Below are 49,949 nucleotides of genomic sequence, written 5' to 3' on the forward strand. Positions count from 1 at the left end.
TTAACATAAGCGTCCCTACTGAAAAATTATGATAGAATCAAGAATTAAGGCAATCTATCTATAGGGGTTAATGTTTTATAAATATTTCCATAAAACAGGCACCTTAACTGAAATCATCCTTTATTCTGGAACTCTGGGATCCTTTAATCCCATATCTGCCTTAACTCTGGGTGGATGGTTTCTGTTATCCCAAGTTCACCCATGGCATCCCTGTAGGCCCTGTAGATGGCTGTAAACTCTGGCCTTATCATGCCCCTGAATGCACCATATCCCATAACACGCCCGTAATTCTCTGTTATTGATGTGATTATTATTTCCATGTCCCTCTTTATTTCCTCAAGGCCGTATCTTGCAGCTGAGATGTTTTCCCTCAATTTTTTGAAGTCAACTGATGCATTGCTGAGGACACCAACCCCATCAAGGGTTATTGGACATTCGTCGCGTGGAAGGGATTTGCGGAGCATACCTCCTGCTGGGGCTACACCCATAATTTTACTGGCCCCGATTGACATCGCAAGGAGGATATGCTCATAGATAAGAAGTACTGTTTCCTTTTGGGCTTCGGGGTCAGATGGGACATCAATGGATTTGAGTTCCGGGAGGGATAGTGGTGGCCTCACCTCCGGGATGGCTTGTGACTGCAGGGACCCTTTAAATTTGTCTTCCACCACGGGTTTTTCTATTTTCTCTTCCAGCGGCTCTGGTTTTTCAATTTCAGGTTTTTTGAGTATTTCCCGCTGTTCACGCAAAACATCGGTGCTGGTCTCAGGCACAGGTTCCTGTTCCTGCCCAGTGGCTTCAGCTTTCTGTTCTGCAATCGTAACATTGATTTCATCACCCTCAGGGATCCCACTGACGTCTGAACCTGCAGATTCGGAAGTGATACTTGCTTCAGAACCTTTGGATTGAGGGGTGATACCTGCTTCAGGCTCCATGGTTGATTTAATCCCTGCAGCTGATGATTCCTCCTTGACATATTCCAGCTCTTGGAGTATTTCAGGGTCTGAAAGTCTCTCCATAACCCTTCTTGCAAGGAGCATCACCTTGCCAAGGTTTGACCTTTTATCAGCAAGCACAAGAAGATGAAGGTCATCGTTGAGCAGGACCATCTTGCCGCCAGGAAACTCAATAATAGCAGACTGATACTCTCCCTGCCCTGCCCTTTTGAGGAGTTTACCTGAAGCATCTGCCATTACACTGGCCATGGATCCAAGGTTTCCGCTGGAGGCTCCCCTGCTGTAGAGGATGCTGCCTGAACTGTCAGTTACGATTACCCCCTCAACACCTTCACCTTCCAGGATTTCACCAACTATCTCTTCAAGTATTCTAAAACCCCCATCAGATGTTCTCTTTACGCACAAGTTTGCAGTGTGTTATCCAGGCAGCCTTCTTTTTGCCTGGAGGATAACACGTTATGAGCATGAGCCTGGCCTCCCCATTCTGGGCGAAGCGCACGGGATTGACCTTATAGTCCCATCTTATATCATCACCATTGGATGTCACCACATATACGTAGCGCATTGAGGAGAGATGGTCCTCTATTATAACCGCATCTCCCCTCCTGAGGGCACCTATCCTCCTGAATGGTCCTGAATAGGTGGTTCTATGCCCCAGGATCCCACAGTCGCCTGCAGACCCTGGCATGACACTTTCAGGGTAGTGGTAGACCGATTCATAGGCATTCACGGTGTCCTCCCTTATCCAGCACCTGACGCCTATCGAGGGTATTATGAGCTTCCCAATTACCGGTCCGCGTGAGCCTGCAACTGTATTTGGACCTGAGGGGACAGGGTCAAAAAGTTCTCTGGGCGCATTCCTGTAGTTTTCAAGGTGAACCCGTGACCTTTCCAGGGCCTGGTAATCCTCAAAGGCCTTTATAATAATGCCTGAGGTAATCGATACGAAGAAAAGGCATATGATTGCTGCGTAGATGCTGTTTCTTCTCATTCAAAACCCTGCATTTGATCCTGTTTAGAATAACCTTCAAGGACCTTTTTCACATGAGACGCAATCACGTAACGGTATTTCGTTACCTTTTTTGGATCAGGGACCCAGGCTGTCACCTTTGCCTTTATCCCGGTATCTGTAAATTCAAGGACAATGAGCCCGGGCTCAGGGTCCTTCAGTATACCTGGAACTCCCATGAGAACATCCTTAACTTCAGATTCAAACTTTTCAATATCAACATTGTAGTCAAGGTTGACCCTGAGTTCAACCCTCCTACTTTCCTCTGCACTGTAATTGACGTAGGCTGTTTTGGAGAAGGTTGAGTTGGGCACCGTTACTATTTTGGCGTCAGGGGTTTTTATTGTTGTTGTCCTGAAACCAACCCTTTTAACCTTACCCTTCTGCCCGGCAACCTCAATGGTGTCACCAACCCTGAAACTCTTATCAGCCAGTATGAACATCCCGGAGATGAAGTTGGATATGATGTCCCTGGATGCAAAACCCACCGAGACACCCGCTATACCCAGACTCACGGTTATGGCGGTTACGTCTATTCCAAGTTCCCTCAGAACTATGCTAAGGGCTATGATGTATATGCTGTATTTTATTATGTCATTGAGGACCTGTATGAGTGTAAGGTCCAGGTCCCATTTTCTGGTGGACCTCTTGAGGAAATAGGAGGCCCACTTAACAAGTAGAACAGCGACCATCACCGTGACTATTATGATGAGGATGGTTTCAGGCGCTGGAACCGGAATCATCAGCCTTCACCTCCACGGTCATGAGGTCATCTGCAACATAGGTTTCAGGGAAAACCTCCCTTGCGGCGTTCAGAATAACCTCGGTCCGCTTGTATCTGGTGCTAAGATGTGTGAGTATCAGCCTCCTGACGCAGGCAGATGCAGCAACCTCCGCGGCTTCCCTTGCAGTGGAATGCCCACTTTCAGCCGCCTTGTCCTCGCTTCCAGCCTCAAAGGTTGACTCATGTATCAGAAGGTCCGCATCACGGGCAAGATCTATAACAGACTCACAGGGGCGGGTATCACCTGAGTAGCATATCTTCACACCCCGACGCGGGCTTCCAAGGACCTCCTCTGGGTTTATGATCCTGTCACCAACCCGCACGGGTATGCCCCTGTGCAGCTTTCCAAAGGCAGGCCCCGGTTTGAGTCCAAGTTCAATGGCCTTCTCCCTGAGGAACCTCGGCCTCTTCTTCTCCTCAAAACAGTAGGCTAGGTTGAATACCGAATGGGAGGCGGGTGCCGAGGTAATACGGTAGTCTTCCTCTTCAAGGACTGTGCCGCCCTTAACCTCATGCACATGGATATCAAAATCGAGCGTGAAGTAGCCCAGCTTCATGATGGATTCGTGGAGTTCATGGATTCCTGGGGGCCCATATATCTCAAGGGGCTCCTGGCGCCCCCTGAAGCCCATTGACTGTATCATTCCAGGTATTCCAAGAATATGGTCCCCGTGTAGATGTGTTATGAACATCCTTGTAACCTTCATGGGGCTGATGCCTGCAAGGGCCATCTGTCTCTGAGTTCCCTCACCACAGTCAAACAGGAATACCTCACCAGGGATTCGAAGTGCTATTGATGTGTGGTTCCTGTTCTTTGAGGGGACAGCTGATGATGTACCCAGAAATGTAACTTCCATCATATCACTCTTTAAGGTTCTTGGAGGATATCTGCTGGAGATTCTGCTTCATGGACATAAAATTTATAATTCTTCCCTTTATATTAATTTAGGGGATCTTCATGATTGACATTCTCAGGGAAATGATCAGGGCAGACGTGGGATTTGAGGATATAACAACTGAGGCACTTGTTGAAAGGGGCACAGTGGCAGTGGCGGATGTCATAGCCGGAGAGGATGGCATAATTGCAGGTGTGGATGTGGCATGGATCATAGCCGCTGAATTCGGAATCAAAATAGAAAGGCTGAAAATGGATGGTGATCCGGTTAAAGCCGGTGAAGGGGTTATAATCCTTGAGGGGGAAGCTTCAGATATCCTGAAGATCGAAAGGACAATGCTGAACCTCATGATGAGAATGAGTGGCATAGCCACCCTCACACGAAGCATGCTGGAGCGGGTGAGGGCAGTGAACCCTGATGTGAGGATAGCCGCCACCAGGAAGACAACTCCTGGACTGCAGTGGTTTGAAAAGCAGGCAGTTAAAATTGGTGGTGGTGACACCCATCGCTTCAGGCTTGATGACTGTGCAATGATCAAGGACAACCACATAGCAATCGCTGGAAGTGTGGGGGATGCGGTGAGGCGGGTTAAGAAACATGTGAGCTTCACAAAGAAGGTTGAGGTTGAGGTTGAAAGGCCAGGTGACGCTGCACTGGCTGCAGAGGCAGGGGCCGACATCATCCTGCTTGATAATATGAACCCAGGGGACGTCAGGAAGGCACTGGAAGAACTCGAAAGTGCCGGGCTGCGGGACAGGGTGATTGTTGAGGCATCAGGGGGCATAAAACCTGAAAATATAGATCTTTATGCTTCCACTGGAGTTGATGTGATATCAATGGGGTTTATAACCACATCAGCCCATCCACTCGACCTCAGCCTTGAGATAAGGGAAGTGAAATGACCTTTAATTCTGGTAATCAGAACACTTAATTTAATTAAAGAGGACCTATATTTTCTGTTGTTATATTCGGTGTTTCTTTGATTATATGGAATACATTTATATACCTTGAGCCTGATATAGTCACATGGAGGTAGAAACCTATGGAGAATGAAGAGATTCAGAATAACAATGCTGATATGGAAGCTGAAGAGGAAACCGAGGAATTACCCTTTGCCAAGGCAGAGGTTGTCAGGCTCATGAAACAGCACCTTGACAGTGACAAGATGATACGTGAAAGGGTCAAGGTTGAGATGAATAAGTTCCTTGGAGAAATCCTCGAGAAGGTATGCCAGCAGCTTAACCAGTACCCCTATGCCACAGTGGAATATGAGATGCTCAAGGAGTGCATATATCCCTACAAGAACATTGAAAGGATAAACCAGGAAAAGGAACGCCTCCTGGCACACCTTGAGGCAATAAAGGCCGACTGTGATGCAATGGGTATGGATATCAAACGCACACTCAAACTAAGGGATGTTGATGAGGACTAATCCTCCTCATCAATCTCATCTGACTCAAAAACCAAAAATCCTGTCTTGAGGGATTTTATTTCTTCATCTGAGAGCTTTTCCCTCACAGCACGTGGGTGACCAACAAAACTCTGCCCGAATGGATCCTCAATTATAACTGTGACATTCCTTTTTCCCCCGCGAACTTCACGGAGCATTTCCAGGATCTCTGAGGCTTTTTCCTTTGATTCATCCTCCTCAAAGAGGTTGATGGCTGTTTTAACGGCGGTTTCAAATCTCTCAACAACACCCTCAATGTTGGAGATGTAACCTGTTGACCTGGGGCCCGGTTCAACCTTGAGTCCGAGTTCAGGTATCCTTATGGTTGCTGACTGGGACTTAACGACCCTTGCGTTGAGTGTTTTGTCACCCACCTCGATTGTGTACCTTGATGGTTCCTTCTGCTCAAGGCAGATTATATCTGTGCTTCTGTAGCCACACCTGCTGCAGATGAGTACGGATTCCATTATCTCACCGAAGTAGGGGATCTTCTCAACCCTACTGATGGCGGTCATACACTTCTCTCCACTGCAGACTGGGCAGTCGATCTTCATATCCTGCTGGTTCAATCTGTCACCCCTGTAATCCTGATTACAGAACGTAAATTAAGTAAATGGATCATCAAATTTACACTGTGATATTCAGTTCTCTCCCCGGTAGATAAGTCCACTTTCCTCAAGTTCATTCAGTATTGCCTGAAGACTTTCTGGATCCGGTGCACATATCCTATGGCTGTGGATGTTATCTGAAAGCGTGTAAAGCCTTTCAAGATCTCTTTTTCGCTTTGGACTCTCATTTAACCGCTTAAGAAACCTTTCAGCCTCAACAGGATCGTATACATTGACCTCACGTTTGAGTGGCTGTGAAAATCCGGGTATTGGATAGGATACGTCAACGATTCTTCCGCCATGCCTTTTAATGATGATGTCTATAACCTCACCGAGGCGTTCAACAGGGTGCTGAAGTGTCACCTCGGCGCAGTTTTCCCTTATGAATGACAGCATCCTTTTGATGGTGCACCTTATGTCGTCGTTGTTGATCACCGGCACGTCATGCTCCCTTGCCTTTCTTACAAGGTAGTCATGTATGACACGGTTCTCACGGAAGTATTCAAGGTGTTTTCCACCCCTCTTTACCTCCATGGCCCTCTTAACGAAACGCTCCTTATGGACATTCTCCTCGGCAGACAGGACAAAAAAATGAATTGATGCATTTTCCTCAAATTTCTCAATGTCCAGGAGGCCAGGAAGGAGGTGGACGCCCTCTATGGTCACATCATCAGAGTCAGCAACAGCCCTTTCAATAACCTTCTCAACTGCAGGAATAACGAATGAGGCGTGCTCCTCAAAACCCGCACATATAAGTGATTCAATGTTGTTGTTACGGAAGCGCTCTTTATCTCTCAGTGTGGTGTAGGCATCAAATGAGGACTTATGGAGCGCGGGAGCATAATCTGGCCCGATTATGCCCCTTACGATCTCCCTTATGAAATCTGTTTCTATAAGGTGCTTTATGTTTAACTCCCTGGCAAGTTCCGATGCAACGGTGGACTTTCCAATCCCTGAAGCACTTCCTATAAGTATCACATAGGGTTTTCTCAATTTTCACGCCCCATAATTAAAATAGAGGTTATGTAAGGAGATCCTTAACGCGTTCGGCACTTCTCCTCATCTCGATACGAATAAGACCAAGATTTATATCAACATCGGTTATCAGTACAAGTATTCCCTCCCCGGCGTCTATCATGAGGGTCTTACCCCTGGTACCCTCAATCATAACCTGTTCAAGGGGCTCATGCTTTATTTCCTCGGCGGACCTTTCTGCAGTACCGAAAACTGCTGAAGCCATTGCAGCGACCAGTTCCCCGTCTATGTCGGATGGAACCTCACTTTCGATTACAAGACCATCCTTACCCACAACAAGGGAACCATTTACCCCATTGATCCTACCTAAATCTTTAAGTATTCTTGCTATCATACTATGCCTCCATAAACAGAGTATTCTACCCAAAATATATATGCTTTAAGCATTTATTAATTAAATGAGTATGACTAACTAATTAACAGTTTCTATTTGATTCCAGCAAGTATTAAAGGAGTGATTATTTGCACATATTATCTTCTGTCGAGGAACTGAGGGAGCTGAATCCGTTTATAATCATTGGATGTGGTGGTGGAGGAGAAAAATTTGCAAATTTTGAGGGAGTCGAACCTGTAGGATTTGTTGACGATGACCCCAGAAAGCATGGAAAGGACTTCTGTGGATTTAAGGTATCATCAAGCCTCCTTAAGCTTATACATGAGACCGATGCAAGAAGTGTTGCAATAATGCTCCCCATAGGTGCAGAGGGCACCGCCCTCAAGTATGCTGTCCAGGCGATAAATGAGGGTAAAAATGTTGTGACCTCATTCAGATCACTCCCACTGGCAGATAACACTTCCCTCATAAAATTTGCAGAGCAGATGAATGTAACAATCAAGGAGATAAGCCCCCGCCTTGACAACGTAAGGAAAATATTCGGGGTTGCACCCCCACGCTGCACAGAGGTACTCCCCAAGATAAAATACAGGCACAGGGCACCTGTGGTATTTGTTGGGGGCACCTCACAGGAGTGCGGCAAACGTACAACCACAAGGCTCCTGGGAAAGGAGGCAAAGGAAAGGGGCCTTGAGGCGGGAGTTATCTCAACCGATGAGATGGGTCTTGAACAGCCGGTTGATATAAATTTCCGGGCAGGTAGCCTCTCTGTTATGGATGTTGCAGCGGCGGTTATGGGTTCGGTGAAGTACCTTGAGGAGGAGAAGGATCCGGATATAATATTCATAGAGGGCCAGTCAAGCCTCACTGAAAGGAAAAACCCACACCCAAGGGGTTTATCGGCATCAATACTTATAGGAGCGATGCCCGACGTTACGGTGCTCTGTCACAGGCCAAACCACCCCTACAGAAAACCAAGGGGGATAAAGGAGGAGATAAGGGCCATAGAGGCAATCGAGCCAACGAGGGTTATAGGGATTTCCTTAAATTTAAGAAACATGAATGACAGATCAATAATAGAAAGGTATGAAGCACGCTTTGGGCTTCCTGTTGTTGATGTTAAGAATGGGGGGGCTTCAAGATTAATGGATGTGATCATGGAGCACATAGGGGAGATTTAGTTGAGGGACATTCTCGAAATGCTGAAGAAAAGTGTGGGACTTGATGAGGAAGTTAAGGAACCTGAGGAGACAGAAACCATAATAGTGCCGGAGCACTCCTTCTATGAGATCATTCTCCTGAAGGCAAAATCCATTGGGGATGTGGACGATGCCCTCTCCCAGGTGACCGATGAGAAGAATCCGGTTATACTTGATCTCACCGAGATTCAGAGAGATAATCCATCGGATTTCAAGACAGTGGGGGAACGCATAAAGGATCTCAGAGAGAATCATGGTGCAGAGGCGATACTCCTCTGCAATAAGGAGAAAAATGTGGTGATAATAACTCCACGGGAAATTAAACTCATCAGAAAGGGGTAGTGGACATATGGAGCTTCCTATAACCAAGCCATCCAAGATTTCCTATGGTGATGAGATAGATTTCAGTGAACTTCTTGAAAAACTTGCATCAGATGAATACAATGGATTCATAAGGATTACCCACGCATCCGATGAGGGCTACATTCTATTCAGGGATGGGGTACACGTTGCAGCATCATACGACCGATACATGAAGGAGGAAGCTCTTGAAAGGATAATGGAAGTGGCAGATAAAACAGATACCCTCATAGAACTCTTTGATCTTAAAAGATCACAGCTGGATTACCTCATGGATATAAACAGAATTTATACAATAGAGCAAAGAGATGAGAGGGTAATCGAGCCTCAAGCGGTGGAAGAGGAAGACTACTTCAATCCAAAGGAGGCAAGCTACAGGCAGCCCATAACAGATGAAAAGATGCCTGAAACGTCTGAAATAGCCGTTGGTGCTTCCCCTGACATTGAAGATACTGAATTCACAGGTGCTCTGGAAGGTGAAGATGCAGAATCAACTGAAACCCAATCAAAGCCTCAAGTCGAGGTTACAGGGGAAGTTACTCAGGAACCCCAAACTTCAGAGACTGAAGAGTCCCCTGAAATTCCCGCTGCTAATGAATCGACTGATGCCGACACCAGAAAGGAAGAGGAACTTGAGAATGAAGCTTCAGAATCCATGGATGTGACTGACTCCAAACCCCTCAGCAGAGACGAGCTGATGAAAAAATATGGCCTCAGGGATATAGGTGAAGAGGAGGTCGAAAAGGTCCTTGAAACATATAAAGGTGGCGCAATCACAGATATCGATCCTGAAAGGGTTGAACTGACCCTTATGAATAAAATAAAAATGTCTATACTTGGAATACCCCGTATAAAGGGTGCCGAGGTTATCGTTTTCCTTGACAACACATACGACCTCAGTGGAAGGATCAAGATAATGGTTGAACATGAGGGTAAGGGTATCTTCTCAAGGATTATAGGGGACTCAAAGGAGGAGGAAAACCTCAAGTTTCATATAATGGATATTGTTGAGATGGAACTCAGGAAAACCTTCAGGGATTTTCCTGAGATAGTGGATAAGTTTGAGGTGAGTATTGAGGTGCGGTGACATTCTTTTGCTGTACCGGACATCAATATTTATATTAGGATAACTGTTATTATCTATGTGGAGGTATTGGAATGACAAGAGTGATTACAGTCGCATCAGGTAAGGGAGGTGTGGGGAAGACAACCATCACTGCTAACCTGGGTGTTGCCCTCTCAACCTATGGTGAAAGGGTTGTTGTGCTTGACGCTGATATAGCAATGGCAAACCTTGAACTCATCCTGGGGATGGAGGGAAAATCCGTCACACTTCATGATGTTCTCGCAGGTAACGCTTCAATTGAGGACGCGGTTTATGAGGGTCCCAATGGCGTGAGGGTGGTACCTGCTGGCATATCACTTGAGGGGCTCAGAAACGTTAAACTTGACCGCCTTGAGGATGCCCTTGCATACCTCATAGAGGATACTGATATACTCCTTATAGATGCTCCTGCAGGCCTTGAGAAGGACGCTGTTGCCGCACTTGCAGCTGCAGATGAACTTCTTCTTGTCACAACACCAGAGGTGCCATCAATAAGTGACGCCCTCAAAACAAAGATCGTAGCAAGTAAACTTGGCATCAACATAATAGGTGTTGTCATAAACCGTGAGCAGTACGATAAAACCTTCCTGAGTGTTGAGGAGGTTGAGACAATACTTGAGGTTCCTGTTATTGCGGTGATACCTGATGATCCCGAGGTGAGCAGGGCAGCAGCCTTTGGTGAGCCCATAGTCATTAAGAATCCAAAGTCACCTGCAAGCAATTCCCTGATGAAACTTGCAGCGGACCTCATCGGTGAGGAATACCAGCCAATAGAACCAGACAAGCAGGGTGTTATCGCCAAACTCATAAGCGGTTTGATGGGGCGAAGGTGATCACCCCGGTGATTTATTTTGATGAGTGTTGTCAGTGTTGGAACCTGCAACATGGATTTTATTTTTCGGGTGCCCAGATTCGTTGAACCGGACTCTGAGATGAACATAGAAGATTTAAATGTCGTTCCAGGGGGTTCTGCGTTCAACTTTGCCGTCTGGATCTCCCACCTTGGATTTAAGGCCGGAGTTGTGTCTTCAGTGGGCAGGGATGTTTACGGGGACATGATAACATCCCTTCTGGAATCCGGGGGCGTTGATACATCCTGCATATCAAGGCAGGCTGAAAAAACTGGTATGGCCTTCATATCAGTGGATGATACTGGAAGGAGGTCCATTTATTCCTACATGGGTGCAAACGCCAGTCTAAAGATTGGTGAGGCAGAATCAGAATATATAATGGCCGCAGATGCAGTTCATCTCAGCGGCTGCTACATTGAGGTTGCCAGCGCGGTTTCAGGTATCAGGAACGTCTCCTTCAGCCCCGGCACACTCCTGGCATCATATGGCATTGAAAGGCTTTCAGGTGTTCTTGAGAGAACCAGCATAATATTCCTGAATGATGATGAACTTGAGATGCTAACCGGCTCCGGGAGGTCAGGGATTGAAAGACTTCTTGAGGCCGGTGTCGGGAACGTTGTTGTGACTCATGGACCCAGAGGCGCATCCTTCTTTTCAGAGGACCACTCAGAGGTCCTGGAAATTGAGGCTGAAGATGCACTGGATACCACCGGGGCAGGGGACGCCTTTGCAGCGGGTTTCATGTCAATGTGGCTCAGAGGTTCAGAGCCAGCTGAGTGCCTGAGAAACGGTCACAGGGTGGCATGCAGGGTGATTTCAAGGATTGGCGCATTTTAGATTGGGCTGATTTTAAGGAGATCCCTTATGTTTCCATCAGAAACCCGCCTTATGTCACTGCGGCTGAAACCCTCCATCTTCATTCTCTGAACCGTTCTTGGAACTGAAAGGGGATCAGATGGCGCTGAGCTCATGTCACTGTTAAGTACAAACCTTTCTGTTCCATATTCACGCAGAATTTCAACGGCTTCCTCTGGCGTGAGCTTTTCAGGCTGCACAGTCAGTCCCAGCATGCACTCGGTTTCCACAAGCTCCGGGAGAACCTCCATGTTAACATGTTCCACCACCACCATGGACTCATCGATTGTACCATCGATTACATCCATTATCTGGGGGGTAACATCGGCCTTTCCTCTCCTTGGAGTGTGGACAATCACAGGGTAACCAAGTTCCTCAGCCACTTTCAGCTGGGATTTAAAGACATCCTTTTCAATTTCTGAACCGGAGTCAAGACCCACTTCACCAACAGCAACCACAGACGGATTTTTGAGGAGATCTGGGAGTTTTTCAATCACCCTTTCAGGGTCGCGGGGTATTGCCCTAGGGTGTATTCCCAGTGCTGTATAGAGTTTTAACCCGTTGCGGGCGGCCCTCTCAGGGTCCACTGTTAGCAGCCTCCTGAAATGCGCCATGACAACATCCGATGATGTCATCTCCAGGGGGTCATGGGCACAGGTAAGGGCCCCCTCTATACCACTCACAGCCATAAGTTCAAAATCTTCAAAGGGTCTCGTATCCGCATGTATATGGCTATCTATCATTCAAATCCTCCTTTAAACCACTACAACTGTAAATTACTCAATAAAATATTTAAAATCTGATGAATATAAAAACATAAGGAGGCTGTTTGATGTACGAAGAGAGGCTCACTGACGTATACGAATATCTCTATGAGGATCTTCAGTTCATCCTCAAATCCAGCATAAGGTTCAGGATAATGGTTTCGCTTCTCAGGTCACCGAAAACATTTGATGAGATTAAAGGGGAGGTTAAGGTGAGCCTTCCAGCACTTTACAGTAACATAAGATTACTTCTTGAGGAGGGGTCCATCACCAGGAGGGGGGACTCTTACAGCCTCACATCAGAGGCAACCCTCAAAACCCTCTCAGCACTGAAATTAATGAACTCTGTGAGGGTTATAAATGGATTTGATGAAATGTGGCTGAATCATGATATCAGCGGGATTCCTGAGTACCTCATTGAGGATATTGACTGGATCATAAATTCTGAACTCATCAAGTCAGCACCTGAGGATATATACAGGCCCCACAACACCTACAGAAAACTTATATTGGATTCTGAGGAGGTTTATGGTGTATCCCCCATCTCTCACAGGGACCTTGTTGATATCTATGAGGGGCTCCTGGAAAGAGGGGTTCATGTTGAACTTGTCCTCACAGATGGGGTGATACGGGAGATGGTTTTAAATGCAAGTTTCGGGCTCCTCAAGACAGCAATTAAGAACAGAAACCTTAAGGTTCTCCGATTCCCAGGTCAATTGAAGGTTGCGTTCACGGTGACCGACAGGTTCCTCTCACTGGGTCTTTTTGATAGCAGAGGATTTTATGACCAGAACCGGGATATCATGAGTACTGACAGGAGAGCCATTGAGTGGGGCTTCCGCCTCTATGAACATTACAGGGGGAGATCTGAAAAGCTTGGCATCAGAAACCTGACTGGAATAATGTTATCAATGTAGGGGGCAGAGAATGGAACTTAACAGTGATTTTAACCCACTTTCAGGGTTTTCAGATGACATTCATGATTTACTTGCTGAGATCAGATTTATAGCGGGGTCCCGGGTGCGATCAGGAGTAATACTCAATCTTATGGGCGGAGAAAAAAGGGTTTCTGAGATCAGGGACATCATAAGGACCTCAAATTCAGCCACCACACATGCACTCATGGAGCTGGAGGAAAGGAGGCTGGTGGAAAGGTCATCAGACACATGCAGATTAACGTCAAAGGGAAGGCTTATGGGAATCACCCTATCAAAATTTATGAACTCAATGGATGCTGTGAGGCTTCACAGGGAATTCTGGAACAGACATTCAATTGGATCAATTCCCGCGCAGTTCCTCATGGATATAAACGTCTTCAGGGACGCCTACATTGTTGAGGCAACACCGCATGACCTCCAGAGGCCATATACCACCTACCTTGAGATGCTGGATAACGCCACACACCTCAGGGCAATGCTTTCATGCTGCCTTCCCAGGCACACAGAATCAATAGCAGGGTTCGTTGAAACTGGCGGAAGGGTGGAGCTCATACTGACACCTGATACATATCACGTTTTTCTTGGGGAGTCTGGTTTAATGAACCTCCATGAACTCATGGATTCAGATTTACTGAAAATTGGGGTTCTCCCTGAGAACCAGGAGATCTCATACCTGATATCTGACACATTTTTCTCAATGAGCCTCTTTAAAAGGGATGGGTTTGATTCATCAAAAACGGAAATCCTGATGGGTCATGGGGAGGAGATTCTCCAGTGGGGGAACAGGCTATTTGATTACCACTGGAGCCTCTCATCGGTGCTGGACAGCGAATCTCTGGGCAGCGTCAGGGAGACCCCTCTTCCTCTTGAGGAGTAGTTTCAGGATTTTATAAATTCCTCTAACCTTGAATCCAGTTCCTCAATATTCAACCTTATCTGGCTGCAGTCATCCCTGCTCCTGAGGGTCACTGTTCCATCCTCAAGGGTTTCATGGTCCACCGTAACCGCAAATGGAACCCCTATCTCATCTGAACGGGCATATCTTCTCCCTATGGTCCCTGAGGAGTCAAATTCAGCTATGAACCCTGATTTTCTGAGCTTTCTTTTTATGTCAAGGGCAACCTCAACCATTTCTTTCTTGTTTACGAGGGGGAAGACGTTGACCTCCACCGGCGCAACATGGGGTGGGAGTCGGAAGTAGGTCCTATCATCCTCATCCACAAGGGAATGGAGGAGAAGGGTGTAGATTATTCTGTCTATACCGAATGACGGCTCTATGACATGTGGATAGACCTTTTCACCCGTCACAACCTCCTCCACATCCTCAAAGGTGACATCATCTGGCAGTATTTCGAATTCACCGTCAAGGATGAATTTGCCCTCGTCCCTGAGTGCTTTTTCCACTTCATCAGCTTCAGTTTCACTGAGGACCTGGGCTATCCTCGCAGCGTCCTTGCGGAACCTTGGCCCGAGTCTGCCCATGTCAGGTTTAACAGCGCGCCTTTTGATCTTCCTTGGTTTCTCGTATTCTATGAAAACCCTCAGGTCCTCGCCGCTGTACTGGCTGTGGGATTTTAGATCATAATCTGTCCTGTCGGCTATCCCTATAATCTCTATCCAGCCATAGGAATCTGTGAATGCCTCAACGTCCCAGCAGTCAATTGCATAGTGGGCCATTTCAGAGGGAAGGTGCTGCCTGAACCTCAGGGCATCCTCGGGTATGCCTATATCTGTGAGGAACCTCTTTGCAAGGCAGAGGTGGTATGTCAGTATTTCACTTGATACAACCCCCTTTTCAACCGCTTCAGCCGCGGTCATCTCAGAGGGCTCTGAACCATCAAGCTGGTCATCTGCAGAATATAATCTGAGTTTATCCCCTTTAACAGTATCAAAATCCGGGTGTGACTTGTCTTCAGGGTTGACGAATATCTCTGCCTCTGCCTGTGTGAACTCACGGAGCCTTATAACACCCTGCCTGGGTGATATCTCATTGCGGTATGATTTGCCCAGCTGAACAACGCCGAATGGCAGGCGGTTTCTGAAGAACCTCAGAAGCCTCTTGAAGGGTATGAATATCCCCTGGGCAGTTTCAGGTCTGAGGTACCCTGTTTTTTTGCCTTTAGCCCCTATCAGGGTCTGGAACATGAGGTTGTAGCTCCATACATGGGTCAGGTGTCCACCACACCTCGGGCACCTTATAGCCTCATCTGATATGATCTCTGTAAGCTCCTGGTTCTCGAGGCCCTCAACATCCCTTCCTGTTGCATCCTCAATTATGTGGTCGGCCCTGTAGACATCCATGCACTCCTTGCACTGGGTCATTGGGTCGTTGAAGTGGTCAACGTGTCCTGATGCCTTGAGGGCCTCCTCTGGCATTATGGTGGGGGACTCTATTTCATAGAAGCCCTCCCTGACCACATAGAATTCACGCCACCTGTTCATTACCTTGTTCTTGAGTGTTGCTCCAAGTGGTCCGTAATCCACGAAACCTGCCACACCTGAGTAGATCTCAAATGAAGACCACAGGAAACCTCTCTTCCTTGCAATGGTCATTGTCTTTTCATGATTCAACATGATCACTCCTTTTCATCAGATCCTTGAGGTTCTTATTTCATAATCATCCTTTATCCTGCTTGTCTGGGGCCTTGTCTGGCCGATGTATTTGCTGTCACGTGATGGGTGACCATACGGTTTCTCCGCAGGACTTGTCATTGTCTCGAAGACTATCTGGCAGACCCTCTGGCCCGGATAGAGGGCCACCGGCATCTTACCTATGTTGGATATCTCAAGGGTTATCCTCCCATGGAAGCCAGGGTCCACGTATCCTGCAGTTACATGCATGGTTATGCCGAGCCTCCCGATGGATGAACGGCCCTCAACCCTTGCAACAAGGTTATCTGGGAGCCCTATGTATTCATAGGTTGTTGCAAGGGCAAATTCACCTGGATGTATTATGAATGGACCCTCCTTGACATGAAAGGTCTCCATGTAGGACTCTATATCCGCGGGGTCCTTGGGGTCTATGCAGGGTTTTCTTATAACCCTGAATCCCCTGAATTCATCGCCTATTCTAAGGTCAACTGATGATGGCTGTATCTGCCTTTCAGGGTCATCAAGGGGGTCTATGGTTATCAGTCCCTCCTCAAGGTACCTCTTTATGTCACGGTCGCTGAGTATTGCCATTAGAACATCTCCTCTTTATTTTGGGGTATTTTTCTTTCACCTTGCTCTCGCCAAAGCATCTCCTCTTTATTCTCAGGATCATTCTTGTTCCTTCACCTGGATCTCCCCTGGCTTTTCAACGGCGTCAGGGATGCCGCTGCTGTTACCCACACCTATTATGAGAATTGAATCTGCATCTGACCTGGATATTATATCCTCTATCCTTGAGCGGGCGACGCTGCAGGCGTCAAGTATTTCCCTCGTCATATGGGACATCGCCTCCTCAGGGGACATCTTTATTATGATGGCGTGGGTTCTGTGTTCAAGTATCATGTTCTCCATGAACCACTTTTCAACCCCAGGGCCACCTATGGCCACCCCGACCCCCTCAGCCACTGTACCTGTTTTTTCACCCTCCATTTTAGCGGCAGCATCCACCATTATAACCTCGTCGAACTCATCCTCACTGAGGATCTCCTCAAGGGCCTTCACCACCATTCCAAGCCTTGAACCAGGGCCATGTGGCTTCAGAATACCAATATCCTTATCCATGAATCTTTTCCTTACATAGACCATTTCATGGAGGTGTTTTTTACTGTCCTCTTCATCTATTAACATCCCTGCTGTGAGGGGGCCGGCACCGTCACCCAGGGGTAGGGATGATGAGATTGCACTGCAGCCATCCAGGTATGCCCTGGCGGTCCTCATGATCAGCTCAAGGTTCATCTGAAGGGCAACCAGGATCTGAAGGTTTCCTGTCTTCCTCGACAGTTCAAGGTTATGCCTCAGAAATTTGAGGATACCTCTGATACCTGCCGTCACCTTTATGCACATTATTATGTTAGCCTTTTTTTCACTGTCCGCATCCGGGGAAAGTTCTTCAACCATCTCCCTGATACGGAGGTCTCCCATCTCCAGGAGCCTCCTGAATTTATCTGCAAGTCCTGATGGATCAATATCTGAGGGGGGTACTATGAAGAACTCCAGGTAGTCCTCCAGGAGCCCCTCATCTGTGATGCCGCTGAGGTCAATTATTATCTTTCTGGCTTTCTTCTCCATATCATCCAGTTCCCTGATGGCACCATCAACCGCAGAGAACATCCTCATCCTGATTATAACAGGCAGGAAAATGATGAGCACGATGAAGATAATGATACCCACCATATCCAGTAAACCGAAAAACAGACCAAGACCTCCTGAACCTTATTCTTTTATCCTGTTTTTTATTCTCCGGAGGACACCCTTAAGTGTATGGGCCTCCCTTGCTGTTATGAAGGCCCTCCCGGTCATATTCCTGAACACCCTCGAGGCAACCCTCTCCTTGTGTGGGGGAAGGTCAATCATCGACAGTATCTCATCCATCTCATCCACGAGAAGTTTTTTTTCAACTCCTGAGGCCTCCTCAAGTCCTTCGCAGTCAAAATCTCTTTTTTTGAATATCTCATAAAATATTATTGCGGCAGCGTGGGTTATATTCATTATGGGGTATTCCCTATCTGTGGGGATACTCACCACCATGTCGCATAGGCTGAGCTCCCTGTTTGAGAGCCCGTCACCCTCACGCCCAAAGAGGATGAAGGTCCTTGAGATGGGGTTGATGGCTGATGCGAGCTGGGATGGTCTCAGGGGTATTCTGTCAACGTTGTAGCTCCCTCCAGGCACACCGGTTGTCCCAACAAGAAAGTCAGGTTCAAGGTTTTCCATCATCTCGTCAAGGGTCTGGTAGATGATGGCATCCTCAACAAGGTCCCTGGCATGCATTGCCTGGTAATAGGCCTCATCCTCAAGGCTGCAGGGGTTTATGAGGATGAGATTTTGAAGGCCGAAGTTTTTCATGGCCCTCGCAAGGAAACCCACATTCCCAGGGGTTTCAGGTTCCACAAAGACGACTCCAATGTTTCTGGAGAGGAGCTCGTAAACTTCCATATCCAGCCCCCTCAGTCATCAGAATAGGCCATGTCGAGGAGTTCAAGGATGTTCATAACCTTCACGTCCCCAAGACCCTCTTTCTCAAGGGAATCCTTGATATGGAGCTGGCAGAAGGGGCATATTGTTATCACGGCGTCAACATTGAGTTTGCGTATCATCTCAGCCTTCTTCTTTCCCAGGCTTTCGGCTATCTCAGGTTTACCGGATTTCACACCCCCACCTGATCCACAGCACTGCCCCTGTTTTTCCATTTCAACAAATTCAAGGCCCGGGATGCTGTTAAGTATCTTCCTTGGTTCCAGTTTAACGCCCTGGCCCCTCAGAAGGTGGCAGGGGTCATGGTAGGTCACCCTCATGTTGACCGGCTTCATTTTAATGTCGTCAATCCGATCCGCCAGGAATTGGCTGATGTCAAGTACGTTCAGTTTAACGCCATAACGGGGATAGTCCTTCTTGAGGGTGGCTCCGCAGCCAGCACAGACTGTTATTATGGTGTCATACCCTTCAAGGGCCCTCCTGTTTCTCTCAACAAGATCCTCAACAATATCGAGCTGCCCTGTCCTTATCATGGGTGATCCACAGCACACCTGACCATCAGGTACATCAACTTCAAAGCCGTGTTCTCTCAGCACCCTCAGAAGTGCCATTCCAACCTCAGGCATCCTGTAGTCGACCAGGCAGCCTGTGAAGAACCCTATCCTTGAACCTGGTTTCCTCCCCACTGATTCAATGAAACCCTCTTTTATTCGGTCAACGGATCTACCAGTCTCTGAAATGAGTTTTTTAATCTTTTTGTGGGCATCGAGGGGTCCTGCGCCCTCTCTGCATGCCATGGCCCTCAGTTTTTCAATTGCATCCCCTGGTACATTGAGTTCCTTGGGGCATACCTCGGCACATTTACCGCAGGTGGTACAGCAGTAAAGTCCTTCCTCCACACCCCCAGCGGCTCTTTCGGCCTCATCACGGGGGTCGAAGGCAAATTTTGATATGTACCTCATGAAGTAGGGTCCCGCATACTCTGTGCTCTCCTTTATAACGGGGCATGAACTTATGCAGGAGAAACACTCTATGCATCCCCTCAGTTTCTTGGTGTCCTGGTAGTCCTCTGGTCTGATCCTCTGGATGCCCCTGGCTTCTGACTGGAGGTAGAGGCCCATGGCCCTCACCTTATCCTCTATTTCGCTTCTGTCAACCATGAGGTCCTTTATAACCGGGAGGTCCACCGGCTCAATAACGGCACCATCCTCCACCTCGGCCCTGCATGCCAGGACAACCTCCCCGTTCATCTTAACAGCACATGAACCGCACTGCCCTGCCCTGCATGAGCTTCTGAAGGCAATATTGGCATTATACATTTTATTTATAAGCTGAAGGGCATCAAGAACCTTCATTTTTTCCTTTGAAGGTATATCATAACTTTCAAGATGTGGTTTCTCATCTACACCTGGTTCAAACCTTAAAACCTTAACATTTATCATTTTTATCTCCGCACCGAATCATGTGAAGAAATTATTTAGAATTAACTGAATCCTAATTGTTCATGGTCCATATTAAGGTTTGTGATTCCAACTGATAAATTTTTTATAAAATGTTAATATATGTATTCTGAGTACGGTTGCTATGTGTACTGACAGGATGTATCGCCTTGCAGGCCATCCACAGCAGAGTACTTAAATTATTACTCCGAGGTGATTTCATGGAACTGGATGATATCCTTGACGCCGGAAGGGGCGATAGATTATTCTTACTTGGTAACGAGGCAGCGGTGAGGGCTGCGATAGAGTCGGGGGTTGGTGTAGCAAGCACCTACCCTGGAACACCATCATCAGAGATAGGGAATGTCCTATCAAAGATTGCACAGAGGGCAGGGATCTACTTTGAGTTCTCGATAAATGAGAAGGTGGCACTTGAAGTCGCAGCAGCCGCCGCCGCATCAGGAGTCCGCTCATTCACATTCATGAAGCATGTGGGGTTGAATGTTGCATCAGACTCATTCATGAGTGTAGCATACACCGGTGTGAGGGCAGGGATGGTTGTCCTATCTGCCGATGACCCCTCGATGTTTTCATCACAGAATGAACAGGATAACAGGCACTACGCACGCCTTGCATGGGTTCCACTCCTCGAACCCTCAAATCCACAGGAGATCCTTGAATACATGAATCATGCCTTTGAACTCTCTGAGGAATACAGGATACCGGTACTCTTAAGGACCACAACCAGGGTCTCACACATGAGGGGAGTTGTGGAGGCTGGCGAGAGAAGGAAAGAACCTGTGAATGGATTTTTCAGGAAGAATCCAGAGCAGTTTGTACCTGTACCTGCAACCGCAAGGGTGATGCGCAGTGAACTTGTTGAGAAGATGAAGAAACTTAAGAGGGTTGCAGACACCTCAGAACTGAACAGGGTACTCAATGAGGACTCTGAATCGGATCTGGGAATAATTGCATCTGGAGGGGCCTTCAACTATGTATACGATGCACTCCAGACACTCGGACTTGATGTCCCGGTCCTGAAACTGGGATTCACCTACCCATTCCCTGCGGGACTTGTAGCCGACTTTCTCTCTGGACTTGAAAGGGTGCTTGTTGTTGAGGAGGTGGATCCAGTAATGGAGAGGGAGGTCCTTGCAGTTGCAGCCTCTGAGGGCCTTGATGTGGGGGTCCATGGAAAACTGGACGGCACACTCCCTGAGATGTATGAGTACAGTGAGGACATAGTGAGAAGGGCAATTTCAGGACTCACAGGAATCAAAATCCATGAAAAGGGAATAAAAGCGCCTGATTTACCTGAAAGACCCCCTGCACTCTGCCCGGGGTGTCCCCACAGGGCCATGTACTATTCGGTGAGGAGGGCCGCCTCTGAACTCGGTATTGGGGGGGAGGATCTCATATTCCCCACCGATATCGGGTGCTACACTCTCGGCATAGAGCCCCCCTACTCTGCGGCAGATTACCTCCTCAGCATGGGGTCCAGTGTGGGTACCGCCTGCGGGTTTTCGGCTGCAACATCCCAGAGGATAGTTTCCTTCATAGGGGATTCCACCTTTTTCCATGCAGGTATACCGCCACTCATAAATGCTGTCCACAACAGGCAGAGATTCGTTCTGGTTATACTGGATAACAGGACAACCGCAATGACCGGTGGACAGCCACACCCGGGGCTCCCGGTTGATGGGATGGGGGAGGAGGCCCCAGCCATATCCATAGAGGATATCGCCAGGGCCTGTGGTGTTGAATTTGTGGAGACCGTTAACCCAATGAACATAAGGAGATCCTCTGAAACCATCAGAAGGGCCCTTCAGCACGAATCTGTGGCCGTGGTTATATCCAGATACCCCTGCATGCTATCTGAGGGCGCTGTCCGCGGAAGACCGGTGAGGGTTGATGAGGAGAAATGTGACCTCTGTCTTGAATGCCTCAATGAACTTGCCTGTCCAGCGATGGTTGAGGAGGATGGAAGGGTCTTCATAGATCCTCTCTACTGCAGGGGATGTACCATATGCCTCCAGATATGTCCAGCAGGAGCCATAAAACCGGAGGGAAAAAGATGAGCTACAACATTTATGTGTGTGGTGTTGGCGGCCAGGGGATAATAAAGACATCCGTTATAATCGGTGAGGCCGCCATGAATGAGGGAATGAATGTTGTCATGAGTGAGATCCATGGGATGGCCCAGAGGGGTGGTGCTGTCTCAACAGAGATAAGGTTCGGTGATGTGAGGGGTTCCATCATACCCCAGGGTGTGGCTGACCTTGTAATAGCCTTCGAACCCCTTGAGGCCCTGAGGGCACTTCCCAAAATGTCCGAAGACGCCTGTGTAATTGTGAATACATCAAAGATACCACCATTCAACCTGATAAAAAGCCCACACCCCTATCCTCCACTTGAAGAGATAATTAAAACTCTTGAGGAGAATGCAGGTAGTGTAAGGAGCTTCAATGGGGAGAAAATCGCTGTGGAGGCAGGTCACATACTATCACTCAACATGGTTATGCTGGGCGCCGCAACGGCCACCACTGGGTTTCCACTGGGTAAAGAGACACTTATAGAGTCCATGAAGAATAACCTGCCCCCAAAGTTGATGGAAGTGAACCTGAGGGCATTCCATGAGGGGTTTGAAGCCGTTAATTGTGAGTGACTTTAAAGGATTTAGATGGTGTGGATATCCTCGGATGTGTGGTCGTTGATGGTGACTGATGGTTAAGGGTTTAGAGGATGTAGATATCCTCAGATGAAAGTACGGGGATTCCAGCATCCTCAAGTGCCCTTATACCCTCATCAACATCCTCTGTCCTTATAACAACAACTGCCTTTTCCCCCTTTTTCTCAACGAAGGCGTAGATGTATTCCACGTTTATATCCCTTTCTGTGAGCACACCCAGTATACCGTCAAGTCCTCCAGGTTCATCAGGTACCTCAACGGCTATAACATCGTTGACCCTTACCACGAAGTTCTTCTTCTCAAGGGCTTTCCTTGCAGCTTCAGGGTCCGAAACTATCATCCTCAGTATCCCAAATTCGGATGTGTCCGCAATGGAAAGGGCCCTTATGTTCACACCCTCCTCTGAAAGGGCGTGAATGGCATTTTTCAGCCTGCCCTTCCTGTTTTCAAGAAAGACTGATATCTGCTTCAGTTTCATTTAAGGCACCTCCATTAGTCAAATTTCCTCTTATCTATTACCCTTATGGCTTTACCCTCACTTCTTGGAAGGCTTCCCGGTTCCACAAGTGTGACGTTAACACGCAGACCTATTTCACTGTGTATATGCTTCTCTATCATCTTTCTGGCCTCTTCCACATGTTTAACCTCATCGGAGAAGAGTTTGGGGGACGCTTCAACCTGGACCTCAAGCTCATCCAGAAACTCGGGCCTTGTGACCACTATCTGGTAGTGTGGTTCAAGACCCTTTATCTTGAGGAGGGCCCTTTCGATCTGTGATGGGAAGACAATGACACCCCTGATCTTGAGCATGTCGTCGCTTCTACCTGTTATCCTGTCCATTCTCACAAGGGTACGGCCGCATCCGCATTCATCGTTCCTGAGGGCTGTTATGTCCTTTGTCCTGAACCTGAGGATTGGCATACCCTCCCTTGTGAGTGTTGTGAGTACCAGCTCCCCCTTCCTGCCATAGGGGAGTTTCTCTTCTGTTTTCGGGTCTATTATCTCCGGGTAGAAGTGATCCTCAAAGATGTGGAGGCCGTTCTTCTCGGTACACTCCTGGGCGACTCCTGGGCCTATTATCTCTGTGAGGCCATAGATGTTGAGGGCGGTGAGGCCCAGCCTTTCCTCTATGGCATTTCTCATTTCTTCAGTCCACATCTCGGCACCGAATATGCCTGATTTGAGGTTCAGACTTTCAATATCGACGCCCTCCTTTTCAAGGACCTCTGCAAGGTAGAGTGCATAGGAGGGTGTGCATGTTATTATTGTGGTCCCGAAGTCCTGCATTATCTCGATCTGCCTCTTGGTGTTACCCGCTGAGATTGGGATGACGGTCGCCCCGATCTTCTGGGCCCCGTAGTGAACACCAAGGCCACCTGTGAAAAGCCCGTAGCCATAGCAGTTCTGTATACGGTCCTTTTTTGTTGCCATCCCCATGGTCAGGGATCTCGCCATGACCTCCGACCATATTTCAAGGTCCCTCCTGGTGTAACCGGAAACAACTGGCTTACCGGTGGTCCCTGATGATGTGTGGACCTCCACTATATCCTCATCTGGCACTGCAAACATCCCGAAGGGGTATGCGTCCCTGAGGTCATTCTTTGTGGTGAATGGCAGCTTCTCTATATCATCCAGTGTTTCTATGTCCTCTGGAAACACCTCTAAATCGTTTAAACGTTTGTTGTAGTAGGGAACGTTCTCATAAGCTCTTTTAACTGTCTCCTGCAGTCTCCTGAGCTGTAATTCCTGTTTTTCTTCCTGACTCATGCATTCTGCTTCAGGGTTCCATATCATTTTGATCTCCTTTGAATGTGATTCTCTCAGTTTTCTTTCTGTAAAGACTTATATGTTAATTATCATTATCGTTAATTATAAATTGTAACTGATGAACGTAAGGAGGATGTTGAATGGATTTTCTGGTACTGGGTATCGTTGTTCTCGTCTACTTCCTTCTTGTGGGCTATGTTGGTTATGTGGCCTGGAGGAGGACGGAGACATCTGAGGACTACATGGTGGCCGGTAGGAAGACCCATCCTTACATTATGGCCATGAGTTATGGTGCCACGTTTATAAGTACGGCGGCGATTGTGGGTTTTGGTGGCATGGCCGGTGTGTTTGGGATGGGTATACTCTGGCTGGTGTTTCTCAACATACTTGTGGGTATTTTCATTGCCTTTGTGTTCTTTGGTAAGCGCACGAGGAAGATGGGTCATAACATGTCTGCACTCACCTTCCCGGAGTTCCTGGGGAGGAGGTTCAATAGCAGGTTCCTCCAGTCATTTGGGGGGGCCATAATATTCCTGGGAATGCCACTCTACGCATCAGTGGTCCTTATAGGGGCCGCAAGATTTATTGAAACTATCCTTGGTCTTAACTTCAACATAGCCCTCATCCTGATGGCTGTTATTGTTGCTGTTTATGTCGTCCTGGGTGGTATACGTGGTGTGATGTATACTGATGCCCTTCAGGGTACCATAATGTTCCTGGGTATGATTTTCCTGGTTGTGTCAACCTATTACATTCTTGGTGGTGTGGTGGATGCTCATCAGGCCCTCACCAGCATTTCTCATCTGGTGCCTGCCAAGGCCAGGGCTCTGGGTGCAACTGGCTGGACCAGCATGCCTGTTTATGGCAGCCCCTACTGGTGGACCCTCCTGTCAACCATAATACTCGGTGTGGGTGTGGGTGTCCTTGCTCAGCCACAGCTAATAGTGAGGTTCATGACGGTGAGGTCCAACAGGGAGCTCAACAGGGGTGTTCTGATAGGCGCACTCTTCATATTCGTGATGACCTGGAGCGCCTATGTGGTTGGGGCCCTTTCAAACGTTTACTTCTTCAAAAAGGCAGGTGTAATTGCCCTCCAGGCTGCTGGGGGGAATGCGGATAAGATAATACCTGTTTTCATCAATTCTGCCATGCCTGAGTGGTTCTCATATATCTTCATGCTGACCCTGCTCTCTGCTGCAATGTCCACACTCAGCGCACAGTTCCATGTGCAGGGTACAGCCATAGGAAGGGATGTGTATGAGACCATAAGAAACAGAAAGGGCGAAAGGTCAGTCCTCATAGCAAGGGGCGGTATTATCATTGCGGTTCTGATTGCGGTTGTTCTGGGCTACCTGCTGCCAGGGAGTATAATTGCGCAGGGGACGGCTCTATTCTTTGGTATTTGCGCTGCTTCCTTCCTATCAGTTTATGCTGCGGCTATTTTCTGGAGGAGGGCCACCCGTGAGGGCGCGATTGCAGGTATGGTTTCAGGTGCCATTGTGAGCCTTTTATGGCTTCTTTTCGAGTATAAGAAGACTGCAGAGGCTCTTGGGATTGCCAAGGCCATTTTTGGAGGTCCTGTTATTTCTTCGATGCCCTGGCCTGTTGTTGACCCGATACTGATTGGGGTGCCTGTCTCGGCGATCTTCCTGGTTGTTGTGAGTCTTCTTACGGAGCCACCGTCCCGTGAGCATGTTGAGAGGTGTTTTGAGGGAGTCTGATGTGGAGGTTCTCTGATGGTTTCTTTGCAGGAAGTTTCTGGAGACTCTGATGTGGAGGTTCTGTGATGGTTTCTTTGCAGGAAGTTTCTGGAGACTCTGATGTGGAGGTTCTGTGATGGTGCTTGGTATACCTGATCCCTGGGTCTGGAGTGCTTACCTCCTCTGCATCCTTGTGACGGTTTTCTGTGTCCTTTATGGTATTGTGAACTGGAACCGTGGCGGTGAGGATGAGGAGGAGCAGATAATGGAGGAGCTCCAGTGGGAGGAAGAAGAGAAAAAGATGGAAGAGGATGAACTGGGCCTCTAGGCCCCCTCTTTTATTGATTTTAGTTAAATCTGATGGTGCTTTTTCATGTATCATTTAGAATAAGTTCTTATCATGCTTATCTTTTATTGTGAACTATTTGTCTATCATATGCTGATAAACCTTAATAATTTAATTTTAATATCCTCTGATGTTGCATTCTACGGCTGTCTTTATAGTACAGCATAAATCCTCCATTGATCCCTTTCTATCTGACCATTCTAAATTTTCCCTTTGTAAAGACTTATATCCTAATTGTCATTATTATTAATTATAAATCGATAAGCTTAAGGAGGATGTTGAATGGATTTTCTGGTACTGGGTATCGTTGTTCTCGTCTACTTCCTTCTTGTGGGCTATGTTGGTTATGTGGCCTGGAGGAGGACGGAGACATCTGAGGACTACATGGTGGCCGGTAGGAAGACCCATCCTTACATTATGGCCATGAGTTATGGTGCCACGTTTATAAGTACGGCGGCGATTGTGGGTTTTGGTGGCATGGCCGGTGTGTTTGGGATGGGTATACTCTGGCTGGTGTTTCTCAACATACTTGTGGGTATTTTCATTGCCTTTGTGTTCTTTGGTAAGCGCACGAGGAAGATGGGTCATAACATGTCTGCACTCACCTTCCCGGAGTTCCTGGGGAGGAGGTTCAATAGCAGGTTCCTCCAGTCATTTGGGGGGGCCATAATATTCCTGGGAATGCCACTCTACGCATCGGTGGTCCTTATCGGGGCCGCAAGGTTCCTGGAGACAACAATAAATATAAGTTTCAGTCTGGCCCTTATATTGATGGCTGTTATTGTTGCTGTTTATGTCGTCCTGGGTGGTATACGTGGTGTGATGTATACTGATGCCCTTCAGGGTACCATAATGTTCCTGGGTATGATTTTCCTGGTTGTGTCAACCTATTACATTCTTGGTGGTGTGGTGGATGCTCATCAGGCCCTCACCAGCATTTCTCATCTGGTGCCTGCCAAGGCCAGGGCTCTGGGTGCAACTGGCTGGACCAGCATGCCTGTTTATGGCAGCCCCTACTGGTGGACCCTCCTTTCAACCCTTATCCTTGGTGTGGGTGTGGGTGTCCTTGCTCAGCCACAGCTAATAGTGAGGTTCATGATGGTGAGGTCCAACAGGGAGCTCAACAGGGGTGTTCTGATAGGCGCACTTTTCATATTCATGATGACCTGGAGCTCATTTGTTGTGGGGGCCCTTTCAAATGTTTACTTCTTCAAAGAGGCTGGTCTGGTCGCTGTGAAGGCTGCTGGCGGGAATGCGGATAAGATAATACCTGTCTTTATCAATTCTGCCATGCCTGAGTGGTTCTCCTATATCTTCATGCTGACCCTGCTCTCTGCTGCAATGTCCACACTGAGTTCTCAGTTCCATGTGCAGGGTACAGCCATAGGAAGGGATGTGTATGAGACTCTGAGGAATAAAAAGGGTGATAGTTCGGTGCTCATAGCAAGGGGCGGTATTATCATTGCGGTTCTGATTGCGGTTGTTCTGGGCTACCTGCTGCCAGGGAGTATAATTGCGCAGGGGACGGCTCTATTCTTTGGTATTTGCGCTGCTTCCTTCCTGTCGGTTTATGCTGCGGCTATTTTCTGGAGGAGGGCCACCCGTGAAGGTGCGATTGCAGGTATGGTTTCAGGTGCCATCGTGAGCCTTTTATGGCTTCTTTTCGAGTATAAGAAGACTGCGGAGGCCCTGGGGGTTGCTAATGCCCTATTTGGGGGTCCTGTTGTTTCTTCGATGCCCTGGCCTGTTGTTGACCCGATACTGATTGGGGTGCCTGTCTCGGCAATCTTCATGGTTGTTGTGAGTCTTCTTACTGAGCCACCGTCCCGTGAGCATGTTGAGAGGTGTTTTGAGGGAGTCTGATGTGGAGGTTCTGTGATGGTGCTTGGTATACCTGATCCCTGGGTCTGGAGTGCTTACCTCCTCTGCATCCTTGTGACGGTTTTCTGTGTCTTTTATGGTATTGTGAACTGGAACCGTGGCGGTGAGGATGAGGAGGAGCAGATAATGGAGGAACTCCAGTGGGAGGAAGAAGAGAAAAAGATGGAAGAGGATGAACTGGGCCTCTAGGCCCCCCCTTTTATTTATTAGGCGATTTATTGTTGAAACCATTCTCATGATATGGGCCATTAAATTTCTAAAAACTGCTTTCTGTTGAAAATTTTGAAATCGTTCGGGATGTGATAATTTCCTAGAATCACAATTCTGCCAATAAAAATCAGGATCAAGCATATCTGGTAAAAATAAAAAAATAAATAGTTTAATCAGAAAAGACCGCTTTCTTCTAGTTTGCTCTCCATCCAGTGGGCCCTTTTATCCATTTTTTCCTTTACAAGTACCGTGATAAGGAAGGTCACCACGGGGAAGAGGGCAAGAAGTGCAATGTTCTTCCAGTAGATACTCCAGATCACACCAGCGACCACCTCCCTCAGAGCACCCACAGCGTAGGTGAGTGGAAGGTACGGGTGGATCTCCTGGAAAAATGGTGGCAGGAGTTCAACAGGGAATATGCCCCCTGTACCTGTGATCTGAAGCACAAGGATTATTATTGAGAGGGCCTTTCCTGCGTTCCCCAGGGCAGATGTGAGGGAATAGATTATGAGCATGGAACAGATGCTCACATAGAGGGCTGTCAGCAGAAACAGCAACGTCCCTGTTATCTGCACCTGGAGGAGCAGGGCGCCGGCTGCAACAACAAGGGCCTGACAGATGGCTATTATGAGGAAGAGCCCCATCCTTCCAAAGTACACCTGTATGCTGCTGTATTCACCGTACTTCACCCTCATGCTTATCATTGCAACTGCGATAATACCTCCTATCCAGAGGGATATGGGTATGTAGAAGGGTGCAAGCGCGGATCCGTAATTCTTCACAGGGTAGATGTGCTCCTTCTCCATCTTCACAGGGCTTCTGAAGTATTCCCTGACCGCGGAGGGATCAATGTCAGCCAGTCTCACAAGGCTGTTGAGGTCATCCTCACTGATCATACCAAGCTTTCTGTGGGCGTCCTGAATCGCTGACCTCATAACTGGCCACTTTGAGTTTGCGATGCCCAGTTTTGATGACGCATCCCTCATGGCAGCATCTATCTGTGCCCTGTTATCCATGAGCCTGTTCAGTGCACTGTCCATTTTGTTGAGGGATTCTCTGAGCTTCACAAGGCGTTCTGTGGTCCCCTTTGTTTTGAGGTCTGTCTCTATACCCTCAAGTATGCCCAGAACTGAGGTGGCCTTCTGGATATTGGCGTCTATCTGGTCCATCGCTGTTTTTAACTTAGGATCCCCGGTGGCGGAATATAAACTGCCAAGAACAGCCTTCAGATATTTCATTGAGGTAATGGCCTCTGAGAGATGGGACTCCATGGACTGGACTGTTGATAGGGCTTTAGCAGGGTCTTTTCCAATGTAACTCTCCAGTAGACTGTATTTCTCCTTCACAAAGTTTGCGTTTTCCTGAATTTCTGGCAAATCACTCTTCAGCCCTGACCAGAGGTTTTGCCCCTTTTCGAGATCTGAATTTGCTGTGCTGAGGGTTTCATCGATTTTACCAAGGTTTGCATTTAGTTCGCTGATGAATTTCTTTGTCCTGAGGATATCATCCCTGTTTGCCCTTGCCAGTTCACCGGCACTGCTTATCTTACCGAATATTATCCCGTCAATGGTCTTAACGACTTCACTGTTTATCTTTGCCTGAAGTGCATCTGCCCCTGCGTTCGTTATTCGTGGAGCCACAGGGTTCAGCTTGTCATTCACTATGTACTCGATGCTGGCCTGCCTGGGGGTGCCGTTCTTGATGGACAGGAGGTCTGAGCTGAAGTTTCCTGGTATTATGAGTACGGCGTAGTAGTCCCCCTCCCTGAGTCCATTCATGGCTTCTGAACGATCAACGAACTGCCAGTCGAAGTTTCTGTTATTTCTGAGTTCATCCACGAATTCTGCACCCACATTGAGCTTTTCACCCTCAAAATTCACTCCCCTGTCCTCATTGACCACCGCAACCTTGATGTTGGATGTCTTTGAGTATGGGTCGAGGGTTGCCTGTATGTTGAAAACTGCATACAGTGCCGGGATACAGATAATCACTGCAATGACGAATAGCACCACAGGACTGTTTTTAACGGTCTTGATGTCATTCCAGAATATTTCCAGGGCTTTTTTCATTGGTTTTATGCCTCCAGAGAATAAAGTATATTCATGTAAGAAAAAGAAGATAGTGAATTTCATTATATAAAAAGGTTTTGGTTCAGCGCATTTAAAATTTTAAATACCCATGAGAACAATAATAATACAGTGACTGAATGGTGGTACCATGAGGATAGTTGAAGAAATAATCGGTAAAGAGGTTCTTGACAGTTCCGCAACGGTGATAGGCAAGGTAAAGGACGTTGAGGTGGACGTAGAATCCCAGACAATAGAGGCACTCGTTCTTGGAAAGGGTGGAATATCAGAGGGTCTTGGGCTATCAAAAGGCGAGACAATAGTTCCCTACGAGATGGTTAAAAAGATAGGGGACAAGATACTCCTAAGGGGCGGCGAGGAATAACAGGGTGAAGGTCCTTGCAGCTTAAGGGGATCTGCAGCCTCTGTGGCAGGGCGGACTTTCTCCACACCTGCAGGCTATGCGGATCAATGGTATGTTCAGGTTGTTACAGCGCCGAACTGGGGGTCTGTAAATTATGCAGGTCAAAGATCAGGAGAAACTCAGAGAGACACTAATAAAACTTCTTTCAGAGAGAAATGTCATTCAGAGGGGTAAGTTTGTCCTCTCATCAGGCAGAGAAAGTGATTATTACGTTGATATCAAGCGAGCTATAACCGACCCTGAGGTCCTTGATGTGATAGCGAGGCTCATAAAGGGTGAGGTGGAGGGTGCAGACAGGATTGCGGGCCCTGCCCTGGGCGCGGTCCCCATTGCTACCGCAGTGTCCCTTTACTCCAGAAAGCCCCTCCTCATGATAAGAAAGGAAAAGAAGGGTTATGGAACATCAAAACTCATTGAGGGTGAACTGAACACCGGTGAAAGGGTCGCTGTTGTGGAGGACGTCACAACAAGTGGAGGATCACTTCTGAGGGCTGTGAGGGCGATCCAGGAAAATGGAGGGGTGGTTGAGAAAACATTTGTTGTGGTTGACCGTGAGGAGGGGGCGGTTGATGAATTCAAAAAAAGGGGTATTGAACTCATACCGCTGATATCGGTCTCTGATTTCAGGAATGATCACTGATTAATTAATCTTTTTTTGAGCTTCTAATTTCAGGGGATCATATAATTTGAGAAAATCTGCTTTCACAGTTAATTTTTTTGAGCTTCTAATTTCAGGGGATCATATAATTTGAGAAAATCTGCTTTCACAGTTAATTTTTTTGAGCTTCTAATTTCAGGGGATCATATAATTTGAGAAAACCTGCTTTCACAGTTAATTATCCAACGATTGTCTCATGATAGGGCACTCAAAATGATGCAGAATTCTCGAAGCATCTTTAAAAAAAAAGCATGTTTATTCCCTTAGGTGCTTAACAAGGTGACCTAGTTCAGGGACAGCAATTTCAATCCCAAGTTCCACCGCGTTCGGTGACCCTGGAAGTGCAAATATCAGTGTTTTTCTGTATACACCCGCCGTTGCCCTGCTGAGTATCGCCCCTGCTCCCAGCTTTTTAAATGAGAGGTACCTGAATATCTCACCGAAACCATCCAGTTCCTTTTCAAAGATACCCCTTAGGGTCTCCACTGTTATGTCTCTACTTCCGATTCCTGTGCCACCGGTGGTAAATATAACGTCAGCACCCTTATCTATCATATCATCAACTGCAGATAGAAGTTCATGTCTGTCATCGGGTATTATCCTGTATTCCTTAACAGAGTAACTTTCAGACAGTGCCTCCATGAGTTTTCTGCCTGATAGGTCACCTTCAGGTATTTCACCGGTTTTTCTGAATTCCTCATATTTTGAATCACTGAGGGTGATGACACCGCAGATTATGTCCTCTGGAGCCAATCTCCTGTGCTCCTCCATGCTGGAACTTTTCATATCAATCAACCGGTATCTTAATAATAAATTGTGGATGTAACATGCTATTTATTGTGGGTGCAATTTATAAGTCTTTTGGTTTTTCTGTAAGCGAAAGTGAGTATATCCACGTTTCTGACAAGGAGAGAAAAGTAATAAAAATTTATGGCGGTTTGGTCTGGGTAGGGTTTGATATTGGATTGGAGGCGGTTTCAATTCCAATTTAAAAGACCAGAATAAGTTTAAAAGTCCTGGACCCTACCCGTTTACTATATATTAACACCACTATTTATAAAGTTTTCGTTAGATTGGTTCAACCGTTCTCAAGGACCTTTAAGCGCATTTAAGGGTTTTTAAACCATCTAAACATGAAAATAGCTGTTTTAATTTACTTTACAGAACTTCATGGTAATACTTTTTTACACCTGCCCGATTATCTGCATGGTCGGTTGATGGGGTGTATCTGAGGTTCTTCCGCAGGAAAAGCCCCAACCCGCCACTTCCCCATGCGAGGGTAAATTTATTACCATGCTTCACCAAACTGAAAAATGGAAACTTATTATATTATAATCCCTGATTAATACGTGGTCTTAATGAAGAGGGTTCTTGATGCATCTGCATTCATAAACGGATACATACCTGAGGGCACTGAAAACTACACAGTGAAGTCTGTAACAGATGAGATAAGGGACTTCAAATCGGCCATGGTCCTTGAGAGGGCACTCAGTGATGGCAGACTCAGAATAATGGAACCTGACCCTGAGAGCATGAGGGAGGTGGATGAGGTCACCAGCAGATCAGGGGATGCCATGAGACTGTCCAGTACAGACAGGGAGGTTATAGGACTTGCCGTTTCACTCAAAAAGAGGGGAGGGGTAACTGTAATCACCGATGACTATACAATACAGAACACCCTCAGAATTCTTGGAATAGATTTCAGCAGTGTCCTCACATCAGGTATAAAGGAGACCTATCAGTGGAGGAAGATATGCACTGGATGCAGGAGGGTGTACCCTCAGGACTACCAGTTTGGGGAATGTGAGATATGTGGCTCAGAGATAAAGAAGAAAAGATACAGGTCCCGCCGTTAGAGGGGATCTTGCAGGAAGCTCAGGTGATCTTATGAGGATAGGCGTGGTTGTCCACGGACCGCAGATAGTTGATTCAGGATACGCAGCAAAACTCATAGATTTTCTAAAAAAATATGGGGAGGTCAGGGCAAGACTCGGGGGCACAATGGGGCGGACCGCGGTCTATGACGCCCACCTTGAGGATGTTATAGACATATCAGAGAAGAGACTCCCAAGTGAATCGGTTGACCTCTTTGCAGATGAGGGAGTTGACATTGTTGTCCTTATGAACTACGGAAAATCCCGTATCACAGGGCACGGATTTGGATACAAGGTTTTCCAGAGATCAGAAAAAAAACCGCCAGTTGTTCAGATAGAAAGACCAGGCGAACCCGATGGAAGTGTTGTGGCATGGAAGAGGGAGGCCGAGCCATTCGCAGAGAAACTGGCACGTGAACTTGAACTCGAAATGGTGGATCCAGAGGAGGTATGCAGGGAGATCTTCCATGGAGAACCATGCGGTGAACAGAAACCTGACAGAAGGGAGTACCGGAGGCTCGTGGGTGTCTCAGAGAATGAGAACATATTCGTAAATGGTATAGTAGTGGGGGTCTCAACTTCAGACGATGTCACCCTTGTTGCAGAGGACGGCGTGATCAGTGAGATAATAGGGGGAAGGATAAAGGAACACGGAGTTGAAAAGCTTGGAAGGGTTAACCTCAAGGACGCGGTCGTGAAGACAGGACTTCTCCGCCGCTCGGAGGTAAAACCCAGAAAGGTGAAGGTAAGGGAAAATAATAAAAAGAAGTACCGGGTTTCGTTCTTAAACCACGCAGCAGAGGACATATACACTCTCCATGACTCTGATCTTGTTGTCACGGTTGGAGATGACACAACGCTCGTGGCTGCAGATATACTCTACAGATTCGATGTTCCCATAATAGGGATAACAGACGGTGATATAGATAGGGTGGTTAAGAAGGGCTTCAAATGCGCAGATTCGATCATAATAGAGTTTGATGGGGGATGGGACGATATAGTTGGTGAAAGAATCCACAGGGAGCTCTTCAGGGGTAAAAACACCATTGAAACCCATGATTTGGAAACTTTTAAAAGGGATTTACTACAGATTATAGATAATATAGGTGCAAGCTACACCGTGAGATACACCTAAACCGATAAAAAGAGGTGTGGAATTGGATTTAGATGATATCATCCATTCCCTTAAAAATTTTGAGGGTGTAACAAGAAAACGGCCAATAAGGAACATAGTTTCTATTCTTAATGATGCATTCAGTGTCTCGGGGAAAACACATCTCGGTTACGGTGATGACGCATCGGCCATCAGGATCGGAGACGGAAAACTTCTTTTACTGGCAGCGGATGGAATATGGGGGCGTCTGATGGAGGCTGACCCCCACTGGGCCGGCTACTGTTCTGTACTTGTTAATGTTAATGATATTGCAGCCATGGGCGGCAAACCCGTGGGCATGGTTAACGTTCTCTCAATTAACTCAGGGGAGACCTGTTACAGTGTGATGGAGGGTATAAGGGAGGGGGCAGAGAAGTTCGGGGTCCCAATGGTGGGGGGCCACGTGCACCCTGACACACCCTACGACGCACTTGATGTTTCAATTGCAGGTATAGCATCTGAGGATGCACTCATAACAAGCTGCGACGCAGAACCCGGTGACAGGGTTATAGTGGGCATAGACCTCGATGGAAGGCCACACCCATCATTTCCCCTGAACTGGGACACAACCACCCATAAAACACCTGGGGAGGTGCAGTTCCAGATTGAGGTAATGTCCATCATCGCAGAAAGAAAGCTGGTAACTGCAGGTAAGGATATAAGCAACCCGGGAACCCTTGGAACACTGGGGATGCTGCTTGAGGCATCGGATGTGGGTGCACGGGTGGAACTGGAATCAATACCACGTAACAGATCAGTTAGGTGGGAGGACTGGCTTCGAATGTACCCCGGCTCAGGTTTTGTGCTGACAGCACGCCCAGAAAATGTTGCTGAATGTATTGAACTTCTCGAGTCTGCCGGAATAACCGCATCAGACGCAGGGGAGATAGTATCCGAAAGAAAACTCCACTTAGTCCATGATAATGATGAAAGGGTCCTCTTTGACTTTGAAAGGGACATCATAACAGGTGTGATAGAAGAAAAAATTTGAGGGAGATCTGATGTTTGTTAAGGTTAATGGACTGGATGTTGAACTCCCGGAGGGGGCCACAGTGAGGGATGCCATCGATGCTACAGGGGCCCCCTATGTGGAAGGCGCCCTTGTGGGCCTCATAAGCGGCACAAGGGAACTTGAAAGGACAATTGATACATACCGGATCAAAACAACAGCAGGAAGCATCCTGATTGAACTGCTCCCTGAGGAAGCACCTGAAATCGTTGAGACATGGAGGGAGGTCTACAGCAACCTTGAAAACCTCCGTATAAGGTGGACAACCCCATCCGAGATTTCAATGGGACCCCTGAAAACAGAACTGGAGCCGTCAAGGAAGGAATTCTTCTACGACGAGAATGAGGTTATAATGAGCCTCTCAGGGTTCAGCCCGGATTCAACCCATATAATAATCTCCAGGGACCCCCATTCATCAGTATACGGCGCCCCAGCTGAGAACAGGGGTGTTTTTGCAAGGGTAACCGGCGGCGGAAGAACCATTGAGCGACTGACAGACCGTGACGTGATAAGGTCAGTGGAACCAGTTGTTGAGAGAAAAAGCATAGTTGAGAGCGCCGCAGTGACAGACCTTGAAACACCACTTGAGGATGGAAACCAGATATTCACCTACGTTAAGGTAAAACCATCCCACGAGTCCCCCCAGTCTGTTGAACACTTCTTCACAATGGTGGAGGAGGGGAAACTGAGGGTTGACTATGAGGCCAACTCATTCATAGGTTTCTACTCCCTTCAGGGAATAAAAAAGGATCCCGAAAAAATAGCAAAGAGAAACAGGGGCACAGTGACCCTTAGGAACACTGGAAGGGGCGCTGGAAGGGTTTACATATACAGGGAGGACAGGGTTTCAACACCATCCCACAACCTCATAGGAAACGTTACAGATGGAATGGAACTGGTGGATATAGCAGGGGAAGGGGACCACATCACGGTGGAGTGCGAACCCGGCAGGATAATGACAGTCTCCATGACCCAGAAGGAAGCAGAGGAATACCTTAAAGGGTACGGTGTCGAGCAGATACGGGACGGCATAATGGTTGACGATGCAATCGTTGTGGCCCAGGACCCACCCTACACCATGGACATACTCAAGGAGGGAAGGGTCAGAACAGTGGGCATAGAGGCCGATAAAATCCTGGAGGTTGAACTGGACCCTGATGCACCCAGGTCCTCATGGTACTTCCGCAGACTCACAGGCCTCATCGACACACCCATCGGATCCCTCAAGGTACACTTCGCCTTCCCAGGCATGAAGGTGGTGATGTTTGAGGGTGACAGATCCCTGGCAAAGGGCCTTGTACCGGAGAAAACACCTGCAAACTGCGTTAAAAAGGGCAGCATTGGCATAACAAACATGTCAAGGAGACACATAGGTATGGTTGGTGTTAGACTCGAGGACAACGATGAATACGGCCCAACAGGGGAACCATTCAACGGCACCAACATAATAGGCAGAATCACAGAGGGCCTTGAGAATGTTGAAAAATTCAAAGAGGGGGACACGGTGTATGTCCGGGAAAGAAAAAAATCATGAGGAATCAACAAGAATGATAATACTTGGGCCGTCATCAAGGCTGAGCTCATCGGAACTTGTCCAGAGGCTCCACCTCCTTGGACTGCCACTGACCATAAAATCAACATGTTACGGTGCGCTGGTGCATGGGGACACAGAGACTGTGATGGAGGCTGTCAGAAAAATACGCAGCCTGGACCCGGCCAACATATTCACAAAGGAGAGGGGGTTCCCACCTGGGGACCCCCGGAGATGCAGAGGACACAGAGGAGCAGCAAGGGAGGGTTACCATCAGCTTGAAAAGGAATTCAAACTACTCGGATATGTGGGCGAGGCCCTTGAAAGGCCCCAGAAGGCCGAACCCGAAAAAAAGGAGAAGGTTTCTGTTGATGAATTCCGCGATGTAGTTGAGAGGAGTCTGAAATCCAGACAGAAAACATAGGGCTGATTGAAATGAAAATAACTTCATCATCCACTGGAGAGGAACTCAAGGAACTTGGAATGTGTATACATGAACTTGTAAGTCGTCTTCCCCTCACAATAAGGAGCCGGGAAGCAAAGGGTCTTCGAATAGAGGACGGCAAGGTGATCGATGACAGCTACACAGGACCCGTACTTGAAAAGGTCCTTGAATCAGGTGAGATAGCAAGGGAGACACCTGAGAGGGGACCCTACAAGGGAATACCCGTGGTCGTGGTACCCCTGAAGGAGAATGGCGAGGTACTCTGTGCGGTGGGAATCGTTGATGCCACAAAGGGCCTCTTCACAGACATGGTTGAAATAGCCAGAAGACCCCAGGAGGGAGACAGGGGGGAATTCTATTGAAGATAGCGATATTTCCACCAAATTCACTTATACTTGCAGATCTTGTTGAAAGAAGGGGACATGAACCCCTTGTAATCCAGAAAGAAATCAGGGAGAAGGTTACAGACCCTGAAATCGATTCACCACCCTTCAACATAACCGAGGAGGACCCGATAAGGGGCCTGAAGTACGCGGCAATAGAGGTTCCCTCAGGTGTAAGGGGGAGAATGGCAATCCTAGGGCCCCTCATAGAGGAGGCGGATGCCGCCATAATAATGGAGGAAGCCCCCTTTGGTTTTGGATGCATAGGATGCGCAAGGACCAATGAACTCTGCGTATTCCAGCTCAGGAAGAAGGGCATACCCACACTTGAACTGAAATACCCCACAACAAGGGAAGAGACAATAGATGTGGTTAACAGGATAAACAAATTCCTGGACGAACTGGAGGCTCAAAATGGTTAAAATAGCCCAGATTTCATGTGGAACCGACTACAGCGGTGTTCAGAAGGAAATTGAAAAGGCAGCGAGGACTTTTGGGGCCGAAATAGTGATCCCCGAGGCGGACCTTGACTACATAGACGAGGCCTATGAAAAATTTGGGTTCAACTGTGCCAGTTCAAGCATAAAACTCATGATAGCAAGGGCAATGTCAATCGTTGAGGGCAAAACAGATGCCGACGCGGTTTTCATAGCAACCTGCTTCAGGTGTGCAGAGGGGGCCCTTGTAAGGAACGAGATAAGGAGGTTCATACAGCAGAACACAAGGCTTCCTGTTGTAACCTACTCATTCACAGAGAGAACAAAGGCCGATGAACTGTTCATACGTATGGAGGCGCTCTCAACAATAGTGGCAAGGAAAAGCATACTTGCAAGGGAGAAACAGGAGGGCCTAACCCTTGGAATCGATTCAGGTTCAACAACCACCAAGGTAGTGCTGATGGAGGATAACGAGGTTATAGGAACAGGATGGCTTCCCACAACAGATGTCCTTGGCTCCGCAGAGAAGGGCATAGAGGAGGCCCTCGCAGGTACAGGTTACACGCTGAAGGACCTGGATGGGATAGGAGTTACAGGTTACGGCAGGTTAACCATAGGGAAACATTACGGGGCCGACCTCATACAGGAGGAGCTCAGTGTGAACTCCAAGGGTGCAGTGTTCCTTGCAGACCACCAGAAGGGGGAGGCAACGGTCCTGGATATAGGTGGTATGGACAACAAGGTCATAACCGTCAACGATGGCATACCCGACAACTTCACCATGGGGGGTATCTGCGCCGGTGCATCAGGACGTTTCCTGGAGATAACAGCCAGGAGGCTTGGAGTGGAGATAGATGAACTTGGAAGCCTGGCAATGAAGGGGGACTACCGGAAGGCGATGCTCAACAGTTACTGCATAGTCTTTGGTATACAGGACCTTGTAACCGCACTTGCAGCGGGAGTTTCAAGGGAGGATGCAGCAGCCGCGGCATGCCACTCGGTGGCCGAACAGGTATATGAGCAGCAGCTCCAGGAGATAGATGTGAGGGAACCCCTCATACAGGTGGGTGGAACATCCCTTATAGAGGGCCTTGTTAAGGCGGTAAGTGATATCTTGGGTGGTATCGATGTCATCGTACCCCCATATTCACAGCACATAGGCGCAGTTGGAGCGGCCCTCCTTGTTTCTGGAATGAAAGACATCAGTGAGGGTTAAAATGGGGATAAATGTTGAGTGCTACGACCCTAGGGGTGCAGAGGTCTATGAGATAATAGCCCGCCAGGTTCTCCAGGATCTCCAGCTTGCAAGGGCAGTTGATGACCTGAGGATATGGGTTGATCCCAGGGAGCCGGTCTTCATCATAGTGGTTAAGACACAGAGGACCTCTGAGCCGATTTACCTTGAGGACATGGCTGAGATGGAGGTTGATAAGGCCACCGGAGCAGTCCACCTGAGGATAAGGGACGAGACGTACCTTCCACAGCTACTTGAAAGGCTCTGGGAGACACAGGGACGTGGAAGGGTACGGCAGCCATCCCGATTTGAGGTGGTGGTGGAGGACCCCATCTCTGATATCAGCGGAATGACGGTCCACGACCCCTCAATGAACCTGAGGAAGAGGGTCTACGATGCAATATTCCGTATAATACCAGAGGGATTCCGGGTTATAAGGGACCTTTCAGAGGATAACATAATAGCCCTTGTATGTACCGATGAGGTGCTCAGGGATGAATGGATTTTAAAGGCCAGGGAGATAATAGACGATATGAGGTGAAAACATGCCTGACCAGAGACAGACACGCTTTGCCCACATAACAAAGGCTCACCCTTGCTTCAATGAGAAACTGCACGACAGGGTTGGAAGGATCCACCTGCCCATCGCACCCCGCTGCAATATTCACTGCAAGTTCTGCACAAGGGATATCAGTGAATGCGAAAACCGGCCAGGGGTCACTGCAAGGATCATGACAGCCGAGGATGCAGTAAAGCACGTTGAGAAGGTTAAGAACGAGATGCCCATAAGTGTAATAGGGGTCGCAGGACCCGGCGATGCCCTTGCAAATGAGGAGACCTTCGAGTTCTTCAAAAAGGCCAGCAAGAAGTTCCCGGACCTCCTAAAATGCCTCAGCACCAATGGCCTGCTCCTTCCAGATAAGGCTGATGAACTGGCAGAAATTGGTGTTAACACAGTCACAGTAACCGTGAACGCCATTGACCCTGACATAGGTGAGAAGATATACTCCTTTGTTATCTACAAGGATAAGGTCTACCATGGAAGGGAGGCCTTCGAGGTTCTCTCAAGGAACCAGCTTGAGGGTATAGAGAAACTTGCAGAGAAGGGTATCATTGTTAAGGTCAACAGTGTACTCATACCCGGCCTCAACGATGAACACATAGTCGACATTGCAAGGGAGGTTAAAAAGAGGGGAGCCTCCCTCATGAACGTTATACCACTCATACCGATGGGTGAGATGAAGGACTACCCACGGCCAACCTGTGAGGAGATCGAGAGGGTCAGGAACGAGGTTGAAAAGATAATACCCGTGTTCAGGGCATGCACACAGTGCAGGGCAGACGCCTACGGCATTCCAGGCAAAAAGGGCGCCGACAAGCACCTTGACATGACACCAGCGAGCCACTACTGAAAATCCCGTGATAACCATGAAGACACTGGAATGGAAGGACAACCGGCTCATCCTTATAGACCAGAGAAAACTTCCCGATTCACTGGAGTACTTTCAGTGTGAAAACTACCGGGACGTCATATACGCAATAAAAAACATGGTTGTAAGGGGCGCCCCGGCCATTGGGGTAACAGCAGCGTTTGGAGTCGCCCTGGCAGACCTTGCAGGCGAGGATGCTGAAAGAGCTGCAGAGGAGATAAAGTCGTCAAGACCAACCGCAGTGAACCTTTTCTGGGCAGTGGACCGTGTAATGAAATCCGGGTCCCCACTTGACGAGGCCCTGAAGATCTACAGGGAGGATATGGAGACCAACAGGGCCATAGGGGCTCACGGGGCCAGCATAATCCATGATGGAGATACAATCTTAACCCACTGCAATGCAGGCGCCCTTGCCTGTGTTGACTATGGCACGGCCCTGGGTGTTGTGAGGGCCGCCAGGGATCAGGGAAAGAATGTGACTGTTATATGTGATGAGACAAGGCCAGTGGGACAGGGCGCCCGTTTGAGTGTCTGGGAGATGCAGCAGGAGGGCATACCTGTTAAACTGATAGCGGACGTTGCAGCAGGGTACCTCATGCAGAGGGGAATGATAGATAAGGTTATAATAGGCGCTGACCGTGTGGCAGAGGGCGGCGTGGCAAACAAGATAGGGTCACTCATGGTTGCACTCTCAGCAAAACGGTTCAATGTACCATTTTACGTTGCAGCGCCCCTCAGCACCTTTGACAGGGAAAATTCAATTTATGATGTTGAGATAGAGGAGAGGAGTCCCGAAGAGGTCCTCTATTATGGCGGCTGCAGAATAGCCCCGGAAAATACCGGGGTCATCAACCCTGCATTTGACATAGTACCCTCTGATCTTATAGACGGCATCATAACAGAGGAGGGTATAGTGGATCCATTGTGATTTCAGCTCTTAGGTTGGTTGGCGTGTTCTTACTGCGTCTGATCTCACCTCTTTTTTATTCTTGCGTCGATACCGATATGCCATACACCTGGACTCCTTGACTTCACCCTTCTCCTATCCAGGATCTCCACTTTGAATGGTGCCGCGGCGTCCCTCAGGCGTTTCACAGGGGTTTCGAAGTCCCTTGAAAACTCATAGTAGTGTATGATGCCCCCATCCCTGACTGCCCGGATGGCGTCATCAAGAAATTCGCAGGCAGTTCCCGGGAGATTCATGATCACATGGTCTACAAAGCACTCCTTATCCTTCAGGAACTCCCTCACATCACCCTCAACAGGGACTATGATATCCTCTGCACGGTTCAGGTGGGCATTTTCTCTGATGTAACCGACGGCAGCGGGGTTTATGTCAACAGCGTATATCCTGGATGCCTTCCCATGCCTTGCAACTGCAACTGCAAAGGGCCCGGCACCTGCAAACATGTCAAGGACAACCTCCCCCTCCTTCACCTGCCTGGCAACGATTTCCCTCTCATTGGCAAGGCGGGGGCTGAAGTACACACTCCTTATATCAACCTTTATACGGCTCCCGTACTCCCTATGGACGGTTTCAGATACAGGAGAACCTGAGATGAGTTCAAGGTCCCTGGTCCTTGTAACACCCTTCACCCCACTCCTCTTCATGTACACGGCACTCCGCCCCGTGAATTTAAGGGCGGCCTCACCTATTGCATGCCTGTAGTCATGGAGCTCCTCGGGTATTTCAAGGATAACGATATCCCCTATTATATCAAAGGACCGTCTGATGGATGCAAGCACGTCCTCGGGGATCCTGGATTTCAGCATATCAGTAAAACTTCTCGGGGAGCGTTTACTTCTCTCAAAAACATCATCGATGACCTCAACATCATCAAATTCCCCTGCAACCCCGGTGTCGATCACCGGTATGTAAACATGGCTTTCATTCCTCTTTATCCTGTAATCCCTGTTAAGGAGAGACCTCTCAGTTAAAATCCTGATTATGTCATTGGCCTTTTTCTTTGGAACCTTTAAACCCTTCATGGTGAACTTCCTGTTAAAGTTTAAGCCACTTATATACTGGTTTTTCTGAAACATTATATAACGTTATGATTTATGAGAGGGTGTGAGATGCTTTACATAATTGGACTTGGACTTTACGATGAAAATGATATATCAGTTAAGGGTCTGAAGGCCTTAAAGGCCTGCAGCAGGGTTTACGCTGAATTTTACACCGCAATCCTTCAGGGTGCCAGTTTATCTGCAATTGAGGAGTTAACCGGTAAAGATATAGATATACTGCGCAGAGAGGAAATTGAGGAGGAAAGGGTACCACTTCTTGAGGCAGAAAAATCCGATGTGGCACTCCTTGTCCCGGGGGACCCCCTCATTGCGACCACCCATACGGAACTGATCCTGGACGCAAGGAGGAGGGGCATAGAGACAAGGGTCATTCATGCATCATCCATAATATCCGCTGCACCGGGCCTTGCAGGGCTGCAGGCCTACAAGTTCGGGAGGATAATCACAGTACCCTTCACATCAGAAAATTACTTCCCAACATCCCCCTACGTTAATATAAAGGATAACCTTGAGAGGGATTCCCATTCACTGGTGCTCCTGGATATAGAGGCCCATAAAAGGAGGTACATGACTGCAAATGAGGGCCTTGAATACCTGCTGCGGGCATCAGAGAAACTTGGTGATGACACAATCAATGGAAAGACCCTGGCAGTTGTAATTGCAAGGGCCGGCTCTGAAAGGCCCCTTGTAAGGGCCGAGGCAATATCCTCACTTCTTAAGGAGGACTTTGGGGATCCACTTCACTGTCTTGTTGTCCCGGCCGGACTCCACTTCATCGAGGCCGAGTACCTTGTTGAGGTTGCAGGTGCGCCCCGTTCCATTGTGGAGGCTATGATAATCTGATTACCTTAGGAGGTATTCGCACTTTTCAACGTTCTGCAGGGGTATTATTATCTCCCTTTTACCGAACTCCCTCTCAGAGAAGCTCACCAGTATAAAGCACTTCTCCTTATCAACCTTTATATTTTCCACCCCAAACTCCCCCCTCTTGAAGTGGTGTACCGTGCCATTTGTCATGGTGAGCTCCATCTTTTCTATCATATTAAGACACCATTTAATAATTCTCTCCGGGCACCTATTTATAAATGCCCTCAGGGATCTGAACATCACTTTTTAAAGCACTGTAATGATGCTCTTCATTGGCGATCCAGTTTGATCATGTGTTGGTTAAAGCACTGTAATGACCTGCAAAATCAAGGGTTAAGATCCACCAGGGAGATCGTGAAAATTTTTATCATATAAAAAAGAGATACAGCATGGTGTTAACATGGCCCGTAAAATCCATGTCGATGGGGGTAAATCGACAAGGGACCTCATAGATGCTAAAAAGCTCATTGAGATGCTTCCACTGAAGGCAGGGGACACTTTTCTTGATGCTGGCTGTGGTGATGGCTTTATTTCACTTGAAGCAGCATCTGCTGTTGGTGATGAGGGAAGGGTCATCGCGGTTGATGTATACCCAGAATCGGTTGCGATCCTGAGGTCCAGAATATGCAGAAGGAGTAACATACTACCCCTGGTTGCAGATATAACCCATAGACTGCCGGTTCCTGATAGAACAGTTGACATTTACTTCATGGCCAACGTTTTCCATGGGATAGTGGTCAACGGCGAGGTTGAACCACTGATGGCCGAGGTCAAAAGACTCCTCAGCAGGAGTGGAAGGCTGGTGGTGGTTGATTTTAAAAAGGTAGAGGGAACCCCTGGACCGCACATGGAGTTAAGGCTGTCGGAGGATGAGGTCACGGAGATCCTTGAAGACCATGGGTTCGTTGTGGAATCTGTGGGGGATGCAGGAACCTACCATTATATTATAATAGCGGTGCCGCGTCACTGAAAACCCCCTATCAGTAGAGGGGGGTGTACTTCTGGAGGAATTCCTGCATTTCATGGTCCAGTACTCTGAGTGCAGACATGTTCTGGGGCGAAGAGGCGGCACGCTCCTCGACGAGGTTTCTCAGTGTACCGTTCTTTATGTGTTCACGGACCTCCCGCAGCACCAGATCAAGTGTCAGCCTGTTCCTTTCAATCAGTTCATCTGTACTGTAACTGCAGATCCTGTAGGTGTCCAGGGGATAGGTATGGGTCTCAGTGAATAAAACGTTGATCATACCATAGAACTCTGCAGCGGCGTCTGAGAACACATCCACACCCATATACGCGAGGAGGGGGATGAAGGCCGGGGGAGAGAATGTTGAACACAGCATGGTCTCAGGTTTTATGGCCTCACGTATTTCAGTCAGAATCCGAACCATCTCCATGGGTCTCTGGAGCAGTTCATCCATATTTGCCACTATGAGTTTCCTGAAACCAATCTCCTCAAGTTCAAGGGCGCATCTTACTCTGAGGTCAGTATAGCGGGATCCATGTATGAATGCGTATTCTGCATCAGATTCAGAGGCCATCTCCAGGGTTTCAGTGACACCCCACTCTGCGATTTCCCGGGGTACATTGTGCGGGATTGTTTCATATGGGGCGATATCCATCTTTTCATATCTAACAAGCAGGGGAGTTTCAGAATCTCCGAGAAGACCCAGCCTTGCGGGTCCGTCATGTAATTTTATCTGATATTCAGTCTTGCTCATTGCTTACACCGTCTGTTACTTAATTGGGTCAGGGATTACTTAACCATTGCAGTCTTGCTCAGGGTGCAGTCTGTCACTTACCGGTATCCTGGGATACGATCCTCAGGTGTCACCTTAAAGGTTACACATCGGCAAATTTTAGGAATCTTTATATACCCATAAAAATCACAGTCTAATAAGAAAAATCTGAGGTTTGCTAACCAGGGATCTTTCAGGGTGTGAAAACAATGTCAGTTCTAAAACGCCTAAAAGAAATGTTGATGGGTGAGAAGAAGGAAGAGGACAGTAAAACAGAGGAGCCAGAGAAAACAGAGACCCCAACAGAGTCCACCAAACAGGAAGAAAAACCTCAACCTCAAGAAAAACCTTCAGATGAACCCTCCATATCTGCAGAAACAGAAAAACCAGAGGAAACTCAAAAGGTCGAAGAACCTGAGGTGGCCTCTGAGGAAGCATCAGCTGAAGAACCCGAAACTGCAGATGTTGAGGAGGATGAATCTGAAGAACCTGCCGAAACCTCCCATGAGGATGAGGAGGTAGTTGAGGATGAAGACTCTTCGGAGGATTCTGATTCTGAAGAAGAATCAGAGGAGGAAGAGGATAAAAGCGAAAGGAGTGATATAATGACCCTACTGCAGAGAGAAGAAAACATAATCAGAAAGGGTAATATTGACAAGGAGTTCTCTGAAAAAATAAAGGCCGCAGGCGGTGACAGTCTGGAATACTGTTTCCAGTGCGGTACATGCACAGGATCCTGCCCATCTGGAAGAAGAACCCCTTACAGGGTAAGACAGATAATAAGGAAGGCAAATGTTGGATTAAAGGATGAAATAATCTCAGATCCAACCCTCTGGATGTGTACAACATGTTACTCCTGCCAGGAAAGGTGCCCACGTAAGGTCAGAATCGTGGATGTTGTGAAACTTGCAAGGAACGAAGCAGCCAAAGCAGGATTCATGGCACCAGCACACAAGGCAGTTGGATCATTCGTTATAAAAACAGGTCACGGAGTACCAATCAACGACGCAACAATGGAGCTTCGAAAGGCTGTTGGCCTTGGAGAACTACCACCAACAACACACCAGTTCCCTGAAGCACTTGAAGAGGTTCAGAAAATCATCAAGGCAACAGGCTTTGACCAGTTAATAGGCTACAACTGGGAAACAGGTGAACTTGAATAAGGAGGCATGCAAATGGAAATCGCATACTTTTTAGGATGTATCATGAACAACAGGTACCCTGGAATTGAAAAGGCAACAAGGGTTCTATTCGATAAACTTGGAATCGAACTGAAGGACATGGAAGGGGCATCCTGCTGTCCAGCACCAGGAGTATTCGGTTCATTCGATAAAACAACATGGGCCGCAATAGCAGCAAGGAACATAACAATCGCCGAGGACATGGGCGCAGACATCATGACCGAATGTAACGGATGCTTCGGTTCACTCTTCGAGACAAACCACCTCCTCAAGGAAGACGAGGAGATGAAGGCAAAAATCAATGAAATCCTCAAAGAAGCCGGAAGGGAATACAAGGGAGAAATCAACGTCAGACACTTTGCTGAGGTCCTCTACAACGAGGTTGGTCTGGACAAACTTGCCGAAATAGTTGAGAAGCCCCTCAACCTCAATGTTGCAGTGCACTACGGATGCCACTTCCTCAAACCAAGCGACGAGATAAACATAGACAACCCTGAAAGACCAACCATACTGGATGAAATTGTTGAGGTAACCGGTGCGAAATCAGTTGAATACAAGGACAAGATGATGTGCTGCGGTGCCGGTGGTGGAGTGAGATCAAGGGACCTGGACGTTGCACTCGACTTCACAAGGGAAAAACTCACAAACATGAAGGAAGCCGGTGTTGACGCAATAGTAAACGTCTGCCCATTCTGCCACCTCCAGTTTGACGTTGGTCAGATGGAGATAAAGGACAAGTTCGGCGAGGAATTCAACATACCGGTACTTCACCTCGCACAGCTACTTGGACTTGCAATGGGTCTTCCAAAAGAGGACCTTGTGGTTGACGCCCACCAGGTATGCGTCGACGAGTGCCTTGAAAAGCTCGAGGAACTCGACCGCCTTGCACCTGGAAGCGGTTAAGACCACAAATTAATTATTTTTTTCCAGGGATTCAAAATCCCAAAAGTGAGGTGTTTTTTTGTTTATAGCTACTTTAAAGGGAATATTTACTTTGAAGGATCTTCCAGAAGAATTCAAACCCTTTGTGGACTACAAGGCAGGCCTTGAGAAGAAGGAATTATCCGATGACGACGAGGTGGCCATACTATCCATCCAGGGCACACAGAGCAACCATGTGCTCATTCTCAGCTCCTACAGTAACGTTGAGGAGATCCGAAAGGAACTTGAAGAAGCGGGTGCAAAGATAAACCACACAACCCTAAAAATTCTGGAAGGACATCTATGACACTCCCTGTTGAACAGACATGGTTCGTGCTTGTTGAACTCCTGACAGACCTTCGAAAGAAGGATGTTGATGTCCCAGTGGAAATTACAGAGGACATAAGGCTTGTGAGGACATCAATCAACTTCTATAAATCAGATACAGAGAACCCTGAGATGATCAGGGAGCTTAAGAGAATAAACGACATGCTCAACTCAATCCAGGAGAAACTCCTTGAACTTGCAGAGTCAGTTGCCCCTGATTACCCTGACGAATGGATTGAAAAATTAAAGAGGGCCTCAAGGGGTGAGGAGGTCCACAAACCCCCCGAAACAAAGTCAAGGTTTATTGTCGGAGCCCCACCGGGATTTGCAGCTGCAAGGGTGCACCTTAAGGAACCAATAGCCGAGGACAGGGTTCAGGATATTGCCGAAACCCACAGCCTTATAATTGAATTTGAAGAAGACGATCTTATAGCCGTTTATGGCGATTCAGAGGACATAAAAAAGGGTTTAAAGGAAATAGGCTCCTTCTTCAGGGAATAATATGGAGTGTGATTTTTCATGAAAATCCTCGCTGTAAGTGATCTTCATGGTTCAAACATACCTGAACTTCACAGGTTTATAATGGATAACCGCGTTGACCTCATTGTTGTGGCAGGTGACATAACACACTTCGGGCCGGCGGAACTCGTTGAGGAGCTCCTCAATGACCTGGCATCCCACAACATCCCTGTTGTTGCCGTACCAGGGAACTGCGATCCCCATGGGGCTGTGACTAAAATAGAAAACTCAAAGGCCGTGAATATACATGGAAGATCCATTAACATCAAGGATATTGCCATATGCGGCCTCGGGGGTTCAAACCCAACACCATTCAACACACCCCTTGAACTGGAGGAGGATGAGATAAAAGCGGAACTGGACGACCTCATGGAAAAGTCTGGTGAAGGAGATGTTCTTATTCTTGTAACCCATGCACCACCACATGGAACATCACTTGATAGAATTCCATCCGGGGACAATGTTGGAAGCAGGGGTGTGAGGGATGTTATAGAAAGACACCAGCCCTGCCTGAACATCTGTGGCCACATCCACGAGTCCCCGGGAGTGGACCGTATAGGTGAAACCATCGTGGTCAACCCGGGACAGCTTTCAGATGGCAGAGCAGCCCTCATTGAAATTGAAGATGATGGATCCATAACTGCTGAAATTTTAAATCTCAGGTCCAGTTAAATATATAAAAACTGGATTTCAGATTATGACAAGTTCTTTTTGAGGTGAGACCATGATCATGGTTCAGGGAGAAGTAAGCGGAAAAAAATACACGGAGCCCTTCTCCAAGGGCGTTCTGGCACGTTCACTGACCAGGGCAGAGATGGACCCTAACAAGGCATACACATTTGCTTCCAGAATTGAGGCTCACCTTAAAAAGAATAAGGTCGATGTCATAACAATAGAGGAACTCGTTGATGTGGTCTCAGAGCACCTGAAAAGGGAGGATCCTGAGGTAGCAGAGAAGTACATGCTCTGGAGACGAATAAGGCAGTGCAAGGAACCCCTGATAATACTCATAGGGGGGGCCTCAGGGGTTGGAACATCTTCAATTGCCTTTGAGGTTGCAAACCGCCTTGGCATAAGGAACATGATAAGCACCGACATGATAAGGGAGGTAATGCGTAAAATAGTCTCCAGGGAACTTCTCCCGTCCATCTATGAATCAAGCTACACAGCGTACCAGTCCCTCAGAATACCCCCACCACCAGAACTTGACGAGGTTCTCATTGGATTCAGGGATCACGTGGACACTGTGAGCATCGGCGTGGAGGCTGTAATTGAGAGGGCCCTCACAGAGGGTATAAGCATAGTGATTGAGGGCGTGCATATAGTCCCTGGGTTTATACGGGATGACCTCATAAACAAGGAAAATGTTGCAATGTTTGTCCTCACGGTTTCAGATGAGAACGTCCATAAGGGGAGGTTCTAT

The 49,949-nt window shown here is 47.7% G+C and carries 58 protein-coding genes (2 of these 58 running past the window's edge); 37 read left to right on the top strand and 21 right to left on the bottom strand.

What is annotated here, in order from left to right; translation table 11 throughout:
* From nadA to rnz, 5 genes are all read right to left on the bottom strand, one after another.
* Window positions 1–7, bottom strand: the start of a protein-coding gene (gene nadA / locus OXN82_RS00925) for a quinolinate synthase (protein WP_321211615.1). Its footprint begins 911 nt before the window's first position; only the first 7 of its 918 coding nucleotides appear in the window; it begins with the start codon at window positions 5–7; the stop codon falls past the left edge of the window.
* 136 nt (window positions 8–143) lie between these two features.
* Window positions 144–1,361, bottom strand: coding sequence for a roadblock/LC7 domain-containing protein (locus OXN82_RS00930; RefSeq protein ID WP_321211616.1), 1,218 nt, complete (start codon window positions 1,359–1,361; stop codon window positions 144–146).
* Window positions 1,339–1,947, bottom strand: coding sequence for a sortase (locus tag OXN82_RS00935; protein ID WP_321211617.1), 609 nt, complete (start codon window positions 1,945–1,947; stop codon window positions 1,339–1,341). The genes OXN82_RS00930 and OXN82_RS00935 overlap by 23 nt, the downstream gene beginning before the upstream one ends.
* On the bottom strand, window positions 1,944–2,708 hold the full coding sequence (locus tag OXN82_RS00940; RefSeq protein ID WP_321211618.1) for a mechanosensitive ion channel family protein: 765 nt from the start codon (window positions 2,706–2,708) through the stop codon (window positions 1,944–1,946). The genes OXN82_RS00935 and OXN82_RS00940 overlap by 4 nt, the downstream gene beginning before the upstream one ends.
* Window positions 2,686–3,606, bottom strand: a complete 921-nt coding sequence (gene rnz, locus OXN82_RS00945) for a ribonuclease Z (RefSeq protein WP_321211619.1) — start codon at window positions 3,604–3,606, stop codon at window positions 2,686–2,688. The genes OXN82_RS00940 and rnz overlap by 23 nt, the downstream gene beginning before the upstream one ends.
* A 101-nt stretch (window positions 3,607–3,707) precedes the next feature.
* On the opposite strand from rnz, the gene nadC reads away from it, so the two are divergent.
* Both nadC and OXN82_RS00955 read left to right on the top strand, forming a co-directional pair.
* Entirely contained in the window at window positions 3,708–4,547 is an 840-nt protein-coding gene (gene nadC / locus OXN82_RS00950; protein ID WP_321211620.1) for a carboxylating nicotinate-nucleotide diphosphorylase, read from the top strand.
* Window positions 4,548–4,687: 140 nt separating this feature from the next.
* Window positions 4,688–5,077 (top strand): hypothetical protein, encoded by a 390-nt coding sequence (locus OXN82_RS00955; protein ID WP_013295231.1) that lies wholly within the window; start codon window positions 4,688–4,690, stop codon window positions 5,075–5,077.
* Here the strand turns inward: OXN82_RS00955 and OXN82_RS00960 are convergent.
* The 3 genes from OXN82_RS00960 to OXN82_RS00970 form a co-directional block, all read right to left on the bottom strand.
* On the bottom strand, window positions 5,074–5,664 hold the full coding sequence (locus tag OXN82_RS00960) for a ZPR1 zinc finger domain-containing protein (protein ID WP_321211621.1): 591 nt from the start codon (window positions 5,662–5,664) through the stop codon (window positions 5,074–5,076). The two genes, OXN82_RS00955 and OXN82_RS00960, sit on opposite strands and share 4 nt — an antisense overlap.
* 72 nt (window positions 5,665–5,736) lie before the next feature.
* Window positions 5,737–6,696 (bottom strand): 3H domain-containing protein, encoded by a 960-nt coding sequence (locus OXN82_RS00965; RefSeq protein ID WP_321211622.1) that lies wholly within the window; start codon window positions 6,694–6,696, stop codon window positions 5,737–5,739.
* A 28-nt stretch (window positions 6,697–6,724) separates the two neighbouring features.
* Window positions 6,725–7,072 (bottom strand): roadblock/LC7 domain-containing protein, encoded by a 348-nt coding sequence (locus tag OXN82_RS00970; protein ID WP_010877438.1) that lies wholly within the window; start codon window positions 7,070–7,072, stop codon window positions 6,725–6,727.
* A 128-nt stretch (window positions 7,073–7,200) separates the two neighbouring features.
* Between OXN82_RS00970 and OXN82_RS00975 the strand changes: the two genes are divergently transcribed.
* From OXN82_RS00975 to OXN82_RS00995, 5 genes are all read left to right on the top strand, one after another.
* Window positions 7,201–8,253 carry a DUF1611 domain-containing protein gene (locus tag OXN82_RS00975; protein WP_321211623.1) on the top strand — a complete coding sequence of 351 codons (1,053 nt, stop codon included), beginning with the start codon at window positions 7,201–7,203 and terminating at the stop codon, window positions 8,251–8,253.
* Window positions 8,254–8,613, top strand: coding sequence for a cell division protein SepF (locus OXN82_RS00980; protein ID WP_013295235.1), 360 nt, complete (start codon window positions 8,254–8,256; stop codon window positions 8,611–8,613). It abuts the gene before it with no gap.
* Between the two features lie 7 nt (window positions 8,614–8,620).
* Entirely contained in the window at window positions 8,621–9,718 is a 1,098-nt protein-coding gene (locus OXN82_RS00985) for a DUF2226 domain-containing protein (protein WP_321211624.1), read from the top strand.
* Between the two features lie 71 nt (window positions 9,719–9,789).
* Complete coding sequence (locus tag OXN82_RS00990) at window positions 9,790–10,569, top strand: septum site-determining protein MinD (RefSeq protein ID WP_048176372.1); 780 nt, start codon at window positions 9,790–9,792, stop codon at window positions 10,567–10,569.
* Window positions 10,570–10,590: 21 nt separating this feature from the next.
* On the top strand, window positions 10,591–11,424 hold the full coding sequence (locus OXN82_RS00995; protein WP_321212123.1) for a carbohydrate kinase family protein: 834 nt from the start codon (window positions 10,591–10,593) through the stop codon (window positions 11,422–11,424).
* Here the strand turns inward: OXN82_RS00995 and OXN82_RS01000 are convergent.
* Entirely contained in the window at window positions 11,421–12,185 is a 765-nt protein-coding gene (locus tag OXN82_RS01000; RefSeq protein ID WP_321211625.1) for a TatD family hydrolase, read from the bottom strand. The two genes, OXN82_RS00995 and OXN82_RS01000, sit on opposite strands and share 4 nt — an antisense overlap.
* An 89-nt stretch (window positions 12,186–12,274) precedes the next feature.
* Here OXN82_RS01000 and OXN82_RS01005 point away from each other — a divergent pair, with 89 nt between their 5' ends.
* Window positions 12,275–13,123 carry a helix-turn-helix transcriptional regulator gene (locus tag OXN82_RS01005; protein ID WP_321212124.1) on the top strand — a complete coding sequence of 283 codons (849 nt, stop codon included), beginning with the start codon at window positions 12,275–12,277 and terminating at the stop codon, window positions 13,121–13,123.
* 10 nt (window positions 13,124–13,133) lie between these two features.
* The gene (locus tag OXN82_RS01010) at window positions 13,134–14,021 is read left to right on the top strand and encodes a winged helix-turn-helix domain-containing protein (protein ID WP_321211626.1); all 888 of its coding nucleotides are present in this window, start codon (window positions 13,134–13,136) and stop codon (window positions 14,019–14,021) included.
* A gap of 2 nt (window positions 14,022–14,023) precedes the next feature.
* Here OXN82_RS01010 and glyS read toward each other — a convergent pair whose 3' ends face one another.
* The 5 genes from glyS to tfrB all read right to left on the bottom strand — a co-directional run bounded on the left by glyS (window position 14,024) and on the right by tfrB (window position 19,713).
* Complete coding sequence (gene glyS, locus OXN82_RS01015; RefSeq protein ID WP_321212125.1) at window positions 14,024–15,715, bottom strand: glycine--tRNA ligase; 1,692 nt, start codon at window positions 15,713–15,715, stop codon at window positions 14,024–14,026.
* Window positions 15,716–15,733: 18 nt separating this feature from the next.
* Window positions 15,734–16,327: a dCTP deaminase gene (gene dcd, locus OXN82_RS01020; RefSeq protein WP_321211627.1), complete on the bottom strand. Its 594-nt coding sequence runs from the start codon at window positions 16,325–16,327 to the stop codon at window positions 15,734–15,736.
* Window positions 16,328–16,405: 78 nt separating this feature from the next.
* Window positions 16,406–17,470: a DUF1512 family protein gene (locus OXN82_RS01025; RefSeq protein WP_321211628.1), complete on the bottom strand. Its 1,065-nt coding sequence runs from the start codon at window positions 17,468–17,470 to the stop codon at window positions 16,406–16,408.
* Window positions 17,471–17,509: 39 nt separating this feature from the next.
* Window positions 17,510–18,232: a TrmJ/YjtD family RNA methyltransferase gene (locus OXN82_RS01030; RefSeq protein ID WP_321211629.1), complete on the bottom strand. Its 723-nt coding sequence runs from the start codon at window positions 18,230–18,232 to the stop codon at window positions 17,510–17,512.
* Between the two features lie 11 nt (window positions 18,233–18,243).
* Complete coding sequence (gene tfrB, locus OXN82_RS01035) at window positions 18,244–19,713, bottom strand: fumarate reductase (CoM/CoB) subunit TfrB (protein WP_321211630.1); 1,470 nt, start codon at window positions 19,711–19,713, stop codon at window positions 18,244–18,246.
* Between the two features lie 218 nt (window positions 19,714–19,931).
* Here tfrB and iorA point away from each other — a divergent pair, with 218 nt between their 5' ends.
* Entirely contained in the window at window positions 19,932–21,788 is a 1,857-nt protein-coding gene (gene iorA / locus OXN82_RS01040; protein ID WP_321211631.1) for an indolepyruvate ferredoxin oxidoreductase subunit alpha, read from the top strand.
* Window positions 21,785–22,375, top strand: a complete 591-nt coding sequence (locus tag OXN82_RS01045; protein WP_321211632.1) for an indolepyruvate oxidoreductase subunit beta — start codon at window positions 21,785–21,787, stop codon at window positions 22,373–22,375. The genes iorA and OXN82_RS01045 overlap by 4 nt, the downstream gene beginning before the upstream one ends.
* A 70-nt stretch (window positions 22,376–22,445) precedes the next feature.
* Here OXN82_RS01045 and OXN82_RS01050 read toward each other — a convergent pair whose 3' ends face one another.
* On the bottom strand, window positions 22,446–22,877 hold the full coding sequence (locus OXN82_RS01050) for an ACT domain-containing protein (RefSeq protein WP_013295251.1): 432 nt from the start codon (window positions 22,875–22,877) through the stop codon (window positions 22,446–22,448).
* Between the two features lie 14 nt (window positions 22,878–22,891).
* Window positions 22,892–24,193: a phenylacetate--CoA ligase gene (locus OXN82_RS01055; RefSeq protein ID WP_321211633.1), complete on the bottom strand. Its 1,302-nt coding sequence runs from the start codon at window positions 24,191–24,193 to the stop codon at window positions 22,892–22,894.
* A 113-nt stretch (window positions 24,194–24,306) separates the two neighbouring features.
* On the opposite strand from OXN82_RS01055, the gene OXN82_RS01060 reads away from it, so the two are divergent.
* The 4 genes from OXN82_RS01060 to OXN82_RS01075 all read left to right on the top strand — a co-directional run bounded on the left by OXN82_RS01060 (window position 24,307) and on the right by OXN82_RS01075 (window position 28,282).
* A complete protein-coding gene (locus OXN82_RS01060; RefSeq protein ID WP_321211634.1) occupies window positions 24,307–25,887 on the top strand; it encodes a sodium:solute symporter family protein in 1,581 nt (526 codons plus the stop codon).
* 115 nt (window positions 25,888–26,002) lie between these two features.
* Window positions 26,003–26,194 carry a symporter small accessory protein gene (locus OXN82_RS01065; protein WP_013295254.1) on the top strand — a complete coding sequence of 64 codons (192 nt, stop codon included), beginning with the start codon at window positions 26,003–26,005 and terminating at the stop codon, window positions 26,192–26,194.
* A 300-nt stretch (window positions 26,195–26,494) separates the two neighbouring features.
* On the top strand, window positions 26,495–28,075 hold the full coding sequence (locus OXN82_RS01070; protein ID WP_321211635.1) for a sodium:solute symporter family protein: 1,581 nt from the start codon (window positions 26,495–26,497) through the stop codon (window positions 28,073–28,075).
* 15 nt (window positions 28,076–28,090) lie between these two features.
* Window positions 28,091–28,282 (top strand): symporter small accessory protein, encoded by a 192-nt coding sequence (locus tag OXN82_RS01075; RefSeq protein ID WP_321211636.1) that lies wholly within the window; start codon window positions 28,091–28,093, stop codon window positions 28,280–28,282.
* Window positions 28,283–28,476: 194 nt separating this feature from the next.
* Here the strand turns inward: OXN82_RS01075 and OXN82_RS01080 are convergent, their stop codons facing one another.
* Window positions 28,477–30,372, bottom strand: a complete 1,896-nt coding sequence (locus tag OXN82_RS01080; protein ID WP_321211637.1) for a YhgE/Pip domain-containing protein — start codon at window positions 30,370–30,372, stop codon at window positions 28,477–28,479.
* A 148-nt stretch (window positions 30,373–30,520) separates the two neighbouring features.
* Between OXN82_RS01080 and OXN82_RS01085 the strand changes: the two genes are divergently transcribed.
* Both OXN82_RS01085 and pyrE read left to right on the top strand, forming a co-directional pair.
* Window positions 30,521–30,754, top strand: a complete 234-nt coding sequence (locus tag OXN82_RS01085) for a PRC-barrel domain-containing protein (protein WP_321211638.1) — start codon at window positions 30,521–30,523, stop codon at window positions 30,752–30,754.
* 133 nt (window positions 30,755–30,887) lie between these two features.
* Complete coding sequence (gene pyrE, locus OXN82_RS01090; RefSeq protein ID WP_321211639.1) at window positions 30,888–31,433, top strand: orotate phosphoribosyltransferase; 546 nt, start codon at window positions 30,888–30,890, stop codon at window positions 31,431–31,433.
* A 273-nt stretch (window positions 31,434–31,706) separates the two neighbouring features.
* On the opposite strand, the gene OXN82_RS01095 is transcribed toward pyrE, so the two are convergent.
* Complete coding sequence (locus OXN82_RS01095) at window positions 31,707–32,237, bottom strand: molybdenum cofactor biosynthesis protein B (protein ID WP_321211640.1); 531 nt, start codon at window positions 32,235–32,237, stop codon at window positions 31,707–31,709.
* Window positions 32,238–32,278: 41 nt separating this feature from the next.
* Here OXN82_RS01095 and OXN82_RS01100 point away from each other — a divergent pair, with 41 nt between their 5' ends.
* The 12 genes from OXN82_RS01100 (at window position 32,279) to mtnA (ending at window position 41,875) form a co-directional block, all read left to right on the top strand.
* Window positions 32,279–32,443 carry a hypothetical protein gene (locus OXN82_RS01100; protein ID WP_158498100.1) on the top strand — a complete coding sequence of 55 codons (165 nt, stop codon included), beginning with the start codon at window positions 32,279–32,281 and terminating at the stop codon, window positions 32,441–32,443.
* A gap of 366 nt (window positions 32,444–32,809) precedes the next feature.
* Entirely contained in the window at window positions 32,810–33,307 is a 498-nt protein-coding gene (locus OXN82_RS01105) for a type II toxin-antitoxin system VapC family toxin (protein WP_048176392.1), read from the top strand.
* A 31-nt stretch (window positions 33,308–33,338) separates the two neighbouring features.
* On the top strand, window positions 33,339–34,460 hold the full coding sequence (locus OXN82_RS01110; RefSeq protein WP_321211641.1) for a DUF2117 family protein: 1,122 nt from the start codon (window positions 33,339–33,341) through the stop codon (window positions 34,458–34,460).
* A 22-nt stretch (window positions 34,461–34,482) separates the two neighbouring features.
* Window positions 34,483–35,469: a methanogenesis marker 2 protein gene (locus OXN82_RS01115; protein WP_321211642.1), complete on the top strand. Its 987-nt coding sequence runs from the start codon at window positions 34,483–34,485 to the stop codon at window positions 35,467–35,469.
* A gap of 10 nt (window positions 35,470–35,479) precedes the next feature.
* On the top strand, window positions 35,480–37,021 hold the full coding sequence (locus OXN82_RS01120) for a methanogenesis marker 3 protein (RefSeq protein WP_321211643.1): 1,542 nt from the start codon (window positions 35,480–35,482) through the stop codon (window positions 37,019–37,021).
* Complete coding sequence (locus OXN82_RS01125) at window positions 36,996–37,442, top strand: methanogenesis marker 6 protein (protein ID WP_147671080.1); 447 nt, start codon at window positions 36,996–36,998, stop codon at window positions 37,440–37,442. Before OXN82_RS01120 ends, OXN82_RS01125 begins: the two co-directional genes overlap by 26 nt.
* Before the next feature lie 11 nt (window positions 37,443–37,453).
* Complete coding sequence (locus OXN82_RS01130) at window positions 37,454–37,825, top strand: DUF2111 domain-containing protein (protein ID WP_048176400.1); 372 nt, start codon at window positions 37,454–37,456, stop codon at window positions 37,823–37,825.
* Window positions 37,822–38,268 carry a methanogenesis marker 5 protein gene (locus tag OXN82_RS01135; RefSeq protein WP_048176402.1) on the top strand — a complete coding sequence of 149 codons (447 nt, stop codon included), beginning with the start codon at window positions 37,822–37,824 and terminating at the stop codon, window positions 38,266–38,268. The genes OXN82_RS01130 and OXN82_RS01135 overlap by 4 nt, the downstream gene beginning before the upstream one ends.
* Entirely contained in the window at window positions 38,261–39,499 is a 1,239-nt protein-coding gene (locus OXN82_RS01140) for a methanogenesis marker 15 protein (protein WP_048176404.1), read from the top strand. Before OXN82_RS01135 ends, OXN82_RS01140 begins: the two co-directional genes overlap by 8 nt.
* 1 nt (window position 39,500) lies before the next feature.
* The gene (locus tag OXN82_RS01145) at window positions 39,501–40,058 is read left to right on the top strand and encodes a methanogenesis marker 17 protein (RefSeq protein ID WP_052457437.1); all 558 of its coding nucleotides are present in this window, start codon (window positions 39,501–39,503) and stop codon (window positions 40,056–40,058) included.
* A gap of 4 nt (window positions 40,059–40,062) precedes the next feature.
* Window positions 40,063–40,929, top strand: a complete 867-nt coding sequence (nifB, locus tag OXN82_RS01150; RefSeq protein ID WP_048176406.1) for a FeMo cofactor biosynthesis protein NifB — start codon at window positions 40,063–40,065, stop codon at window positions 40,927–40,929.
* 16 nt (window positions 40,930–40,945) lie between these two features.
* Window positions 40,946–41,875 carry an S-methyl-5-thioribose-1-phosphate isomerase gene (mtnA, locus tag OXN82_RS01155; protein WP_321211644.1) on the top strand — a complete coding sequence of 310 codons (930 nt, stop codon included), beginning with the start codon at window positions 40,946–40,948 and terminating at the stop codon, window positions 41,873–41,875.
* A 44-nt stretch (window positions 41,876–41,919) separates the two neighbouring features.
* On the opposite strand, the gene OXN82_RS01160 is transcribed toward mtnA, so the two are convergent.
* Window positions 41,920–42,936 carry a class I SAM-dependent methyltransferase gene (locus OXN82_RS01160; RefSeq protein ID WP_321211645.1) on the bottom strand — a complete coding sequence of 339 codons (1,017 nt, stop codon included), beginning with the start codon at window positions 42,934–42,936 and terminating at the stop codon, window positions 41,920–41,922.
* Window positions 42,937–43,023: 87 nt separating this feature from the next.
* Between OXN82_RS01160 and dph5 the strand changes: the two genes are divergently transcribed.
* On the top strand, window positions 43,024–43,818 hold the full coding sequence (gene dph5 / locus OXN82_RS01165; protein ID WP_048176411.1) for a diphthine synthase: 795 nt from the start codon (window positions 43,024–43,026) through the stop codon (window positions 43,816–43,818).
* Here the strand turns inward: dph5 and OXN82_RS01170 are convergent, their stop codons facing one another.
* The gene (locus OXN82_RS01170; RefSeq protein WP_013295273.1) at window positions 43,819–44,016 is read right to left on the bottom strand and encodes a hypothetical protein; all 198 of its coding nucleotides are present in this window, start codon (window positions 44,014–44,016) and stop codon (window positions 43,819–43,821) included. It abuts the gene before it with no gap.
* A gap of 226 nt (window positions 44,017–44,242) precedes the next feature.
* Between OXN82_RS01170 and OXN82_RS01175 the strand changes: the two genes are divergently transcribed.
* Window positions 44,243–44,812: a class I SAM-dependent methyltransferase gene (locus tag OXN82_RS01175; RefSeq protein WP_321211646.1), complete on the top strand. Its 570-nt coding sequence runs from the start codon at window positions 44,243–44,245 to the stop codon at window positions 44,810–44,812.
* Window positions 44,813–44,822: 10 nt separating this feature from the next.
* Here OXN82_RS01175 and OXN82_RS01180 read toward each other — a convergent pair whose 3' ends face one another.
* Window positions 44,823–45,560 (bottom strand): archaeosine tRNA-ribosyltransferase, encoded by a 738-nt coding sequence (locus OXN82_RS01180; RefSeq protein WP_321211647.1) that lies wholly within the window; start codon window positions 45,558–45,560, stop codon window positions 44,823–44,825.
* Between the two features lie 227 nt (window positions 45,561–45,787).
* Here OXN82_RS01180 and hdrC point away from each other — a divergent pair, with 227 nt between their 5' ends.
* The 6 genes in view from hdrC to OXN82_RS01210 are tightly spaced (at most 58 nt apart) and all read left to right on the top strand, a layout consistent with a single transcriptional unit that may run on beyond the window.
* Window positions 45,788–46,741: a CoB--CoM heterodisulfide reductase subunit C gene (gene hdrC / locus OXN82_RS01185; RefSeq protein ID WP_321211648.1), complete on the top strand. Its 954-nt coding sequence runs from the start codon at window positions 45,788–45,790 to the stop codon at window positions 46,739–46,741.
* Between the two features lie 12 nt (window positions 46,742–46,753).
* On the top strand, window positions 46,754–47,662 hold the full coding sequence (gene hdrB, locus OXN82_RS01190) for a CoB--CoM heterodisulfide reductase subunit B (protein WP_048176418.1): 909 nt from the start codon (window positions 46,754–46,756) through the stop codon (window positions 47,660–47,662).
* Between the two features lie 58 nt (window positions 47,663–47,720).
* Window positions 47,721–47,987, top strand: a complete 267-nt coding sequence (locus OXN82_RS01195; RefSeq protein WP_013295278.1) for a DUF749 domain-containing protein — start codon at window positions 47,721–47,723, stop codon at window positions 47,985–47,987.
* Window positions 47,984–48,508 (top strand): DUF2096 domain-containing protein, encoded by a 525-nt coding sequence (locus OXN82_RS01200; RefSeq protein WP_048176420.1) that lies wholly within the window; start codon window positions 47,984–47,986, stop codon window positions 48,506–48,508. Before OXN82_RS01195 ends, OXN82_RS01200 begins: the two co-directional genes overlap by 4 nt.
* An 18-nt stretch (window positions 48,509–48,526) precedes the next feature.
* Window positions 48,527–49,198, top strand: a complete 672-nt coding sequence (locus OXN82_RS01205) for a metallophosphoesterase (protein WP_048176422.1) — start codon at window positions 48,527–48,529, stop codon at window positions 49,196–49,198.
* 52 nt (window positions 49,199–49,250) lie between these two features.
* Window positions 49,251–49,949, top strand: partial view of a 2-phosphoglycerate kinase gene (locus tag OXN82_RS01210; RefSeq protein ID WP_048176423.1) — the 5' portion only. Its footprint extends 222 nt past the window's final position; the window shows 699 of its 921 coding nt (coding positions 1–699); it begins with the start codon at window positions 49,251–49,253; the stop codon falls past the right edge of the window.

This window comes from Methanothermobacter sp. DP (genome assembly GCF_026692625.1).
Lineage (GTDB): Archaea > Methanobacteriota > Methanobacteria > Methanobacteriales > Methanothermobacteraceae > Methanothermobacter > Methanothermobacter marburgensis.

Bases quoted from the DNA above. Each gene is read 5' to 3' on its own strand.
- OXN82_RS00935 (WP_321211617.1), bottom strand. From the start codon at position 1,947: ATGAGAAGAAACAGCATCTACGCAGCAATCATATGCCTTTTCTTCGTA.
- OXN82_RS00940 (WP_321211618.1), bottom strand. From the start codon at position 2,708: ATGATTCCGGTTCCAGCGCCTGAAACCATCCTCATCATAATAGTCACG.
- rnz (WP_321211619.1), bottom strand. From the start codon at position 3,606: ATGGAAGTTACATTTCTGGGTACATCATCAGCTGTCCCCTCAAAGAAC.
- nadC (WP_321211620.1), top strand. From the start codon at position 3,708: ATGATTGACATTCTCAGGGAAATGATCAGGGCAGACGTGGGATTTGAG.
- OXN82_RS00955 (WP_013295231.1), top strand. From the start codon at position 4,688: ATGGAGAATGAAGAGATTCAGAATAACAATGCTGATATGGAAGCTGAA.
- OXN82_RS00970 (WP_010877438.1), bottom strand. From the start codon at position 7,072: ATGATAGCAAGAATACTTAAAGATTTAGGTAGGATCAATGGGGTAAAT.
- OXN82_RS00985 (WP_321211624.1), top strand. From the start codon at position 8,621: ATGGAGCTTCCTATAACCAAGCCATCCAAGATTTCCTATGGTGATGAG.
- OXN82_RS00990 (WP_048176372.1), top strand. From the start codon at position 9,790: ATGACAAGAGTGATTACAGTCGCATCAGGTAAGGGAGGTGTGGGGAAG.
- OXN82_RS00995 (WP_321212123.1), top strand. From the start codon at position 10,591: ATGAGTGTTGTCAGTGTTGGAACCTGCAACATGGATTTTATTTTTCGG.
- OXN82_RS01000 (WP_321211625.1), bottom strand. From the start codon at position 12,185: ATGATAGATAGCCATATACATGCGGATACGAGACCCTTTGAAGATTTT.
- OXN82_RS01005 (WP_321212124.1), top strand. From the start codon at position 12,275: ATGTACGAAGAGAGGCTCACTGACGTATACGAATATCTCTATGAGGAT.
- OXN82_RS01010 (WP_321211626.1), top strand. From the start codon at position 13,134: ATGGAACTTAACAGTGATTTTAACCCACTTTCAGGGTTTTCAGATGAC.
- dcd (WP_321211627.1), bottom strand. From the start codon at position 16,327: ATGGCAATACTCAGCGACCGTGACATAAAGAGGTACCTTGAGGAGGGA.
- OXN82_RS01025 (WP_321211628.1), bottom strand. From the start codon at position 17,470: ATGGTGGGTATCATTATCTTCATCGTGCTCATCATTTTCCTGCCTGTT.
- OXN82_RS01030 (WP_321211629.1), bottom strand. From the start codon at position 18,232: ATGGAAGTTTACGAGCTCCTCTCCAGAAACATTGGAGTCGTCTTTGTG.
- tfrB (WP_321211630.1), bottom strand. From the start codon at position 19,713: ATGATAAATGTTAAGGTTTTAAGGTTTGAACCAGGTGTAGATGAGAAA.
- iorA (WP_321211631.1), top strand. From the start codon at position 19,932: ATGGAACTGGATGATATCCTTGACGCCGGAAGGGGCGATAGATTATTC.
- OXN82_RS01045 (WP_321211632.1), top strand. From the start codon at position 21,785: ATGAGCTACAACATTTATGTGTGTGGTGTTGGCGGCCAGGGGATAATA.
- OXN82_RS01050 (WP_013295251.1), bottom strand. From the start codon at position 22,877: ATGAAACTGAAGCAGATATCAGTCTTTCTTGAAAACAGGAAGGGCAGG.
- OXN82_RS01055 (WP_321211633.1), bottom strand. From the start codon at position 24,193: ATGATATGGAACCCTGAAGCAGAATGCATGAGTCAGGAAGAAAAACAG.
- OXN82_RS01060 (WP_321211634.1), top strand. From the start codon at position 24,307: ATGGATTTTCTGGTACTGGGTATCGTTGTTCTCGTCTACTTCCTTCTT.
- OXN82_RS01065 (WP_013295254.1), top strand. From the start codon at position 26,003: ATGGTGCTTGGTATACCTGATCCCTGGGTCTGGAGTGCTTACCTCCTC.
- OXN82_RS01070 (WP_321211635.1), top strand. From the start codon at position 26,495: ATGGATTTTCTGGTACTGGGTATCGTTGTTCTCGTCTACTTCCTTCTT.
- OXN82_RS01075 (WP_321211636.1), top strand. From the start codon at position 28,091: ATGGTGCTTGGTATACCTGATCCCTGGGTCTGGAGTGCTTACCTCCTC.
- OXN82_RS01080 (WP_321211637.1), bottom strand. From the start codon at position 30,372: ATGAAAAAAGCCCTGGAAATATTCTGGAATGACATCAAGACCGTTAAA.
- OXN82_RS01085 (WP_321211638.1), top strand. From the start codon at position 30,521: ATGAGGATAGTTGAAGAAATAATCGGTAAAGAGGTTCTTGACAGTTCC.
- pyrE (WP_321211639.1), top strand. From the start codon at position 30,888: ATGCAGGTCAAAGATCAGGAGAAACTCAGAGAGACACTAATAAAACTT.
- OXN82_RS01095 (WP_321211640.1), bottom strand. From the start codon at position 32,237: ATGAAAAGTTCCAGCATGGAGGAGCACAGGAGATTGGCTCCAGAGGAC.
- OXN82_RS01100 (WP_158498100.1), top strand. From the start codon at position 32,279: ATGCTATTTATTGTGGGTGCAATTTATAAGTCTTTTGGTTTTTCTGTA.
- OXN82_RS01105 (WP_048176392.1), top strand. From the start codon at position 32,810: ATGAAGAGGGTTCTTGATGCATCTGCATTCATAAACGGATACATACCT.
- OXN82_RS01110 (WP_321211641.1), top strand. From the start codon at position 33,339: ATGAGGATAGGCGTGGTTGTCCACGGACCGCAGATAGTTGATTCAGGA.
- OXN82_RS01120 (WP_321211643.1), top strand. From the start codon at position 35,480: ATGTTTGTTAAGGTTAATGGACTGGATGTTGAACTCCCGGAGGGGGCC.
- OXN82_RS01125 (WP_147671080.1), top strand. From the start codon at position 36,996: ATGTCCGGGAAAGAAAAAAATCATGAGGAATCAACAAGAATGATAATA.
- OXN82_RS01130 (WP_048176400.1), top strand. From the start codon at position 37,454: ATGAAAATAACTTCATCATCCACTGGAGAGGAACTCAAGGAACTTGGA.
- OXN82_RS01140 (WP_048176404.1), top strand. From the start codon at position 38,261: ATGGTTAAAATAGCCCAGATTTCATGTGGAACCGACTACAGCGGTGTT.
- OXN82_RS01145 (WP_052457437.1), top strand. From the start codon at position 39,501: ATGGGGATAAATGTTGAGTGCTACGACCCTAGGGGTGCAGAGGTCTAT.
- nifB (WP_048176406.1), top strand. From the start codon at position 40,063: ATGCCTGACCAGAGACAGACACGCTTTGCCCACATAACAAAGGCTCAC.
- mtnA (WP_321211644.1), top strand. From the start codon at position 40,946: ATGAAGACACTGGAATGGAAGGACAACCGGCTCATCCTTATAGACCAG.
- OXN82_RS01160 (WP_321211645.1), bottom strand. From the start codon at position 42,936: ATGAAGGGTTTAAAGGTTCCAAAGAAAAAGGCCAATGACATAATCAGG.
- dph5 (WP_048176411.1), top strand. From the start codon at position 43,024: ATGCTTTACATAATTGGACTTGGACTTTACGATGAAAATGATATATCA.
- OXN82_RS01170 (WP_013295273.1), bottom strand. From the start codon at position 44,016: ATGATAGAAAAGATGGAGCTCACCATGACAAATGGCACGGTACACCAC.
- OXN82_RS01175 (WP_321211646.1), top strand. From the start codon at position 44,243: ATGGCCCGTAAAATCCATGTCGATGGGGGTAAATCGACAAGGGACCTC.
- OXN82_RS01180 (WP_321211647.1), bottom strand. From the start codon at position 45,560: ATGAGCAAGACTGAATATCAGATAAAATTACATGACGGACCCGCAAGG.
- hdrC (WP_321211648.1), top strand. From the start codon at position 45,788: ATGTCAGTTCTAAAACGCCTAAAAGAAATGTTGATGGGTGAGAAGAAG.
- hdrB (WP_048176418.1), top strand. From the start codon at position 46,754: ATGGAAATCGCATACTTTTTAGGATGTATCATGAACAACAGGTACCCT.
- OXN82_RS01200 (WP_048176420.1), top strand. From the start codon at position 47,984: ATGACACTCCCTGTTGAACAGACATGGTTCGTGCTTGTTGAACTCCTG.
- OXN82_RS01205 (WP_048176422.1), top strand. From the start codon at position 48,527: ATGAAAATCCTCGCTGTAAGTGATCTTCATGGTTCAAACATACCTGAA.